Source organism: Antarcticibacterium sp. 1MA-6-2 (assembly GCF_021535135.1).
Taxonomy (GTDB): domain Bacteria; phylum Bacteroidota; class Bacteroidia; order Flavobacteriales; family Flavobacteriaceae; genus Gillisia.
Genome location: NZ_CP091036.1, coordinates 1,901,287 through 1,958,957, shown reverse-complemented (window position 1 = coordinate 1,958,957; position 57,671 = coordinate 1,901,287). Strand labels below are relative to the sequence as shown.

Sequence of the window (57,671 nt, the reverse complement as noted above, 5' to 3'; positions counted from 1 at the left end):
CCGCTTGGGAGTATAAAAATATTATAAAAAGTCCCGTTGCAGGTAGGCTTTCTTATAATCAGGTTTGGGGAGAACATCAAAATGTTGAAGAAGGCGAAGTAGTGTTTACCATTGTTCCTTATATGAGAAAGGATTTGTTAGCTAAGTGTATTGTTCCTGTTCAAAATGCAGGGCAGATAAGTAGAGGCCAAAAAGTATATCTAAAACTGGACAATTATCCTTACAGAGAATGGGGAATGATAAAAGCAAGGGTTAATTCGATTTCAGAGGTTCCCAGTAGGGAGACCGTGCCTTCATATGTAGTTTATATAGATGTGGATAGTTTAGTGACTTCGTATGGTAAAGAGCTGAACATTCATCAAGAATTAATAGGAACCGCAGAAATAGTGCTTGAGGAAGTCACCTTGCTTAAGCGTATTTTTTATCAGTTTCAACAGCTTTGGACAACCTAATATGATTTAAGTATGGCACCTATCCCGGCAATATATAAATTAATCTTTGTTTGCTTAATGTTAGCATTAAGTGGAATGGTTTCTATTTCCGGATATTCTCAGGATAATCTTGAAATGAGTAATGAAAAAGTAACGACAAAGTTATCCTATGAAGAAATTCATGATCTGGAATATGAGTCATTGATAGACGAAGACACTGCTGCTCTGGGATTATTGATCAAGATTCACTTGAGAAAAGCCTCATTAGAGAAGAATAATATTGAAAAAGCCAGAGCTTTTTATTATAAAACAACTTTAGAAAAAACTAGTCCTGCGTTGGTATATGCAGATTCTATCATTAAGATCACTAAACAAAGTACTCATCCCAATTATCCTGCGATTGGGTATGCTCTTAAAGGACATCTCCATTACGAATCGGGAAATTTCCAGGTTGCACTTACCAATTACCTAAAGGCATATAATCTCGCTTTGACGAAAAATAATGTTGATCAGCAAAGAGAATTTGGTCTTGCAATAGCGGCCATTAGGAATCTTTATGGGCAGCATTACGCCGCGATAGAACTTTACAATAAATATTTAAAATTATTGAAAAATGAAGATAATTTTGAGACTACACATTACGATGATTACACATTATTGATATTTAATCTGTCTTTAACACATCTTCGATTACAATCAATAGATTCAGCGAGGTTCTATGCTAATCAGGGTATTAAATTAACCTCAACATTAAGGGACGAATCTAATTTTCAGGATTTCATTCTTTTAGATGCACAAATCAATTATTATGATGGTGCTTATAATAAAGCAAGGGATACACTCCTCAAATATAGCGACTCTCTGGACGGAACCAGCAGAGCCATTAAACTATATTATCTTGGGAAAATTGAGGATAGACTGAATAATAAGAATATTTCTATCAAATATTTTAAAGAAATTGATTCCATAGTTACCGAAACGGGAGATCCTTTTTCAGAGGTAAAAGATGTTTATCATGAACTAATTCTTAACTCCATAGACCAAGATGATAAACATGCTCAGATAGAATATATTGGGAAGCTAATTACCTATGATAGTTTATATTCCACTAAGCAGGAAAATGTTATTAATGCAGCTATGACTTCTTATGATATACCTTACTTAAAACATCAAAAAAGAGAAGTAGAAGCACAGCTTGAAAATAAGAAAACTATAATAACCGGAGTTGGATTATTGGCAGGTTTAAGTGGTTTTACTGGAATATTCTTCTTTGTTAGATCAATCCGTATACAAAGAAAATTGAAAGTTTTACTCGAAGAAGGGATGGTAAGAAAAAAATAATAAATGAGCAACTAAGTTTGTAACCATCCAAGTTCTGTACCGGAAGATATTAGAAATGATATTTTAAATAAGCTGGAAAAATTCGAAAATTCGGAAAGATTTTTAGATAAGGAATTAGATATGTCGACGCTAGCGCAGGAATTGGAAACAAATACTTCTTATCTTTCTGTAATTATCAATTCATATAAAAGCAAAACATTTCCTAATTATCTTAAAGATCTTCGGATAGCAAATGCCGTCCGGATGTTAAATAAGGATCATAGCCTTTTGAGATTTAGTAATCAGGGATTAGCTGAAGTGTTTGGATTTAAAACAAGTGAATCTTTTTCTAAAGCTTTTTACAAGAACACCTAGTATATATCCTTCAAAATTCATAAAGGAGTTGAACTTAAGAAAAGTGGACCGTCATTTATAAATGGAAGGTATGACTATGTTGCTAATTGTTGTCTGATGGAGTTATTTAGTATCAACATATATTTATTAACCATTAAAAATTTTCAATCATGAAAAAAACATTAAAAGATTACCAGGAAAGAGCTCTAAAGAATTTAGAAAAAATTAAAGGAGGGGGAAACCCTGTAATTGATCGCGACAAGGTGAGACGACCTAAGCCGGGTAAGTAGAAAATATCTGTATTAATTAAAGCCCGGACTGTTCCGGGCTTTTCAAAATTTAGAGTAATGAAAATCAAAGATCACCTCCTAATTCTATGTTTGAGTTTAGTATCAATAAACATTTCTTTTAGTCAACAAAACTTTACTCATTCTTATTACCCATCTCTTTCCAAGCAAGTGAGGACCATAAATGAATTCGGTTTCTCTCTTTCAGATGACTATGCCAATTTGAATAATCTTGAAGACCCAATAATAAAACAATGGTTAAAAGCCCAGGATTCTTTAGCGGAAGAATACTTTTCTAAAAACGATCTTTTGCAAGATTACCAGGAAAAATTTGAAGAATATCAGAATCGTGAGAACGGAACAATCAGTATGATTAAAGTGAATGAGGAAGGAAACTATTTTTACATGAAATATGATTATATATCTGGTACAGATAAATTATATTTTAAAAAAAATCTCTCAGCAGATGAGGTGGAACTTTTTGATCCTGGAAATTATGATGATATAACAGAGGTGACCTATCTAGAACCCTCATTCGATGGAGATAAAATTGCCATTGGATATCAATCCGATGAAAATTTTTCATCTCGAGTTAGAATATTTGATGTAAAAAACAAGAAGTTTTATAGTGAAGTGATCACCAATATTAATCCATCATTTGGGGGGATTGAATGGCTACCTGATAGCTCGGGTTTTATTTATCTCTATTTTCCAGTAGTAGATCCAAATAAACCGGACTATAAAAAGAATTCATATTCTATTCTTCATAAATTAGGGAATATACCTGCTAAAAAGAAGAAGATTTTTGGCAATAGTAACACAGTTATTATCCCTGCAGATTTTTATCCAAAAGTAAAAATTGGTTCCAGTCAGGATAAATATATCATTGGATATTCTGCTAATTCCAATGATTACTATGACGCATATATTGCTAAAGTTTCAGATATAGTATCAGGAAATGCAAATTGGATTCCTTTTTTTAATGTAGAGCAGAAAGTATACACCACTGAGGGAGAAGTTAGGGACGAGGAATTTATTTTTCGGCAGGGAAATAACACCGGAAATCAAATAAGTCGTATCCAATTCCATTCCCCAAATTTTAATAATCCAGAGGTACTTGCAGAAGGATCTAAAGAAAATCCAATTACCCAATTTAATGTTACTAAAGATCATATATATTACTCAAAATCTAAGTTAGGTGTTGAAGTTAGTCTCTGGGAAATGGATAAGGAAAAGAATATAACCAAATTGAAAACTCCTTTTGTTCCGGGATATGTCACATTTTTTGGTGGGTCTGTAAATACTAATCTAATTGGAGTAGAATTAGATGGTTGGATTTCAAACTATACCAGGTTCATTATTACAGAAAATAAAGATTTACAGAAGGAGGGATTGAAAACAGAAACTCGCTATCCTGAATTTGAAAATCTTATTGCAGAGCAGATTATGGTCAAAAGTCACGATGGAGTGGAAGTGCCATTATCCCTAATTTATGATCCCAATTTACTTAACTCTGAGAACGAGGTGTTTATCTACGTATATGGAGCTTATGGAGAAAGTTTAAGTTCCTTTTTCTATCCTATTTTTTTGGACTGGGCGGCTCGCGGGGGTATTCTCGCATTTCCTCACGTAAGAGGAGGTGGAGAAAAGGGTAAAGAATGGCATTTACAGGGGCAGAAAACCCTGAAGCATAACTCCTGGAGAGACCTTATTTCCTGTGCCGAAGCATTAATTGAAAAAGGTTTTACCAAAAAAGGATTAATTTCTTTATATACATACAGTGCAGGTGGAATTACTGCAGGTATGGCCGTTAATGAACGTCCGGATCTTTTTTCTTCATACATAGCGGAAGTACCTAGATTAAATCCTCTAGGTTTAGAATCATCTGCCACTACTAGTAGTACAAGTTATCTGGAGTATGGAACAGTAAAAGATAGCCTGGAATTTTCAGGTTTGGTAAAAATGGATCCCTACTTTAATCTAAATTCGGAGAATAAATATCCACCGACTTTAATAATGCCAGCATCTCAGGATGACCGAATTCCTTTGTGGGATAGTGGGAAGTATATAGCTAAATTACAGAGTATATCACAAGGAGAAATACCAATTTTAATGGATATTGATTACCACTACGGTCACGAAGACCAGGGTAGCGATGAGACCGTGATGCTTTATAGCAAAATTTTTAGTTTTGCGATGAGTAACATGAGACGTGATCAATAAGTAATATCTCTAATCTAATTATATTCAGGATAAAACCTGGCTTCACTCTTTTCTACCTTATAATTTTTTTCGTCGCTATTCTGATAATTTAAAAGCTATCCTTCATTTATAAATGAGCTTAGTTTTTAATGAAAAACATTCTAAACGAATTTTAGGATTACTATCAGAAAATATTCCAGTAAGCGTTTTTAATAATATTTATTTATAAATGTAGCAATTTGATTTATAAACCGAAATCCTTCCAATTTTTATTCTAACCTCTTTTACCTGAAATTTAATGAATGGTTTATAACTCAAGAGGTGAATTTTCTAATAACATCGGAAGAACTTTTGAAAGAAATTTCAAGAATAGAGGAATCTTCACCCTCTAGACTCATTGCATTCAATAGAATTATCAAATACTGCCGCGAAGTTCTTGAAATTTACAGAAAGAACATAAGAGTTCTCAAATTTAGATCTCTACACGAAGAGGTACATTTTTTTAAGGAGGCCAAGCAAATTCCACTTAGTCAGCTTATTTACTATACAAACCTTCATGCGCTTGAACTTGAATCAACTTCATCGGTTAAATACAGAAAGAAATATTTATCTAGGAAGATTAAAAAGATCAATAAGTTTTTTCAGCGTAACAGGAAATTTCAGCTATATATTGATCTGGAACAAACTAGTATGGATAAATTTTATTTTACCCGTAAATTTCAAAATGAAGTAGTAAACTATGATACTTCGCTATATTGGGATCCTGAATTCAATACTTCTCACGATATTCTTTTAGCTTATTTAAGAGTCTACAAAAGGCTGCTTCCGTTTCTACAGAGACAAATGGAATTGATTAAACTCCAGCGCCCCGAAATGGAATTAACCTTTACACACGATTTAAATTGGACGGCCGCTAAAGTTGACCTTATTGAAATTATCTATGCATTGCATTTCTCAGGAGCTATAAATAATGGTTCTGCCAATATTATTGATATCGTTGCCCTTTTCGAAGTGATTTTTAAACAAAAGCTAGGTAATTGCTATAAAAAGCTTACAGAAATTAAGGGTAGGAAAGGGAGAATTACCAAGTTCCTGGACGAAATTACCCTGGCATTTGAACAAAAAGTAGACCGTGAAAATGAGCTATAATTTTCGGTAGGTGAACGTAACTCCGAAAACTAATTTTCTCTTCTTCTTTAATTACTTTTTCCAATTAAAACCATTTAATTTTTGATTTTTTGCACCCATTTACTGCTGTTTACAGACAGTGTTAAATTTTTTCGTAGTCCTGTAGAGATAGTGAAATTATTTTCCCAGAGCTGCTCAAATTTGTTATAGAAGTCAAATCAACAAAATCCCGCCGTGTAAAAAGTATAACCATCGGTGGGATTTTAAATTAAAACTTTTTAAAAATGGCAAAAGAAATAATTACTACTGATGATCTAATGATTTTTAAGCTGGAGTTATTCGATGAGCTTAAAAGACTTTTTAATGAGCAATCAAAAGGAAAACATAAAAGGTACGTGAAATCAGGGGAAGTGAGAAAACTACTTAATATTAGTTGGGGAACTTTACAAAATATCCGAATAAATGGGAATCTGCCTTACACAAAAATAGGAGGTACAGTCTTTTATGATTGGGATGATATACAACGAGTTATGGAAAAGTATAAGGTAGATAATACTGATTGATTATGAATTACATAAAACACCTTACCGCGGTTTTTTATCGATTTAATGAAGATAATCGGTTAAATCCCTCACACGTGAGTATTTACTATGCTTTATTCCAGTATTGGAATGTATTTAGGTTTTGTAAGCAATTCTATATACAAAGGCAGGAAATTATGGAAGCTTCAAAGGTTGGATCGCTTTCAACCTACCATAAATGCATTCGAGAATTAAGTGATTGGAATTACATTTTGTATATGCCTTCTAAAAATCCCTTAAAAGGCAGCCAGGTTAAGATGTCCATTTTTTGGACTAGTGAAGAACAAGCAGTAGAGGAGCATTCAATTTGCAGTGTAAATGACCTGGATAAGTTTGAGACTTTTTTAGAACAGGTTGCAGAAGAGTCCGGTAAGAGTAGCGAAATAGCTCCGGTATATGAAATAAACAATATTAAACATATTAAACATAATAAAACTTATTGGCCAAAAAGTGAATTTGAAGTTTTAAAATTTTTTAAAGAAAATGGCTGGTCAGGTAATGAAGCTTCCAAATTCTATCTTCACTACGAAGCTGTAGATTGGAAAATTAATAAAAATACCCAGGTGGTAAACTGGCAGGCTTTAGCTCAGCGTTGGATGAAAAAAGCTGAAGAAATTCAGCAGAATTTAAAAATGAAAAATCCTGATTATTTAAAAATTAAAAAAGAAAAGAACTATGGAAAACCCTTGTGAAATAATAGAAGGCGGAGTGGTTTACAAGATTGGAAAATTTAGAGGAAAGGAAGTTTTTTATGATTTTCCATTGATGCTTGAATATCTCCAAGTAAAAGGTAAGATGCTTTTTGGAAAAGAATTTCGCTTATACAAAAAAGATGAAAAATTACTTTTCAAACTCTGCAATTACATCATTGCAGATCAGGAAAAATGCCAGAAATTCGATCTTAATCCTGCAAAAGGAATTTTACTAACCGGGCCTGTGGGTTGTGGAAAAACTAGCTTTCTTAAGCTATTGCGTTATCTGGTTCCACACCAAAAAGAATATCAGGTTATTCCTTGCAGAAATATTGCTTTTACTTTTCACCATTTGGGATATAAAACAATTGAAGATTACGGGAATAGCAGTTATTTATGCTTTGATGACCTTGGTGTTGAGCTAAGCGGGAAGGTTTTATGGAAAAGATTGCAATGTGATGGGAGAAATTCTTCTCTCCCGATATGAATTGTTTCTAAATCATAAAATAAAAACTCACGCTACAACAAATTTAGATTCCGATGAACTTGAAGAGCGTTATGGAGTTAGAGTGAAAAGCAGAATGCGCCAGCTTTTTAATTTGGTCACTTTTGATGAAAAAACTATTGATAAGAGAAAGTAAAAAAGATCTTAATATTACTTTTTCTAAGTATTCAAATACTTCATTTTGCAACTGCAATATTACGAAACTGACGGTTTTAACCTTTGATTTTTGACTTGCCATTATAGTTATTAACAAACAAATTCTTTAGTTTCATAAAATTTGATCTCATTTGAGATCAAAAAAGCTCTAATAGACCCCAATTTAATTTTATTCACAAAATGAAAACGTGGAGTAGAACTCAAGTGTTTTTGTTATAAATTTCTGAATAACAAAGCATTTGGAAATATGAAAATAGCTACTTTTAATATTCAGAATCTATTTCATCGGGACAGAAGTTTTAGGGAAAGGCCTTTCAGTAAATGTAATGATGACTGGCAGACTGAAATAGATGATCTACTGGTTAAAAACAAAAAAACTTTAGAAGATTATGAACGTATCAGAGAATTGTCGCCTTTAGTGGGAATAGATAATTGCAATCAACTACCATATGCTGTTTTAAGGCGGAAATCCGGCTTTCTTTTTTTAAAGGGAAAGAATTACTCAAAGGAATTAAAAGCTTCTGAATTGACTGATTGGAACGGATGGGTAGCCCTTCAGAATTATCCAATTGATCCTATGGCAGTAGAAAATAAAGCCAGGGTAATCGCAGATGTGAATCCTGATATTTTAATTCTCCAGGAGATTGAAGATCGTGCATCACTTGAAGAATTTAACGAGGAGTTTCTACCTCGATTTGGATGCAAACCGTTTCAAACCATTTTCGTGGTACAGGGAAATGATAAGCGAGGCCAGGAAATTGGCATTCTTACCCGCAAGGGATGTAAAATTAAATCGGTGCAAAGCCATATTTACGATTTTAATCAAAACGGTAAAATTGCTTTTGATAAAGATCTTTTAGAATATGAAATACTTACCGCTAATGGAAATACTATTTGGATTCTTGCTACCCATCTGCAGGAACAGACAGTAGATAAAAAGCTCTCAGATATTTTTAGAAAATTACAGGCTGAAAAAATTGCTGAAGTTTATAATAAATTATATTATGAAGGTAAAAAGTATATTGCTTTACTCGGCACACTTAACACTCCATCCTTTTGTTATTCGCTTTCTCCATTGCTACTTTCAACCAATTTACGTGACGTCACTAAACATCCATCTTTTAATGTGGATTTTGATAAAGGAAAGGATGCAGGGTATTACAGTCTAGGAGCCTATCGAATGGGAGTTAATATCAGACAAAAAGATTACCTGTTAATGTCTCCGGAACTTTTTGAAAAAACTAATAGCAGCGGATTAAACCGTAAAGGCATCTGGCCGGATAAACGGCCCATGTGGTCGGTATATCCAAGTATGAATCATAAAAACCATTCGGCCAGTGAGCATCCTGCAATTTGGGTGGATTTGGGCGTTTAAAGACTAGTTGTTTTAGGATTAGTTGTAACTCTCATGAATCGCTTATCGCTATTTTATATCTAATAGTAACTCATACATCTGCTAAACACTCTCAGATCAATTAAAATTATCCAACTTTCCTTAAAATCTTACGAGAGATATCTTCTTCAGCATCGAGAGATGCAATCATTTCTCCTCCTGCATTTGATAACCGAGCTAGATCTTGTTTTGGAATACTTGATTGATCTGAAAAAATTAATAAACTATCAAAATCAGCCTTTACTCTAAGCAATCTTTCTAATGTGATGGTGGTTAACCTAGCTTTATCTCTGTTAGGAATTCCAAATAAAAATAGAGGTGCATGTTTTCCTTTGATATAATAATCGATTGGATAATCTTGAGGATTGTCAATTAATGGAAAATTGTAATCTTGCACCACTTTATCAGAATCAATAATTCGATATAGCTGTTCTGTTAAATCTTCATAAAATGTTGATTCCGCCCTAGCGCGATTTAAAAAAGTAAGATCACTAATTTTAGTTAATGCTTGTCCTAATCGAAATATATTTTTACTTAAGTTGTTGATCTCATCATCTATGTAAAATTCACCATTGTTTTCTGAAAGTTCAAACTCTGAAACTATTAGATCAAATAATTTTCCTCTAGTTCCATCCCGGAACTTATTTATGTCATTTTCGTAACTCAAATGCATTAAAGTATGCCCCATATCTGTAAGCCTGATAACACCTGCAGGCATTTCTTTAATATAGATCTGATAAGGGTCACCATCTGAAAAATAAAATGGAGTATCAATCATAAGCAAATGATCATTCTTTTGAATGATATTAACATCTGTGCACATAAGCGAACACAATTTCTCTTTTAATATTTGCTTATTCAAGTTCATTAATCGAACAATTTTGTTTGATTAGTTATATCAGGCGTTGTTTCTAAACCAGTTACATTACAGTCTTGGGTTAAACAATAAAGAGCACCTTCTAGGGTATTATATCTATCAGTTTCTTCCGCAAATCCTTCCGGTTTTCTATTTGCTAAAATATACTTTTCTGTGGCAATATGAATATGGCAAGAGAAATCTAATCGAGTTTTTTCTAAATGATTAGGATGTGAATGACTCGAACCATTATATCTTTTTAAAGTAAGTGTTTCACCATTAGATGCGACCCAAGAAATTCCGCACGAAAAATCATCTTCCATTCCCGGCCTTAAATTTTGTCGTTTATATATTTCGAAATTATGATCTGACCCATCTAGTGAAACAACCGTATAATTTAGTTGTTCCCTGCCCTGTAAATTTCTATTTCGTGCTTGAGGATTAGTTACTCTTTTTGGACATTCAAGTAATTCTTTTATCCTTTCATCAGTTATACTTTCAAAAGCCATATTAATAATTGAATTCTACAATATCGGTATTTTATTTTGAATTTGCTTTCTGGAATACTCCCATTGGTTTCTTTTACCCCAGGCCAAAGTACGAAGGACGTGGACTTGTCGGCTTAACCATTTTCTTTTTTAATAGAACCTACGCTATTAAACGTTTTTATATTTCTTAGCTAATTGAACGACGTCAATAATTTCATTTGATTTACTATTAATTACACCATATGTGGAATTAACAATGTTATTCAATTCAGACCATTTCAATTCTGACACATGTTTTATTACAAAATCAATAACTTCTTCCGTGTCTTCTTTAAGTGGTAATTTTTCTGACTTTCTTAAAAACTTAATTATCAAAAGCTGGTTATTATGATCGTCAAATTTTGTGATAATATCAAAATTTTGAGAGTCCTCAAAAATCTGAATAAGTTTATCATAATAAGGTCCAAACCGGGTAAGAGTCCAATTTATATCTGTAAGTTTTTCAAATTTGGTTATAGCAAACCTCCATTCAATTAGATATAGTATCTTCATTGTTCTTGAATAGGACAATTGATTGGAATTAGGATAGTTCCTATATAAATATGTTAATATATTAATCACCTTTTCCATATTTAAAAACCGCTATTTAGAGCATTATCTAATTTAGGAAAGTTCCATTCAATTTTATCAACGAAAGCGTTTAACTTGTTTTCTTCATCATTGATCACTTTATCTAAATCCTCTTTTTCAAAAGCTTTATTTTTTCACTTTCTATAACTATAATTGACGTTCTTTGAAATCCTTTGGAGTCCATAAAAGCTTTTAGATAAAAACTTTTACTTTTCATTGTCATTTCCTCTAAGACTTCTTTATCTATTTTGGAAATTCTATTGAAAAAGTCATGAACATTTTTCTTTGTTCGTGCTTTATGTCCGTAATCGGGAACTCCTGAGTTCAGGAAAAATTCACCTTTTTGCCAAGCTTTGGCTATTAAACCTTGATCAGAGTCATAATTGGTTCGTCTTATGTCTTTTAGGACAGGGTTTGAGCTGTATCTACCAATTATATAGAATTTGTCGTTTTGAAATTTATACATGCTAATCCTTTCTGTATCATTTAGTTTTAATTTAAAGAATAGCGATGCTAAATGTTCATTAAAAATTTCAGAATAATTCCTGTGAATTTTCTGAATTTGATTTTCTAAAAGCTGGATTTCCTCTTGATTTTTAGTATTTGCTTCATTCAGTTCTAAATTTGACTTGCTTTTCTTGGATTGTTGGTGTAGAAGTAAATATTTATTAAAAATCCAAAAATTAATAATCCCAAAGAAATATCTTGAGATTCTACTTTTTCCCAGAAAATCTTTTTATCTAGACTAAACAAAATTCCAGCAGTAGCATATAAAAAGCCATTGACTATAGAATTTGTAAATTCTAAACCATGTTGATCAATATATTTAAAAAATGGAAGAAATTTGCTTTCCTCTGCCATTCTGTTGCTGTAAAGATTGATTAGGGTCGCTAAAGTAGTTAATTAACCTAATAAATTGAAGTCTTAGTTAAAAACGAATTATATCGCAAATAATGAACATCTTTAATTTAATAATCTTCCGGATAAATGCTGTTTTGCTGTAATTCCAAGCTAATTTTAGATTCCAATTATTCTTTGGCTTAAAAAATATCTTACCTCTTTTCCAGGCTCTTAAGTCCGTTGCCCTTTAAACAAAATTCAAAGAATCCTTCCTTTTTATAAAAATCTTATCGCGTTTCACATCAATTCGCGTTAAAGTTTGGGCAGTTTGTTTCAGACTTTCCCTTTCATAATAAATTTCTCAAAAATTAATCATCAATTGGTCATCATCAATCAATTCTGCTTTGGCAGATCAAAAAACGAACATTATGAAAAAAACAATTTACTCATCAGTCCTTTTGACACTGGTTTCTTATCCGCTCTTTGCACAAATTGGCGGCATTGAAAATTCAGTTGCAGACATAGCCGATACTATTCGAGCTATTTTCCCCATAATTCTCGGGGTTATTTTTCTTGTTGGATTCCTATTTAATGCTGGTCACTTCTTTGGTGAAAATGCAGATCTCAAAAAAGGAATTACCCGGGTGCTGGTCTTTACGCTTATTGCAGGAGCGGTTGTAGGAATATTTACCTACCTGATTGGAATAGTAGTGTAATGAAAAGTTTCGAAGTATATAGAAACATTAGGAAAAGAGCGATGATCTGGGGATTGCTAAGTTTCGCTCTTTGCCCTTATGATGATAGCCGTGGTAGGATCACTGCTGGTAATCATATTTTCTTTCAGTCTCTGAGCGGTAATTAGCGTGTTTATTTTCAATTGTACGCTGTATATCGGCTTGACAAGGCTAACCAGTAATCCGCAGGTCTTCCAGGTTTCAAAAGTCTTTCCTGAAACTATTTCTTCTAAACGATTAAGCAACTTTCATTATGAGCAAGATTAATCTTTCTTCTACACCACCCATCGCTGATACACATGGAAATATGGTTTTTGCTGCCAATGGGAATGTAGTATTGGCTTTTGAGACGGTATTACCGGAGATCTATAGTTTATCAGAAAATGATTTTGAAGAAATTCATAGTGCCTGGTTTCAATCCTTAAAATCGCTACCCACGGGAACAGTAGTTCATAAACAGGATGTTTATTTTAAAAGAAACTATTCGGCAGAGAAATTACCAAACCATACATTTTTGGAAAAAGCTACCCATTCTTATTTCAAAGGCAGGGAACATTTAGAACATCGTAGTTATTTCTTCTTTATTCATACAAAGAACAAATCTTTCAATCATCCAAAATATGTAAATCCCTTTAAAAAAGTGAGCAGGAATGTTCCTGGAGACCTGGATGATAACTTAAAGAGATTTCAGAATTCAGTAAATGATGCGGTTTCTTTTTTAAACAATAGCCGAAAGCTGGAGCTTATTCCTCTTACTGAGAAAGAAATTAATAGTCTCTCCACTAAATATTTTAATGGTTTTCAGGAAGGATTTGATACCAATATTTTACTGGATAAAAATAACATCAGTATAGGTGACAATCATTTTGACGTGCTGGCGGTAAACAGTGAGTTGTGCTTTGGAGAAAGTGTTCAAAGTAGCAAAACCAACGATAAGTTTACCTCAGACGATTTTGTGTTTCATCAGGGTTTTATTGACGGACTGGGACTTAATTTAAAGGAAAACCATATTGTAAACCAGGTCATCTACCTCGATGATCGCCAAAAATGGAGAAAACTACTTGATGCGAAAGTAGAAGAACTCAATAAGAGCTCAAATTTTGGTTCACAGAACAAAGTGGTATTGAAGAAAATCCAGCATATTCTGGACCAGATAAATAACGATGACACCTCCAGAATTATCCGTGGGCATTTAAATGTGATTTATTGGGATAAAGATCGTAGTAATCTTTCTTCGATTAATGCCAGGATAAAAACTGAATTTAAACTCCTGGACATAGTTCCTTATTATCCAAAAGGGGAGGAGCGCAAGAATTATTTTCTGAATAGCTACTTCTGTTTTTCTTCAAATTTCTCTAATGAGGATCTTTATGTAACCGATCTAAAGCACGCTCTATGCCTGTTTATTAATAACAGCAATTATAAATCAGATGCTAAAGGAATAATTTTTAATGACAGGGAATATAACATCCCGGTTTTAAAAGATGTGTGGGATGAAAGTAAGAAAAGAATAAAGGCCAGGAATTTTGCCATCTTCGCCCCTACAGGAGAAGGTAAATCTTTTCTGGCCAACAATATACTTCGACAATACTTTGAAAGTGGAGTTCGCCTGGTAATCATTGATCTTGGAGGGTCCTATACCAAGTTTGCAAAGCTTTATCCTAATGATTACACCATCCTGCGCTATGAGAACGGAAAGAGCCTCGGAATTAATCCTTTCTATATAAGCAGTCCTTGTGATCTCACTGCTGATAGGCTTGAGGACCTGTCTGAGTTTCTTTTTGAATTATTTGCTTCAGATTTTAAGGTTACAAAAGCGCAATCTGTTTCAATAAAAAAGATATTGCTTGATTACTATGAAAATTTTACTGGAAAGTACTCGCTCCAAAGCTTCTATCAATATATCGAGCGGCATAGGGTAGACCTGCTGGATTACCTTAAGATTCATCCGGATTACTTTAACATCAATAATTTCCTGCACATCATGTCAGAATATGTAGAAAATGGAATTTACAGTTTCTTATTTGAAGTAGGTGAGGACCAGACTTATAAGATTGAAGACAAACGCTTAATAGTTTTTGAATTAGATGAAGTGAAGGATAATAAAGAAATACTTTCAGTAATGCTAAAACTGATTAAATCGGCCATTCAAAGGACCATTTGGAAAAACAGGGCAGAGAAAGGAATTATTTTATTTGATGAATTCGCAAAGCAGCTAAAGTTTGAAAATGTATTAGAAAGCGTAGAGTTTTATTACCAGGCCATCAGAAAGCAGAATGGTGCTATTGGAATAGTTCTTCAGTCTATAAATCAGCTTCCTAATAACTCGACTTCTGCCAGTATTCTGGAAAATACACAGGTGATCTACAGCCTTCGCAATGAAAAAGGCTACGAGGAGCTTCAAAAGAGATTAAACCTCTCCAGTCACGATTTAAATCAGCTTAAATCAATAAAAAACAACTTCATAGGGGAAAGAAAGTACACAGAGATCTTTATCAAGATTGGGAAGCAGAGCAACGTTTTTCGGCTGGAAGTTCCCAAAGAAGTATACGCAGCATACCTCACGGATGGCGAAGAGAACGAAGCCATCCTGCAGCTCTATGAAAAACATGGAAATATGGAAAAAGCAATTCAGGAATTCACTTCTAAAACATAAAGTCATGAAAAAGAAGATTACAACACTAATGCTGATGGGTTTTTTAGTTTTAATTGTGCACACTCCAGCTATGAGCCAGGGGATGCTTGGGTGTATGACAATACCAATTTTATCAGCCTCGCCAAATCCTTAATTGAATCGGCAAAGCAAACCACGCAACTGCTGAAAACCGTAGAATTTCTTCGGACGCAGAAAGAGAATATCGAGCGGGTAAACGATGTGATAAGGCAGTTAAAAGCAGTAAGGGAACTCACCCGCAATAACCAGATCCTCTTTGATACGGTTCGGGATGATTTACGGGAAATACTTAATTCCCCATATATAAAACCGGAAGAGATTGCCAGAATCTCCGATTCTTTTAACGCCATTATGGAAAACTCCCTGGAAGATCTTGATTTTATCGATAAGATTTTAACCAGTGACTATTTTAAAATGAGTGATGCAGAAAGGGCGCAAGTACTTAGGGAAAGAGAACTACAATCTAAAGAAATGGTTGCAGAGATCACACTAAAAACAAAACGCTATAACGACATCATTTCCTTTAGAGAGATGCAGGATAAGATCAATAACAGGACTATAAATTACTAAAAATGACAGGGGGCATATTTTTAGGAATAGGTTTGGAGTATGTAGACGCGGTTTTCCAAACAATTAAAAGTAGTGACTTTTCCCAATATACAATCGCCGGAATGAAGTCACTGGCTGTGATGTTCTTCCTTGTAAATATTCTGAAAAAATACAATGAAGGGATTGCAGATAATGATGGATATACCTGGGGCTTGAGCCCCGGAGAGCTGGCAAAGAATTTTGCAATTGTACTTCTCGTTATTTTTTCCACCCAAATCTTAAGTGTTTTCGATGGAATACTGGTAAGTATTGAAACTGAATATGCAGATACCACTTTAGCGCTTATTCCACTTCAACTACAGGATATAGATATTGAACAGGAAGTTGGCGCGCTTGAAGTAGCTAAAAAAGCAATGGCTTTGCTTTATGAAGCCTTAGTAACGCCACTTTACCCGGTAAAGGTGATTTCCTTTGTGGTAGGCTTATTTTTATGGGTGATAGATTTATTTATCTATCCACTATTCCTGGCCGAACGCTTTTTCCTTTTAGGGATTATGCAGGCTTTCTTTCCCCTGGTGATTAGCCTTGCAGTATTTGAAAAGTTCAGGGGGATGGCCTATAACTTCTTTAGGTTATATGCCGCAGTTTATATGTTGGTGCTTAAGCTTTTTTCCTCGTGAATGTATTTGTCAATAATTTATATGCAGAGATCAATACCAACTTTTGGTCAAATCTGCTGGGTTCATCTACTGACAATAATATTATTCGAATTATAGTCGAGGCAGGATCTATCGCATTTATCGTATTTCTAAAGTTTAAGCTCTACACCCGCGCTACCTCTTTTACGATAAGACTTTTTACAGGGTAGTGAAGGGGTAATTACCAGCTACTCCAAGAGTTAATTTGAATTAGTATAAGACCAATAATAAGAAAATGAAAACACCATATAGAAGTATTTACTCAGTTTTAAAAATAAACCGATTTATAGTCCTCACTGCCGTATGTGGGGCAGTAATTTCCAGTCTATATTTTGGATGGATGGTTTTTGATATTCATCGCTCTGCTTTGAATAATGCTTTTGCGATAAATACAGACGGAAGCGTAATTCCGTTAAAGTGGGTTACTCAAAAGGAAAACCTGGAGGTGGAAGCTCTTGCCCATCTGGATCTCTTTCATACCTATTTCTACAATATCGATGCTACTAACTATGAGCGTAACCTGGAAAAAGCCCTATGGCTTGGTAACAGTTCTGTAGATAATGTTTACTAAGCAAAAGAAAGCCGATGGAGTTTATAACAGGTTGCTGCAGTATTCTCTGGTGCAGAAAGTAATAAGCATAGAATCGGAGGTAAATATTGAAATGGAACCATACACTTTTAAGACCAGGACGGTCTTTGAAATTAACCGTGGAAAAATAGTAGACTAAGTATGAACTTATTTCATCGGGGAACTTAATAAACGTAGACCGAAACTTTCCAAACAATACCCACGGGTTATTGATTACCAATTATTTCGAAAACACCTTAAAAAAATTGAACGATGAAAATTGATAAAAAGAAAATTGTCTTTGGCGCTGTACTAGCCACCATTGTATTATTTATAGTGGCCTACAGTGTACTAATCTTCGGAGAGGTTAGTGAAGAACCCTCGGAATTAAAAAACACTCTAGTGCCCGAACTTCAGCAAGAGCAGGAAGATTTTAAATCTAAGCTTGATGCGCTAAATGCTTTAAAGGAGGTGAGGGAAACTACAACTCCAAGCATTTATGATGAAAAATACCTGGATTCTATGGGGTATTATGATCCTGATTTTCCGCAGCGAGAAAAGGGAAGAATCTTAGATAGCATTTATGAACACAATCCTAACAACTACGAAGATTATGGCTTTGAAAATGAATTTTATGAAGAAGAATGGGATACACAATTTGAAGCGGATATTCAGGAGGTTCCAGATCCGTCGCAAGCTTCTCCAAAACCACAGGAAATGGGGCTAGCGCATCAATTATTTTATGCTTCTACTTTTCCAGTAGAGGAGGAGACCACAAAAACTCATCATACTGATATTTCTATTATGGTTGAAGTAGATGGTAACCAGGTTGTTCAGGCCGGGTACCGCTTAAAGATGAGATTGAAACATAGCACTATGATCAATAATATCCAGTTCCCTGCAAACACTCCTGTTTATGGATTCATCAGTTTTCAACCGAACAGGGCTTTGATTGAAATTGAACACATAGCGCATTATCCCGTAAAGTTAAAAGCTTATGATCTCCAGGATGGGAGTGAAGGGATTTATGTTGAAAATAATATTCGAGCAGATGCCAGTAAGGAAGTGATAGGTGATATTATCCAAGACATAAATGTTGCAGGAGTACCACAGGTAGGAGGGCTTAAGCAACTTTTTCAGCGAAACAATAGAAATATTAAGGTGCAGGTCACCAATAATTATAAACTCATTTTAAAAAGAAACTAAAAGTAATAGAAATTATGAAAAAGCAGATCTTGATTTTCGTATTTGTAATGGCCGCTTTCGTAAGGGGAATGGCCCAGGAAAACACCATAGATTTAGATACCATCTATGCCAACGATAGAATGAATGTTGCCCTGATTTTCCCGGAGCCGATAAGGCAGGGGATAACAGGTTCAGAGGAATTTGTATTCACCTACAACAAGGAAAAAGAACAACACCTGGGATTGCTGCAGGCTATTCCAGGAGAGGTGAGTAATTTGCTGGTTATCAGTACAGCGGGTTCAATTTTTTCGTATATTGTAAAGTACTCCGAAGAGCTGGAAAAACTAAATTATTTTATAGCAGAAACTAGGTAAAATCGGGAATGAGATACCAGATCTTTCTGAGAAACTCATTGAGGAGCAGGTATTGTTTTCAGATTCTAAAGCTGAAAAAGAATTAGCAGATAAAGATCCCTATTACCACGATTTTAGTTCACAATTATTAAGAAGCAAACAAAGAATTGGCAAGCTGAGAAAGCGCAAAGATGGAGTGGAATTAAAAATTCAGAATATAGTGTTCCATAATTCGGAATTGTATTTTGTGCTGGAAATTAATAATAATTCTCCCATAGATTACGAACCTGCCTTTTTGGATATTTCTGTGGAAACAAGGAAACAGGGAAGAAAGAAGTCAATCCAGAAATTGCCTGTTTCTCCAGTATATAAACATCTGGTACCGGAGATAATTCCTCAGAAAAAGACCAATCGATTTGTATACGTTCTACCCAAATTCTCCATTGCTGAAGATAAAATTGTAGTAATTGACCTAAAAGAGCAACAAGGCGAAAGAGATATAAAACTTAAAATAAAAAAGCGATTTGTTAATAATCCTAATTAAGAATACGATGAAAAGAATATTATCCCTGGCAGTTTTTGTCATTTTTATGGCTTGTGCCGAAGCAGAAAAATCTTACACCGAAACCGCTCAAATAGTGGTGGAAAGTTTTTATGAAAAGGATCTTCCAACCTTGAAAGAATATACCACAGAAGAAAGTTATCAGGCCTTTATGAATATCCAGGATATGTTCCCGGCGGCTGGTAACGAAAATTCTAATTTTAATGTACTTCAGGAAACCGAAAACGGAGATATAGCCTGGGTAAAATTTACCACAGCCTACGAAGAACAACCGGAAACTTTTAAGCTAATTAGGGAAAATGGAAGCTGGAGAGTAACAGAAATTGGAATGGGGGAGAATGCACCGTTTTGAAATAAATAAATAAAGATTTCTAATATTTATTCTTTTGTGAATCAATGCTAAGATTTGTTAAAAGAAAAACTTGTTTTGAATCACTATTGTGATCGAAGAATATAAATGATTGATGTTTAGGTTTGTTCAGGGAATACTATTGTGTAAGGTGTAAGACCACCTGTCAGAAATATTTTTCAAAATAAAAAATAAAAAAAAGAAAGCTGTTCTTCCAAAATGCATAGCCAGCTTGTAAGATTTCTGGCGGAAATACTATCCTCATGTTTTGGATATGAAGATTGGCAAACGCAAGTTTGCTGATCGAAATTTCAGCTGAGACCCAAATGACCAGAGCTTGACCTGCACCCGCGGAACATTATATTTACCTGTTTTGCAGTTTTTTTGTTGCCGAACTAATTTAATGGGGCGTGGTTCTTTCGCCCCTAGTCTGGAAGCTCCTTTTTACTCTAATTCTTAGGGAGTTTAATCTATGAAATGGCCACGGGTGTTTTAGAAAGCAGAAGCGCTCGGTAAGCGACACCTTTGCAAAGCGAAAACAAAGTAAGAAGAACGGTTCTTGTGCAAAGCTTTGGCAACCGTGCACCGAATTACCTGCTGTTATTGGTTAGTTCGACTGCTCCTAATTTTCTCAGATAAGTCTCAGGCACTTAAGCTTGTTTCCCAGAGATTGGTGTATACATTTTTTAATTTAGGAACTGAAAGAGGTTTGTAGATATAGTCTCTTACCAATTTATGGTTTTCTGCTTTATTTAGATCGGCATTGGTTATGGAAGAGGAAAGAATATTAATTTTAAAATCATTCTGATTACCGAGATGATCAAGAAATTGCCAGGCATTCATTTCAGGCATATTTATATCTAAGAATAGGATGTATTCCCCGGTCTTGTAAAAAGGAATCGTTTTAAGATATTCGAGGGCTTTCTCCGGATTCAGGAAGGTGGTGATAGTTTTTACCTTATCTCCACAGGCTATTTGAATAATCTTTTTGTTGATAAGATTCGTTACCGGATCATCATCGATTAAAATGAAATTCATAGCAGTTATTTTTATTAAAGAACAGTCTGCAGTTTCAAAATTATAAAAGACTGATCTTCATGATTATACTCAAACCAGGGCATAAAAATATATAAAAGGAACAATTCTTAAATAAAAGTTAACAAAAACATTAAAATTTTATTGAAAAACGGTAAGATAGCTCTACTGCAGCCCTATAATAATAAATAATTATCTATAAATTATGTTTTTAACAAATAGTTTAGAAGTAATATTTTATATTTTTAATGTTAATGCTACCTAAATAAAATCTTAAAGTAACCTTAAAAATAATTATCTTTGTAGAACTAAGATCTATCAACTAAGTTTTCTAATTATGGGGAATTGGAAGAATTACTGGAGTTTTCAAGGACAAAAGGCCAAAAACGCGCCGAGATTTATTTTCTTTTTGTTTTTATCCTTTTATTTATTGGGGATCCTGCTTGTAGCTTACTGGATATTCAGTAGCTAGACAGGTATTTGAGGGTAAAGTTAAATTGTATTGAACCCTGAAATTCAGGGTTTTTTTTATTCTAAGGGGGTAAATACTCCGAGGCTTGCCTCGTTAGTAAATGTTTAAAGTCTGAAAACGTGTTCTCCTATATAATGCTCCGTGGGCTTGCCCCGGGAGAAATTTACTGGTATAGTTAAGGCGGACGGCGGTGCGAAGCGAGAGAGCCATCTCGCCGGGGTTAGTTGGTAGTCTTTAGTCCTTAGCTAGTAGCTTTTTTTGGTTGGAAATGTGAAGCGGAATTAGTCTACAGTCTCATTGGTAAGTTTGGATCAGAGCATTGGCAATGTTTTCATTTACTCAATTTTATTATCTTTAAAAAGAATATTAAAAACCAATTACTATTATGGGTAAATTTGAGATTAAAAAAGACAAAGCGGGGGAATTCCGTTTTAACCTAAAGGCCGGAAATGGCCAGGTTATTTTAAGCAGTGAAGGCTACAAAGCGAAGCCTTCCTGTATGAATGGGATAGAATCTGTTCGCACCAATTCCCAGTCTGATGAACGTTTTGAACGAAAAGAAACGGCCACAGGGCATAGATTTAACCTGAAATCCACCAACGGACAGGTTATTGGTACCAGCGAAGTGTATACTACCGTATCTGCTATGGAGAACGGAATCGCATCGGTAAAAAAGAATGCGCCCGATGCTACAATAGATGATAATTCTTAAGTATTAATCTAGGGGTTGATGAAAGTAGTGTGGCCAATAACATAGGCTGCACTACTTTTTTTTAACTTGTTTATAATATTTTAGGCGGACGGCGATGCGCAGCGAGAGAGCCGTCTCGCCGGATTTAATTTTAATTTATAATTCCAAAAATAAATGGCACTGGGCCTTTTTATCACTTCTATTTAATAGGTAAGAATTGATCGATCATTTACTCATGGTTAAAGGGATATGGGGGTAAGATGGTTTTAGATATTCCGATTTTAAGAAAAAATTAGTACTTTTATAGGGATACCCTACACTATTCTTTAAAAATTTTACCATATGAGAAATGCACTATTGTTTTTTACAATGGTTTTTTTTCTGGTTTCCTGTGAAAAAAAGCCGCCGTCTCCTGATGAACTATATGAAAAATACAGAGGGAGTGTAGTTTTAATTAAGAATGAATATTACCATAAAGCTATTCTTGATAATGATTTAGAATTTTACTTTACGGAAGGCCCTGAGGGGATTGAACTTTTTATGGAGGAAGAGGAAGCCAGGGATAATTCAATGATCGCCTATGGCTCGGGATTTTTTATCGATTCCGAAGGGAAGATTGCCACAAACAGACATGTAGTCTACCCGGAAGGGGACTTTCGGGTTTTCCAACTTATTGATGATTATATCTCGAATCTTAGAAATGAGATGAAAGCTGACTATACCTCTAATACTGAGCGAATGGAAAAACTTTCCAGCTATTATAATGAATATTTTGATTACCTGGGTTATAGTGAACGCAGTGAATTAGAGGAAGAATATGAGGAATTACAAGAAGAAAATAAGGTGATAGAAGAGGTTTTTCCGAAACTTGAATTTAATGAAAGAGCTTCTAAAATTGAACTTGTTCAGGTGGACCTTTCAATTGCCTATGACAATACCTTTGTTGAGGATGATGATGATTATATAAGTTGTATACCGATCAGAAAATCGGAAAGGGAGGAAATAGACCTTGCTATTATCCAATTGAAGAATAAACGAACGCCTGCAGAAATCACCAGTTTTTTTAAACTTCCGTCACTGGAGGAACTACCGCAGGTAAAAATGAGCGAGGATATTTATATGATAGGATATAATCAGGGGGTGAATCTTGCTCAAACCAAAGAGGGTGTTAAATCGCAATTCACAACAGGTAATGTTAGCCAGGATCCGGATTCAGATAGGATTTTATATTCTATACCAACTCTGGGAGGTTCAAGCGGCAGCCCCATTTTTAACTCCTGGGGAGATTTGATCGCGGTGAACTTTGCTAAAACAAGAGATTACCAAGGGTTTAGTTTTGGGGTGCCGAGTAAAAAACCTGGTGCAACTTTACAAGGATATACCGCTGACGGAAGCCGAAACAAGGTTAGCCTCAACTCCAGGTGAATCTGAGAGCATTCCTACCGCTTCTGCTAATACAGAAGTGGAAGAGAAAATAGATTTTTCAAATAAAATAAGAGGTCTGCTCGATGCCGAGGAACGCAGAAATTTTGAGGAAATCAACTCATTTTTCAGTCCTAATATGAAAAGGTACTGGAATGTGTCTTATCCAACCAAAGAGGAACTATATAAGCAATATACCGATTCCTGGGATATTATTCTGAGTGCTTCCAACCGAATACTTGAAATTGAGAGATTGAATAAATTCAATTATATTCTTCATACAGATTATAATTATACGCTGCGCGAAAGCAAGAATCAAAAATCAACTCGTAGCGAGGTACGGTATAAGTTTAATGAAGAAGGAAAAATTGTTGAAATATATGGGATTTAATAATCTATCATCAAAAAAGACCAGAAATTATGGATAAGGATTTGTGGGAAGAAATATGTTTTATTTTAACTGAAACAATTCCTTCCAATGTTTCTGAACAGATTTACGAAAACAAAGTTATAAGAGTCTTTGAGAAATTAGGGTGGAGCCATTATAAAAAGGAACTTACTGTTAGGGAATCAATTCAATTTGGAGCGGCTAATCGAATGTGCCCAGATATAATAATTCGAAACAGTAATGCTGAACCTGTTTGTGTTATTGAAATAAAGAAACCCACAGCTGATTTAAATTTTTCGGGCCATAGAAGTCAGCTTGCATCTTATATGAGGATGCTCAGGACGCCTGTTGGAATTTTGGTAGGGGATAAATTTAAGGTTTATACTGAAATGCCGGAATCATTGGTGAATGAAATCTACCTTGTTGAAGAAGTTCCACTAAGAAAATCCTCTGAAAAAGGAGAAGACTTTGTTCGCACGTTTAAAAAATCTGAAAATATCCGGGAATCCGTTAATTCCTATATTCAGAAGGGCTTAAATAAATTAGAAAAAGAGCAAAAGAAAAAAGCAATTGAAACCAGGATAAATGATCCCGATTTCAAGGATGAAATTTCAGATTGGGTAAGAGAAAAACTCAGTGAATTTTATGATCCCGGGGTGGTAGCAAAGATTTTGGATGATTATGAATTTGAGATTAATTCCAAGGGAAGCTCTTTCCAGGATTTTGAAAGTTCTTATTCATCGGTGATACATACTTCCCGGAACAGGGCCGATAATCTGGATTCAAAAAGAACAAAAGACGGACTTAAAATCGGAGAATATGTACAAAAGAACTTTAGAGAGGTATTTGCCGAAAATAAGCTAAACTCTAATGATATTCAGGCCCTGCAAAGTCCAGATTATTCCAAGAGGGTCTTTAATGCAGGATACCCTGTATTAAGAAATATTACCCAGGGTCGGGCTGATCACAAAGGCTATAACAGATATTACAAGGATGTTTATGGCGGGAAGTACTACCTGAGCGCCCAATGGAATGTTTCACACTGGGATGCTTTTGAGGCCTGGTTAAAGGAGATTAAGCGGAGGGGCTTGCCATAATTCTATGAATTGCTATTTAATAAATTCCCAATTGTTGAGATAATGAGTTTTATCTATTTTATTAAGTCCAGAAATGTAATAAAAAACTTTGCAGAGCAAAACTCACCTTAGACAACCAATCAAGCCTAGGGAGCAAAGGAGCCTAAGAAGCCTTTCGTCTCATCACTTATTCAAAACTTCGAAAAAACTAAATAACCACTCCATATTTGATTTCATTTAGTTCAGGAATTCATAATGATATTTTTCGGCCATTTCACTTTTAGAAAATATCAGAAATTTATCATTACTTGTTATTTTTACCCAACTTTAATTTTTATAGGTTCTCCCTGGCCAGTTTGCATTTCTTCAAGGTGCAACCTTATTTGGATCTCTTCATTGGTTGTAGGGGAGTGGTAATAATAATCTATGTACAAAAATTCCTCCTGTTCTTTAGGGAATACAATTGTTCTTTTACGTTTACTTCTGTTTTCACAAATTAATATAAGTCTGTCATCTACAATTTGGGTTTCCTGGATATTTAAAACTTCTATATCCTTGCCTTGGTTTGTTTCGGTTACAATAGTTACATCATTGGGTTCAAAAAACGATTCTTCGGTCAACCAATTTAATTCTGACCTGTAGATGTTGGGATAAGTTTCAGTAAGAAAAGAGTTATAAACTTCCTGCCCAAAAAAGTTTAAGGGTATAAATAAAAAAATTAAGCAAAGAGTTTTCATTCTACTAAAGATATGATATTAAACTCTTTATAATGTTATAGTCCAAAAAAAGCTCTAATAAAATTTTAGAATGAACGCTTCTTTTTTATCTATCTACACTTTATCTTAATAATCTCATCGATCCTGCTGGTGTATCGATTTGACAATCTTTCCTGTTTCATCTTCCAGGTGCGACCAAGATCCATTCCGGCAAATTTTACTTTTCCGTTTTCTGCTTCGTTTAGCTAGTCTATAGTTTTCATTAGCAAAGGGTGTCGGGGATCTTCTTCTGAAAATAAAGAAAGTTGCCGTTCGGAAGCGGGGGAAATGCCCATTATAATCACCCCTGCTTTTTTGTACTGGTAGCCGGGTTTATATATTTTTTTAAGTCCATATAAGGCAGCTTTAGTCAAGACCATAGTAGAATGCGTTGGATTTGATAGTTTAACCACCATATTAGCTCTGTATTGCTTGAGGTCGGTTCTAAAAGGGTTGGTTATTAAAAACACATACAATTGGCTATTTCGGAGGGACCGTGCCACTGATTTCGGTTCAAACAGTGCCACTTTGAAAGATCATGCAATTATATAAAAAATTAATATTACTCGTTTTTCAGAACTCTTTTTCTTAATGATTCTCCTTTGAGATCTATCCTATGTGAGGAGTTTACTATCCTGTCCAGGATTGCATCAGCAATAGTTCCTTCCCCTATAATATCGTACCATGCAGATACTGGTATTTGAGAGGATAATATGGTAGATGTTTTATTGTATCGGTCATCGATTATATCCATTAAGGTCTCTCTTGCATGATTGTCGAAGGCTTGAAGTCCAAAATCATCAAGGATGAGCAGATCTGCTTTAAGTAATTTATTTAATTCCTTGAGATAGGTTCCATCAATTTTACTGAGTTTTAACTTCTTAAATAGACGGGCAGTGTTCGAGTAGATGGTTTTATATTCCATCATGCAGGCCTGATGACCTAAGGCCTGTGCTAAATAACTCTTGCCTACTCCGGAGGCACTAAGTCAGTATAAGGTTTTCCTTTTTAGCTATAAAATCCAGGGATCCCAGACCAACAAACATGTTCCTGTCGAGGTTACGATTGGAGGCGTAGTTTACTTCAGCAAGACTTGCTTTCTGTCTAAAGTTTGCTTGTTTAAAAAGACGATCTATCTTCCGGTTCTGGCGATCCTCCCACTCATGGTCTGTGAGTAGTGCAAGATATTTATCGGCAGTGATATCGTTTAATTCATTGTTCTTTACATGCTGAAGGTGTAGCTGAGCCATAGCCCCCAGTCGCATTTGTTTTAGTTTTTCAATAGTCTGATTGTTATTCATATTTCTGGATTAAAATGATTTATTGATAAGCAGCGGCACCTCTGATGTTTTGATGGGATGGGATATGAGTTTTATCTTCTTCAAGATCCTGATAAAAAAGAGAGCTTTGGTCAAGGTTGTTCTTTAGGATATTCTTGATATGCATATAAGAAGTCGCATCTGCCTGTAAAGCTCGTTTACAAGCATTATCAAGTCTTTTAGAACCGTAAGACTTATGGAGCTGGATAAGGCCCATCACCCGCTTATAGCCTGTTTCGGGATACTCATTGTCAGCAAGTATCTTTTCCACACAAGTCACTACGTGAGCACCGTGAGGAGCGGCTTTGTTTTTAAAGTATTCAGGACTCCAGGAGGTATAACCTTTATGGGTGCTACTTAAATCATCTGTATTTGTATTGTAGCTTCCTTTACTTGGATTTCGCTGGTGCAGGGCTATTCGAACGTGATTGTAATAAACCTCGACCACAGTTTTGGTATAATGGATCAGGGTCTTTTTACCGATGTAGCGGTAGGGAACACTGTAGTAGCTTTTATCTGGAGAGAAGTATACATATCCCATCTTTTGCACCTTTGCCCGTTTATAGTCTTTGATTTCATAGGCAGATGTTGGCAGGGGTTTTAAGTACTCACGTTCTACTGATTGAAACAGTTCTCTACGGCTGGCTTCCTTTCGCTGGAACAGTAGGTTATTATAGCCAACAAGTAAGCGCTTTATCTCCCGGTTTAGATCCTGTAAAGAGAAGAAGGTCATCTCCCGTAGGGGATAGTAAATACGCTGATAAACAAGATGCACTGCATTCTCAACCAAAGCTTTGTCTTGTGGAGCATAGCTGCGGGTGGGATTGATCACACAGTTATAATGGCGGGCAAAATCTTTAAAGCTCCGGTTGATCTCCGGCTCATATTTGCTGGCTCTGGTCACTGCCGATTTTAAGTTGTCTGAGACAATCGCCTTGGGAACACCTCCGTAATAATGTAGTGCATTACCGCAAGAAATAATAAGATCCTCCCGTTTTTGGCTTAAGTTAGCCTCTACGTAAGTATACTGGCTGTTGGGAAGAATAGCTATAAATACCTCTACCGGAATGATTTCTCCGGTTTCTTTATTAACGACATGTAATTTTTTACCCGCATAGTCAATGTACATTTCATTACCAGCTTCATGTTCCAGTTTCATGGAACCTTTGACCTTGGCATATTTCCGCCGATAATGCTCCATAAACTGCGTATAGCTGTAGGGCTGGGAAGCCTGCTGCGCATATTCCTGATAATGGTACAGAAAAGTAAACCCAGGATGATTCCGGGCCTTATTGACCCCCTCACAATATAGCATCAGTTCATCATGCCGCTCATTATCAATAGTGGTATGTGAAGGAAAAAGCGCACTCAGACGTGCATTGTCAAAGGAAAGTAGTTCTTTAAAGGAATAGTCACTGGCCGTAAAAAACCTCATGTAGCTGTTGACCGTGTTACGGGAGATGCCTAGAGTGGTAGCTATCTTACGATTGCTAAAACCATCCAGGCTCAAAGTAATAATTTGTTTTAAGTCCATCGGATCAAGGGTGTTGGCCATATCTTATTACATTTTTGTAACAAGATATTACTTGATCTTCCAAAGTGGCACAAAACGAACCGATACGACTGGCACAATTTGAACCGTTACCACTTTCAGCATTGCCAAAAAGTGGCACAAATTAAACCGAAACGCCTGGCACTAACCGACCTAAATCACTGGCACAATTCGAACCGAAATAGCCAACAGTAAAGTGCAGTTTGAATCCTGTTTACGAAGTTTAGCTGCCGCTTTTGCTGCATAAGTGGCTACCCGCTCCCTAAGATCATTAAAATCACTATACATCTTATCAAAGCTTCGGGTAACTGCAATGTTCTTTTTATTCTTTACTTCTTCAAAATCCAGTGTGGACTCACCAGACAGATCCCGTTTTAACCGCAAGCCGACAACGCTCATTTGTTTTTTAGCATATTGATTGGGAAGCTGAATAAAATCCCAGGCATTTTCCACATTGATATTTAATAATCGTTTTTCGTGCTGGCGGCCTATTCCCCAAACATCGCCAATCTTTGTCCAACGTAATGCCTTTTCTTTCTTTTCTTCTGAATCTATCGCGTAAACGCTACTAAGTGCGATCGGCGAATTTCTTAGCAATTTTATTGGCAATTTTTGCAAGGGCTTTTGTGGGAGCCAGGCCAACATTAATTGGAATTCCGGTATGGCTTAGAACACGTTCTACCATTTCCTTTCCAATTCGTTCAAGGTCATATAATTCAAAGCCATTAAACTTCAGAAAAGATTCGTCTATGGAGTATATTTCTATTTCAGGCGTAAATTGGGAGAGGATATTCATTACTCGTACGCTCATATCTCCATATAGGGAATAATTACTGGAGAAAACGGAAATCCCTTTAGCTTCAAAATCTTTTTCAAATTGAAAGGCCTAGTGCGCCCATAGGAATGCCCATCACTTTAGCTTCATTACTTCGCGCAATTACACAACCGTCATTATTACTAAGCACAACCACTAAGTTTATTCCGAAGGGAAGGATCAAAAACCCGTTCACAACTCGCATAGAAATTATTGCAATCTACCAGGGCAAACATATTACAGGTCTTTTATGCAGTGAGTAACGATACCCCAGATCACAAAATCATTTTCCGGGGTAACTTTTATGGGTTGATACTTTTCATTTTCAGCCACCAGCCAGATGATATCTTTTTCAATCTTAATTCGCTTAACGGTAAATTCTCCATCGAGAAAACAAACTGCTATATTCTGATTTTTTGGTCTTAAGCTTTTATCAATAACTAAAAGATCCCCATTCCCGATTCCGGCACCGATCATACTATCGCCTTCAGCCCTGCCAAAGAAGGTAGCTTCTTTATTTTTAATGAGTTGTTGGTTAAGGTCAATAATATCTTCTAAATGATCCTCCGCTTAGTGAAGGAAAACTTAGCGGAAATCCCACAGGAAGAAAGTGGCAATATTAAATTATGAAGCGAATATTTTTTGTAAATTTTCATTAACTACAAATTGAAAAACAAAAGTAGGTAATTTTCCAAATAATAGGATATAATCCAATTTATTTAAAATGTGTTACGAAACCAGTCTTACTAAAAAATTATCAGCTATTGAGAAACAAACCTAGTGCGGTTATGCGATACCCAGAAGTTTATGAACCCTGGTACCATTTGTCGGGGTTTTCTCATCCTAACATGTTTTGCATTCCCATGGACGAACCGGATACTATATTACCCATGGAGTGGGGGCTTATTGCGCCGTGGGCAGACGACATTTTGAAATTCCGAAAAAAATATAATACGCTTAATGCGAAAGCGGAAACACTTTTAACCAGTAATATGTATAAAGAGGCTTCCAGAGAACGTCGCTGTTTAATACTTGCTGATGGTTTTTTTGAACCTCACTATGAAAAAATGAGTGGTCCTGCTACACCATATTATTGTTATCTGGAAGACCGTAAACTCTTTAGCTTTGCAGGAATCTACAATAAATATGATGAGGATTATTGGACAGTTAGTTTAATTACTAGGGAGGCAAATGATTTCTTTGCTGAAATCCATAATAAGAAGAAAAGAATGCCTTTGGCTGTAGATCCCAATTTTGAAGGAGAGTGGCTTGATCCCGATTTAAACGACAATGGAATTGAGGAAGTGCTGGCTACGAGTTTTATGCGAGAGCCTTTTAAAGCACATCCAGTAACCAGAGATTTATATAAACGAGGAATTGATACCAACACGCCAGAATTTCTACAATCTAGTAGATGATGGAGCAGGGGAGCAAGGTAAGTTGTTTTAATTTTTTAAAGCTGCTTCATCAGGTTTCAGACTTTTTTCTTTTCCTTAAAAGACTTACAGATATTGCGCACCTCCCTGTATATTTTTATATAATTTTCATTGATGTCTTCCTCTGAAAAAAACTTTGTCAAATCGGGTAGTTCCCGTTTAATATTCTGCTGAGTAAATTGAACTTTTTTATCAATTCCATCAGCATAAGTAATAAATTCTCCCTGTTTCAAGCTAAAAAATACATTTGCCCTAACCTTATAAATCTCTTTTTCTCCCGTAGAAATTTTTGTATCGAAATCCAGACTTAGTTCCCCGCATTACAGTTTTTGTTTCATCTTTTATAATTTCAAAAAAACGTTCGTAAAAGCGTGCGGTGTCGGGATCATTTACTTTCCCGAAGAACTGATAGGAAAGATTGCTTAAAATCGCCTTACTGGCTTTGTCTCCATACATCATATCGTTCTGAATCTTATCCTGCATCACATATACGGTGGCTATATCATAACTTCTTAAGGTGGCAGGGATACGATGCATATTTAACAAGCGTATGGTTGGAGCTTCTTCAATAAGGAGGAAAGATGGTCTGGAATGTCTCACGCTCATTTGCTTTACAATGGTATGCATTATAGTGGCGATGATCGGTGAATATGAGGAATCGTACTTTGGGTTGTTTATCAAAGAAATCACTGCCGGATTCTGAGGATTATTAATATTGAGAGGAATATTATCTGCTGCCAGTGCCATGAAAATACGTTTACTACTAATCTTCATCAGGGCAGTAGAAAGCGTGCTTTTTACTCCGGCAGTTTGTCTTTCAGAATCCTTGCCACCAATAAAAGCATCTGCAAAAGCCCGGGAAGTTTGATTAGATTTTAAAAAATCAATAAGCTCATCGGTGTCCAGGTTTTGGTAAATAGCAATGAGATGAGGGAGTGTACAATATTCCGGAAAAGAAACTTTCAGTTTCCAAATAAGTCCGGAAATTAATCCCTGCGCGGCATCATTAAAAAATTTATTTATTCCTGTGGCTCCTGTTTCTTTTTGCTCCAGAAGGTTTTCAATTAAAACTCTAGACACCTCATTAATATCCTCTTCATTTATTATATACCTCGGTGCAATAGGGTTTACCCTGTGAATTATTTTATCAAAGGAGAGGATATAGAATGGTATATTCCGATTCCTAAAGAGGGGGTAAGCCATTTCGGTGATTTCGAAATCTTTATAGTCGTGTATAAGTCCACAGAAAGAATTTCGGCTGAAATGATCCAACAGGTTATATACCACACTTTCTGTTTTTCCACTACCTGCAGCTCCAATGACTGAAACCCCTCGCTTAACATTATTGATCTGGAATCTACCATTTTGGGTTTTAAACAGTACCTGGTATTTACTCTCAATATTGGACGGTTCTTTCTTAGGTAAAAATACATATAAGACAGTATTAATTAAAATAAGGGGGCAACCTAAATAAAGACCTATAGTTGCTATTTGTGTAAGGGATGGGGCATCAGGTAAAATACCCCAAAGGCACAAAGTGCAAAGCAGTAAATTTATAGGAAAAGCGAAAGAGGTTAATTTATAGATTCGGAAAAAAATACCACTTCCGATAGCAATGCAGAAAATTAAATTAATGAAGTTTGTTTCCATAGCAGATGAATTTAAATTCCTATTGATGCAGATCTGGAAGCTGTTAGAATTCCATTTTGAATTGATTTAATAAGTTTCACTGTGAGTTGTGCCTTGGAAATAGGAATCACTGGAGGAAGCGGAATTCCTGTTTCCTTAAGCATTTTCATAGCCAAAGCCTTTTCTGAAGCAGGAAGTCCCATTATGGCAGAAAAATATAATTTCGGACTTTTAATAAAGTCTTTTCTCGCCTGATAGGTTTCAACAAAGTTGCGCTGATATTGAAATGTTTTATCAAATGTTTTTTCAGCCTTTTGGTAAAAAAAATCCCTGTCAAATCCTCTTTTTACCATCTTGCCATTCATTTCCACTTCAGAACTTTTGTATTTGCTTCCTGGGGATAAGCTAACGGAATTGGAAGCATCTTTTCGGCTCACTATAATATGAATATGGCTTTGGTTACCTTCCTTGAACATTCCCTGGACAATACGTTGTCCGTTTTGCTGGTGGGGAGCTTCCCTTTCCAGTTTAAATATCTGTTGTTCCCGGGATTTTATATTCCCTTGCATTTCGCCCCGTTCTATTTTTCGAATCTCATTTTTTAGCACCTGGATCTTTGTTGCATGAGGTTGATTTTCTTTTATCTGGAAATCGGTTCCTTTAAATGTTCTATGGTGCTCGATCTTTGCGAAATATTTAATATCATTTACATTAATTGGTCTGCCATTAATCTCGCGATTGAAACTGGAGGCATAATCTTTCATTAGTTCCCTGGTATATTGCTTTAAAGCTTCTGAGTTGTTTTGTAGTTTTTTCAATTCATATTGCGAAGGATTTACGGTTATTGAGTAAAATTTTGGTTCAATTTTTTTGAGCTTTGCGGTGTTGGTATCTATTTCCTTGATGACCACCTCTGGAGAAATACCATCCTCTTTCTGATTAAAGAAAAACTCATGATCTTTTTCCATACCGGGAAGCTGGTTTTCTTTCTCCAGGTAATCAACAAAGCCTGCGGCACTTTGAGAATAATTTGATCCCAATTTCTGGGGTGTAATGGTGATATACATAGCGAGTTATTTATAAAAGTCGGGATGAGTATCATCTTGTTCATAATCCCTTTTCCGATTCGAGTTATTATTTTTAGGATCTGAAGCTTCCATCAGGGATTCCAAAATCGCCAGAGTTGGGTTTACTTTATTCTTTTCCATATCCTTAGTTATCGCGATCACTGCATTTATTCTTTTCTTCACAATATTTTCAATCCGTCTCCCGGTGGGTCCAAAATTTTCCTTTGGGGAAATCTCATTGTAAAAGAAAAAATCCAGCATTCCGGCCATAGCTTCCGAATGCGTTTTGTAATGCTTTTTAGAAAACTGCTGGAAACGTTTTGCCGTTTCTCGTTTGAACCGAATAGTGATAAAATGATCCATTTCTCTTTTTAATTGTTGAGTTTGACGCAAATCCTTCCTTGTTTATAGGCCTTACCGAGGCATTTGACGCAAATCCATATTTTTAAAATATTTATATTTTTTTTAATCATTTGAAAATCAAATAAATAAAATCGAAAAGGTAGCCTCAACATCGCTTTGCGTGTTGCCCTCTTGCTCTACCTTTTCGTCCCGCAGGGACAAAAATTTTGACTATTAAAATGAATTTAATAGCGCTTTTATTAGTGAGAAACTGAATCCCATTTTTTATGATATGAAAGGGAAAATTTTGAAATTAACTGTAAGGAATTGAAGGAATAATTGAGAATTCTGTAATTAAAAAACGGATCATGAAGCTCATAACCCGTTCTAAAAAATCTAATTTAAATGTTCTTATAATATCCCTTCATCGGCAAAACTGAAATACTCTCCATCTGGCGATAAGATTATATGGTCCAGTATTTTAATATCAAATAGCTCACTAAGCATTTTTAATTTTTTCAGTTAGCATTTTATCGGGTTGGCTAGGCTTTAAAGTTCCTGACGGATGGTTGTGAGCAAGAATTATTGAGGTCGTAACGGACTTTAGTACTACTGCAAAAACAATTCTAACATCTACTAAGGTAATGTAATTCCACCTTTGGAAAGTGTATAAATACCTTTTACCTTATTGGAATTATTAAGGAGTAACATTTTAAAGCTCTCGTAAAGTTCAATATTCTGTTTATCCCAATGCTTGTATAATAGGTTGGCAGCATCAAGGGATGAAGATACTTTGGGAAGCAATTTTGTTTTAATACTTCCGCTGTAACTTATGGCAATTTCATTAACTTTGGTTTCCATTATTGATTTGTTTAAAGTTAGATAATGAAAGAGGGCGCAATTTTCGACGATGACGCCCTCTTTGCTTTTAATTTATTTTTCCAATATTGGGTTTCCCAGTAACAAAATTTCATTAACCAGGATTTCGGTGATACAGCGTTTTTCTCCAGCTTCGTTATCATAAGACTTGTATGTTAACTTGCCGTTTACAGCAATTTCCTTTCCCTTACAGATATATTTGCTGGTAAGCTCTGCCTGTTTATTCCAGGCAACAATTTGATGCCATTGTGCCTCTTGAACTTTTTCGCCATCCTTAAAAAATGTTTCATTAGTAGCCAGAGAAAATCGGCTCACTAACATCCCATTTTCAAATTTGTGCGTTTTTGGGTCTTCTCCCACATTTCCGATTAACTGTACTGAGTTTCTAAGAGTTTTCATAACTAAAAGATTTAAAGGTTTATAATTGATTTTTAACTGATTTACTCGATAATCGAGATTTATATATTCTAAGACTTGCCTTGATTTTGAATTTTTCTTGTTTTTTCATTTGTTTTTTGACCTATTTTGAGGTGATTTACTTATTGTATCCTGAGCGTTTTCCTTTTTTGATTTTTTAATTCCGCTACCATTTTGTGGATTTGTATGATTTCATTTTTCGGTTATTAGATTTACTTCCCGTAGAGTATCCTATGGTTAAACCAAATTTTTAATAATAAACTTTCTCTATTTAACCCGTCCCACAGGAAAAATCGACTTACTTATTATATCCTGAGCATTTTCCTTTTTTTGATTTTTTTGTACCGTTGCGATTATTTGTAGTGGATTTGATTTCATCTTGATTTGTTTTCGACTTACTTCCCATAGAGCCCTCACATTACCTTTTTTTGATGCAAATGATTTTTACAACATCCAGGCTTGCAAAGGGCGTATAAAAAGCGAAGCGGCTTTATGCCGCCCGCAAGAATGGATGTTGTTTTTTCGCTATATAAAAAAAGGTAGTGTGATCTATGGCTTGTATAGCAAGTCGAACACTTAATAATGAAGAGAAGCCACCTTCAACGCGACGGCACAAAATGCATTATGAAAGAATTAGTTGTAGAACGAGGACAATAAATTCCTGTACCGCTATGTAAAGCCTGTTTAATTCTACTTAGCAGTTGTGATAATATAATTATGTTGCTGACTTAATCAGCTTTTATATCCCATTGTGTTTACGTAAGGTGTTCCTCTCTCAGCTACAGCGAATGCTCGGGCCAACAATTTGTTTCTTATAATGTTCAAAGTGCTCATTTTGTTCTTGCCCTTATCCAATCTTCTTTGGTAATAAGCCTTCATCTCCGGGTTACATTGTATGGCCGATGCCGCGCACAGATGCAGTAAAGCTTTGCCTTCCCGGTTGGCCAACCGACTTATTTTGGTCTTTCCCCTGATGCTAGTTCCGGAAATATTTGGAAAGGGAGCAATCCCAATATAGGAAGCAAATTTTCTCCATGTTTTGAAAGAAGTAAAACCCATGGTGTAAACTATTAAAAACAGCTGGTAACTTTTCCTATACCCTTTATACTTATCAAAAGCTTCTGCATTTCCTGAAGTTCCGCATCTTCTCGTATGATTCTGTCCATTTCCTTTTCTATGGCTTTAATTTTTTGTGCAAGTATTTTCAGGATCTCGTGCTGCGTTTGAAAGATAAATTCTTCGTCTTCGAGGACTTCCTCCTGCTCTTTAAGAGCTCCTATATAACTTGCATGCTGAACTACTAGCTTTTTACGAAGGGACATTAATCTTTTCAGCTTTGACAACGCCTTTTTTGGTTCCAGGTGAGGTTTAACCTCTTCTCGTTTCCTATAACCGTATAATGCTATCCTTTTGGCATCTGCTTTATCATCTTTTCCCCTAGTGATTCCCATGGACCGTTTGATCTCTAAACCTGACGCCACATGAATACGATAGCCCTTTTCATTCAACCTTTTGGTCAATCTGTAAGAATAAAGTCCAGTATGTTCGAATACAAACAGAACATTTTCTTTGGCAAGTCCCGAATTTTTAATTGACCATGCGGATAATTGGTCAATCCCTTCGAAATCATTTTTAAACTTTTCCTGCATTCCACAACTATGGATGCAGCAATCCAATGTCAGTTTACTGACATCAATACCGATAACTTCCATTGTTTCCATAAATTTTTTGGGTTATTAAAGAGGTTGCTTAAACTAAGACCTTTACGAGCCAGGGCTAAAATCCTATATGGTTCTGGCAACCGATTATAAAGAACGGGGACTAATACTCTACATAGGCCATTAGCCTGGCCGTCACCGAAGTTCACCCCGTTCTTTTTTGTTTCGACTAAAGTTATTGACAATTTAATAAGTTATGAGTCTCCCCCAGACCCCCTCTTTTCAACATCACTATCAATAGAAATAAACTATACAACAAATCTAAAGGCCGTCACTGTTACCTCGTACGTTTGTAATTCATTAAGGTTCTTTTAGTTTCTTTGGAGAAAAAGGCAGTGGGAATAGGAGATATAGCTGTTACCAGGTAGTCCGTGAGATATACCGTAAAAAAGACACATACCCTGTTCCCATTCGTTTCTCAGAATCTGGGCAGTACTTAGGGAGCTTTTATGCATCCCGCGTAAAGACGAGAATAGATCATAAGAAGCTTCCTGCCTCATTAAATCCTAGTATTATGAATACAGTACAATTTTGTGTGGGAATTGATGTATCAAAAGATTCCCTTGAATGCTCCTATGGTTTGTATTCCGAATTCGGTGAATTACAATTTTCTAAGGTGCAGAAGTTTACAAATGACCTTAAAGGTTTTAAAAAACTACTGGAATGGTTGAAGAAGAAAAAAGATCCTGCAGAAATTTTTTTTGTGATGGAAGCCACTGGTGTCTATTATGAAAATTTGGCTTATTGGCTTCAAGAGAGGGATTTTTACTTATCGGTAGTACTTCCCAACAAAGTAAACTACTTTGCCAAGAGCCATAACATAAAGACAAAGACCGATAGTGTGGATGCTAAGCTTTTGTGCAGGATGGGCTTGGAAAGGAAATTGGATCATTGGGAAATTCCCTCCCTTCAAATGAGAACTTTAAAGATCCTAACAAGGGATTACCGTAGCCTTAAGGCCAAACTTACTATGACCAAAAATCAACTGCATGCAAAGGACAATTCTCATAAATGTCCCCCCACAGTTGGTAAGAGACTTAAACAACAAATCCAATTACTGGAAAAGCAGATTTCACAGGTGGAATCTGAGATCAAGCTAGTTGTTAGAAAAGATAGCATTCTGGACGAACGGATCAGAAAGATGGAGACCATACCAGGAGTAGGGTTCATGACCATCGCTTGTATTTTGGGCGAGACGAATGCTTTTGCGCTCGTACGCAATTCCAAACAATTGGTAAGCTATTGTGGATTTGACATACAGCATCGGCAGTCAGGTCTTTACGCTGGAAAGACGACCATAAGTAAAAAGGGGAACAGTTTTATAAGATCTGCACTCTATATGCCCGCATTATCTTCCCTACAACATAATCCAAACCTGAAAATATTCTATAATCGCTTGTCAGAGAAGAAATCCATAAAAAAGATTGCAGTGACTGCAGTGGCAAGAAAACTACTAGTGCTTATCTATACGATTTGGAAAAATGGATCAGAGTATAATCCAGATTATTTATTTTCAGATTAGAAATAATGATTTTGGTGTTGTGCTTGTTGGATTGGAAACAACTCCTTTTTAAGAGTTGTTCCATTTCAACAATGCCACGTACTCCATGTAAAAAAACAAAAAAAAGATTGTTTTTTATCGCAGTACCTTTTTCTGATGCTGATACATTTTCAAGAATTAGAATTAGGGAGTACTTATAAAAAGGGAGCACAGGGACTTACTTTATGCAGTGCGGACTAACTTCTAATTCTTGGTATTTTGCATTCCAGAAAAAAGGGAATGACAGTGAAGGCTAGGAGGTAGATCTATTGAAAAAGGGAGAATACCTAAGTAACAGGAAGTGGAATTAAATTATTATGTAACCCATTTTGAGGACTTAAGTGGAAAACCAGAACCAGAAATGGAGCGTTTCCGTTTTTTGGCGGAGGAAGCGGAATGGAAGGTGGCAGTTTTTTACTTGTGTCTGGTGCTTGTGAACGAAGCTCTTTTCCCTGGAGGCACGTAAGGGGAATGGGCTGAGTGGGTTTAAAGAAGAATTTGATTTAGGCACTTAAATACCCCTAATTTCTATTTAAATGTCAAAAAACCAACGCAAAATAATTTCTAATTTAGTAAAGAGTAAAATTTTCTTGTTTCCACAAAACCAAAATTTTTATTAAAAAGAAGTTTGTTTTTAACAAAAAATAAATATATGTTAGTCAATAATTTCCGAAAAAATAGAATCCTGTTTAATGACTTTCCATTTTTTTCGATGATTCATAAAAGGTTTAAGTTCTTATTTATTCATATAGAATATGCTTAAGAAAAGTCTTTTTATTTCATATCCAACCCCGTAAGCTCTAAAAGTAATTCTGTTAAGATCATGGACGAATCAAAAGCGATAGATGAAAAACTTATTGAATTATTAAAGGCAGGCGATCGTTCTGCCTTTAGAACAGTTTTTAATTTGTACGAAAAAAGGTTATATGCTTTTGTATTTTCGATTACCAAATCACATTATTCTACGGAAGAGCTATTGCAGGAGATTTTTATTAAACTTTGGCAAAAGAAAGCTGATTTAAAGACTTCTCTGTCATTTAATGCTTTTATTTATACCATAGCTCGTAACCTCACTTATAATCATTTGCGAAAAATAGCTAGTCAGGAAAATTTAAAGCAAGAATTATGGAAAAATATATCTTTCCTAAATGATGTTGAAAACAAATTGATATTTTCTGAATATGAAGCAATTCTTGAAGATATCCTAGCGGGGCTCCCTCAAAAGAAGCGCAGTATCTTTATTCTCTCCAGGCAGGAAGGAAGAAGCAACCAGGAAATAGCTGATTTACTTGGGATATCAAAAAAAACGGTGAAAAATCATCTTTGGGATACTTTAAAGCAGATAAAGGCTCAGCTGCAACCCCATCTCGGACTTCTATTTCCTGCATTTTTCTTCTTTTTAGATTAAGTTTTTTTCTCCATTAAACTTAAATATTTTAAAAAAAGTGAATTTTATTTGGGACCTTTTGTGTTTCCAAGTGTATTACTATTAAAGAGAAGGTTAAAATCGTTAAATGACTGATAAAAATTATATAAGTGAGCTTATCAATAAGCTGATGAATAATCAGCTTACAGAGGACGAGTACAATGCTCTCATTGCAATTATAGATAATGCTGAAAATCAGGAAAAAATACAGGGAGTTCTGGGAGAATACCTTGAAGGCAAAAAAGATCATGGAAATTTTTCCTTCAATAGGAATGATGAGGATGCAGAAAAGCTTTTTAGCCGTATAATGCAAAAGGTAGAGAAAGAAGAAGCTGTTTTAAATCTTAAAACTAAAAGAGAGAAAGTATGGTTGGGAAAAACCATTATTAATGAATTTTATAAAATTGCTGCTGTTTTAATCTTAGTAGTGGGAATATTCTATTTTTTTAAAGATGATATATTCTATTCACGCGAAGCTTCGATAGCAGCTCCTACTAATGCCGAAGCAGGAGATATTACACTTAAACTAGCAGATGGGGAGGTTGTAGTTATTTCACAAAATGACCAAAAAGAAATTCTTGGAGAAAAAGGGAGTTTAGTTGCCGAGCAAAATGGAAGTCGCTTAAGCTACACTAATAAAAATAAAAATAGCGAGTTTTTTTATAATGAATTGTCAATTCCATATGGGAAAAAGTTCGATTTGGTTTTAGCAGATGGAACTCAGGTAACTCTTAATGCTGGAAGTTGGATTAAATACCCTGTACAGTTTTCCGAGGACGGAAATAGAAAAGTATTTTTTAAAGGAGAAGCTTATTTTGATGTGGCGGAAGATAAAGTTCGATCATTTGTAGTAAATACTGAGTGTAATTGATGTTGAGGTTTTGGGTACTGAATTTAATGTTTCTAATTATCCTGAGGATAGCCAAATTAATACCGTTTTAGTTGAAGGTTCGGTAAAAATATACACAGAGAATAAAAAAGATGGTAAAACATCTTCAAGATTACTTACGCCTGGGCATAAAGCTGCCTGGAGCAATGACAATGAGAGTATGATCATAGAAAAGGTAGATGTTTCAAAATACATCGCCTGGAAAGAGGGTATAATGAAATTTGAGAATATACCGTTTTGTGATATAAGGAAAAAATTAGAACGGCGTTTTGACGTGGAAATAGTAAACCACAATCAACTTCTAGACAAGCAGGTATATACAGCTACCTTTAAAGAAGAAAGTATAGAAGAAGTGCTAAACGCATTCAAAGAAGATACTCCTTTCAACTATAAATTGAGCAATAAAAAAATAATAATTAAATCTGATTAATTTCTAAAACTAAAAAAAGCAATTATGAGCTGAACAATTTAAAATTTAAGAAAAATCACTTTTATAAAAAAACCGGAAAATGTTGGCCCATTTCCCGGCTTGAAAAAGTGATCTAAGTAAATAAGTTAAATCACCTAACCAATACAAAAGTATGAAAAAAAAACACTATTCGTGTATGCTTTCCCATTCTGAAAAGCTACTTAACCTTAGCCTAAAAATGAAACTAACTACACTTTTATTAATTATTTCATTATTTAAAATTCATGCGAATACTTATTCCCAGAGTAAAAAAATTACTTTAAATGTCGAAGACGCTACGATTAAAGAGGTTTTTTATAAAATCGAAGATCTTTCAGATTTTAGATTTTTATACAATCAAAATAAAGTAGATGTTAACCGAAAGGTTTCCTTAAAGGCTTATAAAAAGCCTATTTCTGATATTTTGGATTCTTTATTTTCTGAGACAGACATTTATTTTAAAGTAAAGAAAAAACAAATTATCCTTAAAGAAGGAAAACCAAAAGAAAAAAACAATTCTACTAATAATATAATACAGGAAACAATCACAGTTACTGGTACAGTAACAGAAGTAGAAACTGGAATGCCCGTGCCAGCTGCCAATATTTTGGAAAAAGGTACTTCTAATGGGGTTATGACAGATTTTGATGGGAATTATACGATTGACGTGCCCAAGGACGCCATATTGCAAATCAGTTACATAGGATATGGAACCAAAGAAGTTTCTATAAATGGACGTAACGAAATCGATATCGTATTAGAAGCCGATGCGGCAGCTCTGGATGAAGTAGTGTTGGTTGGCTATGGAACACAAAAGATTACAAGTATTACCTCTGCGGTTTCATCCGTAGACGTTGAGGAGTTGGGAGAAGTTACCAGTCCCAATATAGTTGCTGCACTCCAAGGTAGAACCCCCGGTCTATACATAAAAGATGCGGGATACAACCAAGGGATGTCCGTACGGGTTCGAGGAACCACCACAATAGGGAATAATTCACCTTTATATATTGTAGACGGGGTGCCTCAAGATTTATTAAGTGTAGACCCTAATGATATAGAAGCAATCTCTGTGTTAAAGGATGGAGCTGCATCTGCTATTTACGGATCTAGAGCGGCCGCCGGGGTTATCATAGTGCAAACAAAAAGTGGCAAGAACAGAAAGGTAAGTTTTAATTTTGATAGTTATGTGAGTTTTGGAAACCTGACCACTGAACAAAAATCGATTAATTCAATACAATCTGCTACTATTATGAATGAGGCGTCTTTAAATTCAGGGGGTCAAGTCTTATTCTCTCCAGAAGATTTTGCAAAATTTGAATCTGGGACAGACCCCGCCTATCCCAATACGGATTGGAAAGAAGAGTTCTTAAAGACAGAAGTTACTAATAGGTATTTTTTGAGTGCTAGAGGGGGTAACGAAAGAACGTCCTATTATTTTTCACTGGGATACAGAAATGCAGATGGTATAGTCAAGTCTGGGATTGATAATAAACAATATAATATACGGAGCAATTTAAAAACCAAATTACGCGACAATATTGATTTGGATGTGAATCTGAGCTATAGTGTCGCAGATAATACAGCACCCAATGTTAACTCTGGTCTAGACAACATATATCAGCACGTGAACAGTACTGCTCCTTTTGTGCCAGTAAGAAATACCGATGGAGAGTTTGAATTTTTTAATCAAGCTGGTGCGTATGCAAGGGGGTTTTGGAATCCATTATGGGAATTGGAGGCTGGAACTTCAAATACCAAGACCAAAATATTTACTGCAAATTCCAATCTTACATGGGAACTCATGAAAGGGTTAAAGGTAATTGGACGCTATTCCCTTATTTCAAGGACTAGTAGAGCGGTTTCAAGTATCTATAAAAGATCTACTACAGGAGGTCCCTCTTGGTTTTCAGATATAAATAGTTTGGGGCAGACGTGGAGAGACAATAACCAATATAATGCACAAACCTTTATCAGTTACGATAAAGTATTTGATAAACATAGTCTGGGGGTTCTTGCAGGATGGGATGTCCAATTTAATAAGGACTCCTTTATAAGCGCAAGTAGGAGAAGCTTCCAATTTGATAATTTGTTGACGGAATTTGATGCTCCAAACTCTGGGGACAATGATGATATTACAGGTTTAAGCAGTAATACCGGAGAAAATGCCTTGCAATCCGGTGTGGGTAGAATAAGTTATGATTATGATGAAAAATACTTTCTGGAACTGACGGGAAGGTATGATGGATCTTCTATTTTTGCCCCTGAAAACCGCTATGGGTTTTTCCCTTCCGCATCAGCTGGCTGGATGATCAGTAAGGAAGATTTTCTTAGCTCCAACTCAATAGACCAACTTAAATTAAGAGCCTCTTACGGTACAACAGGTAATAATCGGGTTTCGGGCAGCTACTTTTCCACAATAGCTTTTGGGACCTATTATTTTGGAGCAGGTGATATTGTGGAGCCTACGGTAAGTGAAGGGGGCGTTCCCTTTAGAGATTTAAAATGGGAAACCACCAAGACCATTAATTTTGGATTAGACTTCACACTGTATAAAGGGTTGCTTTCGGGTTCTGTAGACTATTACATCAAAGACACAGAAGATATACTATTGCCAAGTCCGGTTCCTGGAACCGTGGGAACAGGAAGAAGTGGCCCGCCAATAAATGCTGGTAATGTTCAGAATAAAGGTATAGAATTGGTCATAAATCATACAAATAGTTTTCCCAATGGACTAAGGTATGGGGTTTCCATCAATACCACTTTTAACAATAATGAAATTACTGAATTGACCGATGCGTTCTCCGAATTTGATACTAATTATCGGGTAGGGGATGCCTTGGGTTCCGTATATGGATATGAGTCGGGTGGAATTTTATCATCACAAGCAGAAGTAGATGCATACAAAGCAGAAGTTACTTCTGGAATAAGTCCCAACACATCTATGGGAGACATTCGCTATATAGATCAAAATAAAGATGGAGTATTAGATTTTGAAGATAATGTGGTTATAGCCGAAACGGTTCCTCAGGTTTACTATGGCGTTAATTTAAATGCGGCGTATAAGAATTTTGATGTACAGGTCTTTTTTCAGGGGACGGCAAAATCTCAAGATTATAGATCTAATGATTTATTTGGTAATTATGCGTGGATACCAGAAGAGGCCACTGATGCATGGAGTGCAACCAATACGGACGGCACCTATCCAAGATTATTACTTTTTGGACAACAAACCTACTCCCAGAATTTCAATACCACTTCAAGTTTTTGGGCGTTCAACTCTTCTTATTTAAGACTAAAGAACTTACAATTGGGATATACGCTCCCAATTAAAGGAGAGAAGTATATTAATAAAGCAAGACTTTATTTCACAGGTACAAATCTATGGACTGTATCCGATTTTAGGCCTGGTTTTGACCCCGAGTCTAGCGGTTTAGGAATACCCCCATTAAAAACTTACTCCTTGGGGGTTAACATTAAATTTTAAAAATATTGATATGAAAAAATATATTGGAAAAATATATATACTGATTTTTACTTTTGGACTTTTCCAAAGCTGTTCAGAAGAGAAAATTACAAAGTTCCCGGTAACAGCACTATCCGAAGATGCTTTTTGGACGAGTGAAGATGAAGTTAGGCAGGCTGCCAATGCCCTTTACGGGTCTTTGCCGAACGTAGGACAGATAGAATGGGATGCCTTAACAGAGATTATGTTCAGCCAGAACGGACCGTCAGTGGAAATCTCTACGGGAGGCATTAATCCTGGTTCCAGTTTAGTGAATAACTTATGGACCGGACAGTATGCAACCATTAGGGATGTCAACTGGTTTATGGAAAATGTTGAAAAAGCTGGTTTGTCAGAGGCCGACCTGGCGCATTATATGGGGCAGGTTCGATTTTTTAGAGCCTGGGCACATTATAAATTATTGTACCAGTTTGGATCTATTCCACTAGTTGATAGAGTGTTGGGCGTTAACGAAGGACAGGTTGAGCCTAGTTCCAGAGCTACGGTATTGAATTTTGTATTATCTGAATTAGATATAGCAATTGATGAACTTTCTTCTTCAGAATACTCGCCGGAATATGGAAGAATTACTAAATGGGCCGTGATGGCATTAAAATCCCGGATACTCTTGTACGAAGGTACCTTAGCTTCTGATAATAGTATGCTTGTAGAAAGCGCAGAATTAGCTCAACAAATTATTAACGGACCATTTAGTTTACATGATAACTATACCGAGTTATTTAGACCAGAAGGCGAAAGAAGTTCAGAAATTATTCTTGCCAGGGTAAATGCCGACCTTCCTAATGGATATCATTCATTAGGCCAATGGTTGGGTCCAATCAGTTTCCATGCTTCTTGGTCTATATATACTCCTACAATGGCCTTGGTAGAGCGGTATCCCGATATTAATGGAGAGGATATTTCTATCAGTGCATTGTATGATTCCGAAAAGCCGTTCGAACATAGAGATCCTCGATTGCGCCAAACAATTTTTAATTGGATGGAGGAGGTGGAATATGAAGGGGCAATGTTTGAAAATAATGGGACATGGTTAAATTTTAGAAAATGGATCGACCCTGCTGAAACCGCAGAACAGAGAAGCCATAATGACTTTATAGTATTTAGATTGGGAGAGGTATACCTAAACTATGTTGAGGCTATGAACGAAATCAATGGCCCCTCCCAAGATTTGTTGGACCTTATAAACAAACTTAGGGCAAGAGGTGGTAAAGGAGCTGCTTCTGATGGATCTGATATTATAGTTCCCCCTATAGCTCTAGCAGACCTTACGAAAGATAGTTTTAGGGAAATTATTAGAAGAGAAAGAATAATTGAATTGGCAGCAGAAGGTATGCTTTATTACGACTATCATAGATGGAATCTACTGGATGAAACGATGAATCAGCCCGCAATAGGTATAGTGCCCTTGGAAGACCGGACATTTACTTCACCAAGGGATTATACGTGGCCAATTCCTGATTTTGAATTGATTAATAACTCTAATTTGAAACAGAACCCAGGCTATTGATGGATGAATAAATTTGATAAGCCCCGTATAAAAGAATTTGTTAGTTAGTTTTTTTTGCGGGGTTTATTTATAATCATTTCTACATTCGATTTTTTTGGATAGCGGTATTTTGGGTTAAAATCTATAAATGGAATATTAGTATCTATTCTAACAAAGTTTTAAATTCTCTGTTTGGACATTAAGGTCTCAATTAAAGTTAATCCCTTTCTCTATTTTATGATTGTTGACAGCTGGGATAAACAATTCTGTGTAATAAACTGTTTATTTTTTTTATTGAAAGATAATGCAATTATCCAAGAGACAAGGACACTTTAATCTGGATCATAAAACAAAATCTATATAATATATGTATAAATGAAAACCATTATAAAAATTACAATTCTTCTTTACTCTGTTTGCTTTTCTGGATATTTAGGTATAAACGCACAGTCGGAAATAGATTACAGTGTAACTCAAGAACCTTGGGAGGCTGGCCTTGGAAACCATAGAGCTATTATTGAAGTTCCCAGAAAAGCCAATGCCGTAAAACTGGGTTTTAAATGGAGACGCCCTGATAAAAACCCAAACAAGCGACAATTCATCATCGTGAATTCACAAACGGGTGAAGCGGTAAAGAACATTCATCGAATAGAAATCAATAATGAAAAATGTGAGTTGGTTTTTGGGCCAGCTGAAAAAGGAGAATACTTTTTTTATTACTTGCCTTTTAAGCCGGACCCTGATTGGGGCTATTATAAATTTGGATACCTAGAAAAGGAGGAGTCACCTGATCCAAAGTGGGTTATGGATAACGAGCTTAGTGATGAGAGGAAACTACGTAGGTTACCTAAAGCCACTTCTAAAGAAATAGAAGCAAGAACAGAATTTGACTCTTTCTACCCCATGGAGGTGGTAGCTACCCATAAGGAGTTAGAACAATTTGTAAACAGTGCAGAGTCTGATTACATAATAATACCAGAGGATAGGAGATACCCGATCAAGATGCGGCATTACCTGCCTTTGAGATGGATAAAAAAAGGAATTTGCCATCAATTTGAAGGAACTGCTCAAAGAAACGAGTATTACACACTTCAAGTAGGAGTTTATGCTGCTAAAAATACGTTGGAGAATGTTAGACTGGAATTTTCTAGCTTAAAATCGTCTAATGGAGATAAATTGCCGGAAAGTGTTTTTACTTGTTTTAATACCCATGGAGTAGATCCCTATGGAAATCCCTTTACAAAACAAGTGGATGTTGCTAAAGGAAAGGTGCAGCCATTATGGGTTGGGGTAGATATTCCAAAAGATACAAAGGCAGGTCTCTATACAGGGATTATAACGGTAAAAGCCAATAAACAGCCAGATCAAATCATTACTGTTGAATTTAATATTGATGATCAAATAATTGCTAACCGTGGTGATGACGAACCGTGGAGACACTCTAGATTACGCTGGTTAAATTCCACCATTGGGATCGATGATCAGCCTACCGTAGGTTATGCACCCATTGATACGGATAAGCGAGAGAATTCCGTGAAATTGTTGGGTAAAAATGTCGAATACGGTGACGGGGGGCTGCCAACCTCCATAAAAGCTTGGGATACGGAAATATTAGCTAGTCCTATTAAATTTATGTTGGATGGGGAGCAAATTAAGGAGGAAAAACAAGTATCCAAAATTACCAAATCGGGAGTAGTAGTAAAAAAGTATTCATCGAATACTAAGAATTTTAATATTCAAACTGAATCCACTTTAGAATTTGATGGGCATTTTAATTATAAGATCAAATTACTTGCCCAATCGGATGTTAACCTAAATGATTTTAAATTAGAAATACCCTTTCATTCCTCCGTAGCAGAGTATATGATGGGTATGGGATTGCCGGGAACAAAAGTTCCTAGGCAACACCAAGCAAAATGGAGTGGGCCCCAAGATAGTTTTTGGGTGGGAAACACCTATGCAGGTTTGCATGTTGAGCTACGTGGAGGGGAGTACCATGGTCCCTTATTAAATCTTTATAAGCCAGATCCCCCAAAAAGTTGGAACAATGAAGGAAAAGGTGGTTTTTCTATAGCCAAAGAAGGAGAAGCAACCATAGCAACCATATTTTCCGGTAATCGGAATTTTTCGAAAGGAGAAGAACTTGTATTTGAAGTTGCTTTCTTGATTACCCCAGTAAAACAGCTAGACAGTAAGTCACAGTTTACCAATAGGTATTACCATGATGGGGTAACACCCAAACCTAATTTTGATGAGATTGAGGATGGGGTGAAGATTATTAATGTACATCACGCCAATAAATACAACCCTTATATTAACTACCCCTTTATCAATACAAAAGAAATGCGCGCTTTTGTAGATGAAATGCATGCCCACGATCTAAAAGTGAAAATCTATTATACGATTAGGGAGCTCTCTAACCATGCTTCCGAGATATGGGCTTTGCGAAGTTTAGGTAATGAGATCTTGGGAACAGGAGAAGGCGGAGGATACCCATGGCTACAGGAACATTTGGTCACTGATTATAATACACAATGGTATTCCCCGTTGCAAAATGGTATTGATGCGTCAATAATAAATGCTCCAGGAGATTCACGTTGGTATAATTACTATTTGGAAGGTCTTTCTTGGTTGCTGAAAAATATGGATATAGACGGTTTATATCTAGATGATGTTACCTACGATAGACGAATCTTAAAACGGATGCGTAAAATCTTGGATAGTGAGAAGCCAGGATCAATGATCGACCTTCATTCCAATACTGGATTTTCTAAGGGGCTTAGCCAACCAATATGCAGAGTTTTTTCCATATTTAGATAAATTGTGGTTTGGAGAATCATTTCATTATAATGAAATGCCTCCTGAAAATTGGCTTGTGGAAGTATCAGGTATCCCTTTTGGACATATGGGAGATATGCTACATGCTTAGTGGCAACCCATGGCGGGGTATGGTCTATGGCATGACGGTGCGATATCCGTGGTTTACAGAAGGGGTAACTAGTGATCCACGTGATATATGGAAGGTTTGGGATGATTTTGGAATAGCCGAATCAAAAATGATAGGCTATTGGGAAAGGAACCCTGTCGTATTCTGCAGCCGAGAAGATGTAATGGCAACGGCGTACGTTAAAGAAGGCAAGGTGTTGCTTTCAGTAGCGAGTTGGGCAAGTGAAACCGTAAATGTGAATTTAGATTTGGACTGGGAAGCTGTTGGGTTAGATAAAGGTAAAGTTCGATTTATCGCTCCCAAAATTGAAGATTTCCAACCCGAAAGAACATTTTCCATAAATGAAGAAATTCCTATCGAGCCAACCAAAGGCTGGCTATTAATTGTTGAATAATAAAACTGAAAGATGCATAGAAAGATGTCATTAAATACAATTATATGTTGCCTTTTAACATTGGCCTTATTTGCTTCATGTTCCGAAGAACATGCAAGAACTGCTAAGGCGGACAGACTTCCCGATTACGAGCTGGAGTTTGATGGACTGGCAACAACCTGGGATGAGGGAATACCCTTGGGAAATGCAACCTTGGGGGCATTGGTATGGCAAAAAGATGGAAAACTTAGATTTTCGCTGGATCGTTCTGATCTCTGGGATCTTCGTCCCATGGAAAATTTGAATTTTCAGGATTTCGACTTTAGGTGGGTGCATGACCAATGGAAGAACAATACTTATAAAAATGTTCAGGATAAATATGATGCCCCCTATGATAACTCACCTGCACCATCCAAGATACCAGGTGGGGCACTAGAGTTTGATATCAGCGGGCTTGGGGAAATTAAGAACGTTAAGCTTAACTTGGCATCTGCTACGTGTATTGTTGAATGGAAAAATGGAACAATTTTAAAAACTTTTGTGCATGCCACAGAACCCATTGGTTGGTATCAATTTGAAAATTTGAAAACACCTATTCGCCCAACTATTGTACCTCCACCGTATTTCGATGCTAAGGAATCCACAGTGGTAGATCCCGTAAGTGGACAAGATCTTAGGAGATTGGGATATAAGGAAGGAACAGTCTCACACATGGACAATTCCATTACTTATAACCAAACAGGATGGGATGAGTTTAGTTTTCAAGTGTATACTAAATGGGAGGACAGATCGGACGCTCTTTTAGGAAGTTGGAGTATTAGTTCCCAAAAAACAAAAGAGGAAATTGTAACCACCGCAACGGAGATAGTAGAGACTTCCTTTTCCAAGGGTATTGGGAAACCTATTGAAGACCATACAATATGGTGGTATGGGTTTTGGAACCAATCAAGTATTTCAATTCCCGATACCATACTACAGAACCAATGGTATATGGAAATGTACAAATTGGGGTCTGCAGCACGTCAAGGCGCTGCGCCAATTTCTTTGCAAAGCGTTTGGACCGCCGATAATGGCAAACTTCCGCCCTGGAAAGGTGATTTTCATCACGATTTAAATACACAGCTTAGTTATTGGCCCACTTATTCAGGAAATCATTTGGATTTGGAACAAGGCTTTATAGATTGGCTAATTCAGAATAAACCTACATTTAAGAAATATACAAAGCAATTCTATGGTACAAACGGTCTCAATGTGCCTGGGGTTACCACATTGACCGGGGAACCCATGGGAGGTTGGATACAGTATTCTTTTGGTCCTACCGTAGGCGCATGGCTGGGGCAACATTTCTATTGGCATTGGCGCTATAGCATGGATCGTGATTTCCTAAAAGAGCAAGCGTATCCTTGGATCAAGGACGTGGCCATTCATTTCAATGAACTGTCCGTTTTGGGCGATGATGGCAAAAGAAAACTCCCTTTGAGCTCCAGCCCAGAAATCCATAACAATTCGCGTGAAGCCTGGTTTGGAGAAATGACCAATTTTGATCTGTCACTTGTCAGATGGACATATTTGCACGCGGCTGAACTTGCAATGGAGCTAGGTCTAATGGAAGAAGCCCGTAAATGGAAGAATGAATTGAAAGCATGGCCGGAGTATGCGGTGGATGATAGTGGACTTATGTTCTCGCCTAATTTAGCCTATCAGGAATCTCACCGTCACTTTTCTCATTTAATGGCCAGTCACCCACTAGGATTGATAGACCCCTCCAACGGGGAAAGGGATATGGAAATAATTCGAAAAACTATTGAGAATTTAGAAGCTATAGGCAGTAGTCAATGGACAGGGTACTCTTTTAGTTGGTTGGGGAATATTAAGGCGAGGGCTCTGGACGGAGATGGAGCGGCTAAAGCGCTAAAGGATTTTGCAACCTCATTTGTACTACCAAACAGTTTCCATGCAAACGGAGACCAATCGGGTACTGGAAAATCTAACTTTACATATAGGCCTTTTACTTTAGAAGGGAATTTTGCTTTCGCAGCTGGTGATACATGAAATGCTAATCCAAAGTCATACTGGCACAATTAATATTTTCCCGGCTATTCCAGAAGATTGGCAAAATGTAGCTTTTGACCAATTAAGAGCAGAAGGGGCTTTTTTGGTTTCAGCGGAAATGAAAACGGGTGAGGTTCAAAAGGTAGAGATCAATTCCCTAAAAGGTGGCATTCTAAAAGTTCATAATCCATTTTCTGGTAATTTTGAAAGTTCGGTCAAATATCAACGAAAAGAAAATATTTTAATTTTCGATACGAACGTTGACGACATTATAATTTTAATAAGAAAATAACCCTTCAAGGTTGATATAATTAACGGTAAAATCACATGATATTCATCAACACGAAAAGAATAATATATTCCTTAATACCCCCCCTGTGCGTTATAATGCTAAATACCGTATTTTCATATGGGCAGGAATTGAAAGATCATAAATTGTGGTATGAACAACCTACCCATTCCTGGATGAAGGAGGCCCTGCCGATTGGTAATGGATATTTGGGTGCTATGTTTTTTGGAGGAATTGAAGAGGAGCATATACAGTTTAATGAAGGGACCCTATGGACTGGAGGAAAGGGGGAGTGGAATGAATACAATGGCGGAAATAGGGAAGGCGCCCACAAACATTTGCCCGAGGTTAGAAGATTGCTTGATTCTGGTAAATATGAAGAAGCACATCAGCTCGCGAACAGGGAACTAACGGGTGTGATCAAGGCCGACAAGGGCAATAGTGTATGGGAAGGATATGGGGCTTATCAGCCTTTCGGAGATTTGTTTGTAAGACCTCAATCATCAGGATCCCCCAGCAACTATAGTAGGGAACTTAATATTTCAAAAGGGATCGCTACCGTTAAATATATAACTGAAGGTGTCAGTCATAAACGGGAATACTTTGCTAATTACCCCAGTAGAACTTTAGTTTTCCGTTTTCAAAATGATAATCCCCAAGGGGTTGACTACGTCCTTAGACAAACAACCGAACATAAAAATGTGGACATTTCGTATAAAGACGGACAGCTTGTAATGTCTGGGTATCTTGAAAACAATGGGATGGGATTTGAAAGTAGGGTAGTGGTAGAATCTGACGGTAAAATCCTTCCATTTATAGATGGGAAAGTGACTGTGAAATCGGCAAATAACCTCACATTGTACCTGACCGCTTCTACCGATTATAAAAATGAGTATCCACATTATTCAGGTAGAAAGTATAAGGAGTTGAACAAAAAAACAATTGAGACAGTTTTAAGTAAGGGGTACGATGCCCTTTTGTCGGAGCATTTAACGGATTATTCCAATTTATTCTCGCGTGTAGATTTCACTTTGGATGGTGTGGATAAAGATAATCTACCCACAGATGAAAGGTTAAGGTTGTACGCGAGTGGTGGTGAGGATCCCTCGTTAGAGACGTTGTACTTTCAATACGGGAGATACCTGCTAATCAGCAGTTCTCGTCCCGGGACCATGCCTGCCAATTTACAAGGGAAGTGGAACAATATGACAAATCCCCCTTGGGCCAGTGATTACCATGCCAATATCAATATCCAAATGATCTATTGGCCTGCGGAAATTACCAATTTACCGGAATGTCATGAACCACTTATAGAGTACATAGATAAACTAAGGCCTCCTGGCCGTAAATCAGCAAGAGATTTTTTTAATGCCGAAGGATGGATTGTCAACACAATGAACAATCCATTTGGATATACCGCTCCAGGATGGGGATTCCCCTGGGGTTTTTTCCAGCTGGTGCAGCTTGGTATAGTAGACATGTCTGGGAACATTACGAGTTTTCGGGCGACCGTAATTATCTAAAAGAAAAGGGCTATCCTATAATGAAGGAGGCTGCCCAATTTTGGTTGGATTACCTTACGGAAGATGAAGACGGGTTTTTGGTTTCCTCTCCTTCCTATTCTCCTGAACATGGTGGGATTTCTACTGGAGCCTATATGGACATCGAGATTGCATGGGATATTTTTACGAACTGTATTAAGGCTTGCGAAGACCTAGGATTAGACAATGGGTTTAAAGAAAAGTTGATTTCTGCGAAATCAAAGTTATTACCATTGAAAATCGGGAAATGGGGACAATTGCAGGAATGGAAAGAAGACGTTGATGACCCTACAAATAAACATCGTCACGTATCCCATCTATACGCTCTATATCCGGGAACGCAAGTGAATACAGTTAGAACACCAGATTTGGTAAATGCTGCCAGAGTATCCCTGAACGCCAGGGGGGATGATGGTACCGGATGGTCTATTGGCTGGAAGATAAATTTTTGGGCACGTTTGTTGGATGGGGACCGTTCCTATAAGCTGTTAAATAGAGCCATGCAGCTAACCCAGACAGGTGATGTAAATATGATGAATGGCGGAGGTGTATATAATAATCTATTTTCTACGCACCCTCCTTTTCAGTTAGATGGGAATATGGGGGCTACGGCAGGAATGGCCGAAATGCTTTTGCAATCACATTCAGGAGAAATACACATATTACCAGCACTCCCCAAAGCATGGTCTACGGGAAAGATTGGTGGACTAAAGGCGCGTAGTGGAATAGAAGTAGATATGGCATGGTCACATGGAAAGTTAGACAAGCTTACGTTGAAATCTGACCATAATCAAACTGTAAAAATTCGCTTACATAAAAAGGTGGTTCGTTTTGAATTGAGGGCTGGAAAAGTTCTGAACCTTGATGGTCGTCTGAGTAAGTATTAATGAAATTGTAGAGGTTTAAATAAATGTATGCAAAATCCTTATCTAGATGGCATAGTGTCTAGAGAATCTATAATTTCGGGTAAATAACAAGAGGTAAATAGTTTGTAATGACAGTATTTGAATAGATAATTATAAAGTGTTAATTATAATAACAAGATGAAATATTTAAATGTACTTATCGTCACATTTTCTATGATGCATGCCATATATTCACAAAAAGCTACGGTTAGGGAAGAAAATCTGAACATGAAAACCTATATGTTCGGGGACCCCGACCCCGTACCCAATATAAACCGCATCTATCCTTATTTTCGCTTTGACGGCTATACGGACCAAGGGGAGTATCGGGATTGGAAAATGGTGGTCTTGGAGAACGACTATATCAAGGTATATGTATCCCCGGAAGTAGGGGGGAAGATATGGGGTGCCATAGAGAAATCCACGGGAAATGAGTTCATGTATTTTAACGAGGTAGTGAAGTTCAGGGATGTGGCCATGCGCGGGGCGTGGACTTCTGGAGGATTGGAATACAACTTTGGGGATATCGGTCATATCCCTACCTGTGCTACACCCGTAGACTATGCCTTAAAGGAGTATCCTGACGGGAGCGTAGCCTGTGTGGTGGGGGCACTGGACCTGCCATCTAGGACCAAATGGAATGTTGAAATAAGGCTGCACCCTGACAAAGCCTATTTTGAAACTATCGCCACATGGGAAAATTCCAGTGAGGTTCCGGTAACGTATTACCATTGGATGAATGCCGCGGCCAAGGCCGATGGTGACCTGGAGTTTATCTATCCCGGCAACAAAAGAATCGGACATGGCGGGGAACTGGGAGAATGGCCCATGGATTCCGGCAGAGATATCTCACGATACGAAAACAATGATTTTGGAATCTATAAATCGTACCATATAATCGATAGTTATTCAGACTATTTTGGCGGTTACTGGCAGGAAGATGATTTTGGGTTCGGGCATTATGCCGATTACGTAGATAAGCCCGGTAAGAAGATATGGATATGGGGATTGTCCGATCAAGGTATGATATGGGAAGAGCTGTTGACCGATTCCAATGGGCAGTATATAGAATACCAGGCAGGAAAACTCTTTAACCAATCTGCCAATAGCAGTACTTTTACACCATTTAAGCATCGGGAATTTATGCCCCATGATGTGGAAGTTGCCAAAGAGCTATGGTTTCCCCTTAAAGGGACCAAAGGGATGGTCGCCGCATCGGAATACGGGGTTTTGAATGTAAAGAGAAAAGGTAGCAGCCTTGAAATCCGATTAAGTGCCCTTCAGCCTTTGGATACTTATATGGAAGTGCGGACAGGCACTAGGACGCATTTTAGAAGGGACCTGGAGTTAAGCACCTTAGAACTCTATACAGATACTTTGAACATTGAAGGGGACCAGGAAATCCAAGTGATGGTTGGGGATCATCTTTTGGTTTACAATTCCGATGCTGCTTCAGCCATTCTGGACCGTCCCTATGAACCGGGAACGGCATTCGACTGGGAATCTGCCTACGGACTGTATGTAAAAGGCCTGGAACTTGAAAAACAACGAAGGTATACCGAAGCCCATGAAACCTATTTGAAAAGCTTTGAAACAGAAGCTACCCATGTCCCTACATTAAACAGATTGGGACTGAGTTATTACCGAATGGAAAATTGGGAAAAGGCCTTGGAGTTCTCCAAAAAAGCCTTGGCAATAGATACCTATAACGGACTGGCGAATTATATATACGGACTGGCCAATACATCCTTGGGCAATCCGGCCGATGCCAAAAGTGGCTTTTCCATTGCCTCCCAATCCGTAGGCATGCGAACCGCTTCTTATACAGAATTGGCAAAACTTTTTATGAAGGAAGGGCTATATGCCAAAGCGTTGGAATATACGGATAAGGCGTTAACCTACAATGCCTATGCTATTTCCGCAATGGAACTTAGGGCAATACTGTTGAGGAAAATGGACCATGTAAAAGAAGGAGAGAGGGTTCTGGTAGAAATTTACGAGCAGGATGCCACTAATTTAATCCATGCTTTTGAAAATTATTTTTTGGGAACTCTCACCCAGAAAGAAATCCAAGCAAAGATCACCAACGAACTGGCATATGAATCTTATTTAGAGGTAGCATTGCAATACATGGCCTATGGGGCGGAGAAGGAGGCATTACAAATACTCAAAATGTCGCCCACTCATCCTATTGTAGCCTTGATTATGGCTCATTTAGGTCAGGGAGATCGGAAAAAACTATTGGAAGAGGTGATGGCCATGGATGCGGAGATGGTATTTCCCCATAGAACTGAGACTAGTAAGGTGCTAAGGGAGTTCATAAAGAAAAACGATCACTGGAAATTTAAGTATTACCTGGCTATACAACAATGGAGCAAAGGAAATTTGGAAGAGGCCAAGAAGTTGTTCTTGCAATGTGGCAATGAACCGGATTTTGTACCCTTTTATTTGGCAAAGATCAAATTGTTCCCGGGAAGTGCGGAGACTAGGCTTGAAGCCCTTGAACGTGCAGTTGATATAGATAATAAAAATTGGCGGGTACAGCTTGCATTGATAGAACACTACATGGAAACCAATCAATGGAAGGCCGCTAAAAAACTCACAAAAAAGGCTTTGTCCAAAAATCCGGAAAAGGCGGTTTTGGGCATGCGCTATGCAAAAATATTATTGCAGCTAAAAGAGTATAAGGAGGGACTTCATTTTCTTGAAACCTTTAATGTACTGCCATTTGAAGGGGCAACGGAAGGCAGGACTGTCTACCATGAGACCTGTGTACGCCTAGCCATCCAAGCGTTATTGGCCAAGGACTACGATGAGGCAATTTTTTACGCAAAGAAAGCCAAGTTATGGCCTAAGAACCTGGGGGTGGGAAAACATTATGATGTGGACGAGCGATTGGATAATTATCTTTTGGCCCTGGCCTATAACAAGAAAGGAGAGCCGGAAGAAGCTGAAAAGTATTTTGATAGGATTATGTCACATCAAACTCCGGACTACCTTAATGAGAGTTCAAAACTGTACTTCCAATTAGTCGTGCTAGAGAAGTTTAATAGGGAAGATCAGATACAGGAATTATTACAAAAAATATCCAAAGAACTAAGTGACAACCAATACTTGGAATGGGCGGTTGCCAAGTATAAGGAATCCGATCATGAAGGGGTTAAGAAGGCTATATCTAGTTTAGATGAGAAGGTACATGCCTATGACACCAAATTCATTGATGAGGAGTTTAAGTTGGTATTGGATATTGTTGACACGTTGGTGAATTTCAAATAATGGAGGGCTATCATAAAAATATGGGTTGATGTGGGCTTTTCTAATTAAAAGTATAAATCTAGAGAGGTGTCCCATCCAATATTGCTCAAATGTTATGGTATATCCCTTATTTATGTGCCATTAGGGTAGGTAAGTGGTGTTCTGAGAAATTAAATTAAAATGATGAAAATATAAAGTAATATAGAAATGAAAGAACGTTTTAGAAGAACCAATATGTTTCGAATAGGAGTATTGTGCGCAGTTTTATTAATCGGGCATTTAAATCTTAAAGCTCAGAGTAAAGTGCTGATCATTGGGATTGATGGTATCCGTCCAGATGCCCTCTTAACAGCATATACCCCAAACCTTGAAGGACTTTGGCAAAATGGGGCCTATTCCTTTAAGGCCAAGACAGATCCTTTAAGTTGGAGCGGGGTGTGTTGGACCTCA

The 57,671-nt window shown here is 36.6% G+C and carries 55 protein-coding genes and 6 pseudogenes (2 of these 61 only partly in view); 37 read left to right on the top strand and 24 right to left on the bottom strand.

Going from position 1 to position 57,671, the window contains the following annotated elements; all coding sequences use genetic code 11:
- From LZ575_RS09885 to LZ575_RS09845, 9 genes and pseudogenes are all read left to right on the top strand, one after another.
- A protein-coding gene (locus LZ575_RS09885) for an HlyD family secretion protein (protein ID WP_235330485.1) crosses the window boundary here: on the top strand, positions 1-452 show its end. 640 nt of this gene lie to the left of the window's left edge; 452 of the gene's 1,092 nt are visible here — the last part of the coding sequence; its start codon lies beyond the left edge, outside the window; its stop codon occupies positions 450-452.
- Between the two features lie 57 nt (positions 453-509).
- On the top strand, positions 510-1,772 hold the full coding sequence (locus LZ575_RS09880) for a hypothetical protein (RefSeq protein ID WP_235330484.1): 1,263 nt from the start codon (positions 510-512) through the stop codon (positions 1,770-1,772).
- 120 nt (positions 1,773-1,892) lie between these two features.
- Entirely contained in the window at positions 1,893-2,126 is a 234-nt protein-coding gene (locus LZ575_RS09875) for an AraC family transcriptional regulator (protein ID WP_235330483.1), read from the top strand.
- A 326-nt stretch (positions 2,127-2,452) separates the two neighbouring features.
- Positions 2,453-4,615 (top strand): prolyl oligopeptidase family serine peptidase, encoded by a 2,163-nt coding sequence (locus LZ575_RS09870; RefSeq protein WP_235330482.1) that lies wholly within the window; start codon positions 2,453-2,455, stop codon positions 4,613-4,615.
- Between the two features lie 300 nt (positions 4,616-4,915).
- Positions 4,916-5,743 (top strand): RteC domain-containing protein, encoded by an 828-nt coding sequence (locus LZ575_RS09865; protein ID WP_235330481.1) that lies wholly within the window; start codon positions 4,916-4,918, stop codon positions 5,741-5,743.
- A 263-nt stretch (positions 5,744-6,006) separates the two neighbouring features.
- Positions 6,007-6,285, top strand: a complete 279-nt coding sequence (locus LZ575_RS09860) for a helix-turn-helix domain-containing protein (RefSeq protein ID WP_235330480.1) — start codon at positions 6,007-6,009, stop codon at positions 6,283-6,285.
- Between the two features lie 2 nt (positions 6,286-6,287).
- On the top strand, positions 6,288-6,995 hold the full coding sequence (locus LZ575_RS09855) for a hypothetical protein (protein ID WP_235330479.1): 708 nt from the start codon (positions 6,288-6,290) through the stop codon (positions 6,993-6,995).
- Positions 6,979-7,636: pseudogene (locus LZ575_RS09850) on the top strand (ATPase). The gene LZ575_RS09855 and the pseudogene LZ575_RS09850 overlap by 17 nt, the downstream one beginning before the upstream one ends.
- A 267-nt stretch (positions 7,637-7,903) precedes the next feature.
- On the top strand, positions 7,904-9,031 hold the full coding sequence (locus LZ575_RS09845) for a hypothetical protein (protein ID WP_235330478.1): 1,128 nt from the start codon (positions 7,904-7,906) through the stop codon (positions 9,029-9,031).
- Positions 9,032-9,137: 106 nt separating this feature from the next.
- Here the strand turns inward: LZ575_RS09845 and LZ575_RS09840 are convergent, their stop codons facing one another.
- From LZ575_RS09840 to LZ575_RS09820, 5 genes are all read right to left on the bottom strand, one after another.
- Entirely contained in the window at positions 9,138-9,917 is a 780-nt protein-coding gene (locus LZ575_RS09840) for a DUF1828 domain-containing protein (protein ID WP_235330477.1), read from the bottom strand.
- On the bottom strand, positions 9,917-10,414 hold the full coding sequence (locus LZ575_RS09835) for a hypothetical protein (protein ID WP_235330476.1): 498 nt from the start codon (positions 10,412-10,414) through the stop codon (positions 9,917-9,919). Before LZ575_RS09835 ends, LZ575_RS09840 begins: the two co-directional genes overlap by 1 nt.
- Positions 10,415-10,561: 147 nt before the next feature.
- Positions 10,562-11,023 (bottom strand): SocA family protein, encoded by a 462-nt coding sequence (locus LZ575_RS09830; protein WP_235330475.1) that lies wholly within the window; start codon positions 11,021-11,023, stop codon positions 10,562-10,564.
- A gap of 103 nt (positions 11,024-11,126) precedes the next feature.
- A complete protein-coding gene (locus LZ575_RS09825; RefSeq protein ID WP_235330474.1) occupies positions 11,127-11,489 on the bottom strand; it encodes a hypothetical protein in 363 nt (120 codons plus the stop codon).
- 152 nt (positions 11,490-11,641) lie between these two features.
- Positions 11,642-11,884: a hypothetical protein gene (locus LZ575_RS09820; RefSeq protein ID WP_235330473.1), complete on the bottom strand. Its 243-nt coding sequence runs from the start codon at positions 11,882-11,884 to the stop codon at positions 11,642-11,644.
- Positions 11,885-12,291: 407 nt separating this feature from the next.
- Between LZ575_RS09820 and LZ575_RS09815 the strand changes: the two genes are divergently transcribed.
- On the top strand, positions 12,292-12,579 hold the full coding sequence (locus LZ575_RS09815; RefSeq protein ID WP_075327789.1) for a hypothetical protein: 288 nt from the start codon (positions 12,292-12,294) through the stop codon (positions 12,577-12,579).
- Positions 12,580-12,635: 56 nt separating this feature from the next.
- Here the strand turns inward: LZ575_RS09815 and LZ575_RS23520 are convergent, their stop codons facing one another.
- Positions 12,636-12,842: a hypothetical protein gene (locus tag LZ575_RS23520; RefSeq protein ID WP_311196048.1), complete on the bottom strand. Its 207-nt coding sequence runs from the start codon at positions 12,840-12,842 to the stop codon at positions 12,636-12,638.
- An 8-nt stretch (positions 12,843-12,850) separates the two neighbouring features.
- Between LZ575_RS23520 and LZ575_RS09805 the strand changes: the two genes are divergently transcribed.
- The 8 genes and pseudogenes from LZ575_RS09805 (at position 12,851) to LZ575_RS09770 (ending at position 19,538) form a co-directional block, all read left to right on the top strand.
- Positions 12,851-15,253 (top strand): TraG family conjugative transposon ATPase, encoded by a 2,403-nt coding sequence (locus tag LZ575_RS09805; RefSeq protein ID WP_235330472.1) that lies wholly within the window; start codon positions 12,851-12,853, stop codon positions 15,251-15,253.
- Positions 15,254-15,343: 90 nt separating this feature from the next.
- A complete protein-coding gene (locus tag LZ575_RS09800) occupies positions 15,344-15,841 on the top strand; it encodes a conjugal transfer protein (protein ID WP_311196047.1) in 498 nt (165 codons plus the stop codon).
- Positions 15,842-15,843: 2 nt separating this feature from the next.
- A pseudogene (locus tag LZ575_RS09795) lies at positions 15,844-16,688 on the top strand (hypothetical protein).
- Between the two features lie 65 nt (positions 16,689-16,753).
- A pseudogene (locus tag LZ575_RS09790) lies at positions 16,754-17,370 on the top strand (conjugal transfer protein TraK).
- On the top strand, positions 17,360-18,292 hold the full coding sequence (gene traM / locus LZ575_RS09785; RefSeq protein WP_235330471.1) for a conjugative transposon protein TraM: 933 nt from the start codon (positions 17,360-17,362) through the stop codon (positions 18,290-18,292). The pseudogene LZ575_RS09790 and the gene traM overlap by 11 nt, the downstream one beginning before the upstream one ends.
- Positions 18,293-18,306: 14 nt before the next feature.
- Positions 18,307-18,645, top strand: a complete 339-nt coding sequence (locus LZ575_RS09780; protein WP_235330470.1) for a hypothetical protein — start codon at positions 18,307-18,309, stop codon at positions 18,643-18,645.
- Positions 18,646-18,697: 52 nt separating this feature from the next.
- Complete coding sequence (locus LZ575_RS09775; RefSeq protein ID WP_235330469.1) at positions 18,698-19,168, top strand: DUF4138 domain-containing protein; 471 nt, start codon at positions 18,698-18,700, stop codon at positions 19,166-19,168.
- A gap of 7 nt (positions 19,169-19,175) precedes the next feature.
- Positions 19,176-19,538, top strand: coding sequence for a hypothetical protein (locus tag LZ575_RS09770; RefSeq protein ID WP_235330468.1), 363 nt, complete (start codon positions 19,176-19,178; stop codon positions 19,536-19,538).
- A 639-nt stretch (positions 19,539-20,177) separates the two neighbouring features.
- Here LZ575_RS09770 and LZ575_RS09765 read toward each other — a convergent pair.
- Positions 20,178-20,573 (bottom strand): response regulator, encoded by a 396-nt coding sequence (locus LZ575_RS09765; protein WP_235330467.1) that lies wholly within the window; start codon positions 20,571-20,573, stop codon positions 20,178-20,180.
- An 854-nt stretch (positions 20,574-21,427) separates the two neighbouring features.
- Between LZ575_RS09765 and LZ575_RS09760 the strand changes: the two genes are divergently transcribed.
- The 4 genes from LZ575_RS09760 to LZ575_RS09745 all read left to right on the top strand — a co-directional run bounded on the left by LZ575_RS09760 (position 21,428) and on the right by LZ575_RS09745 (position 24,640).
- Complete coding sequence (locus tag LZ575_RS09760; protein ID WP_235330466.1) at positions 21,428-21,754, top strand: YegP family protein; 327 nt, start codon at positions 21,428-21,430, stop codon at positions 21,752-21,754.
- 321 nt (positions 21,755-22,075) lie between these two features.
- Complete coding sequence (locus LZ575_RS09755) at positions 22,076-23,158, top strand: serine protease (protein ID WP_235330465.1); 1,083 nt, start codon at positions 22,076-22,078, stop codon at positions 23,156-23,158.
- Positions 23,159-23,195: 37 nt separating this feature from the next.
- Positions 23,196-23,546: a hypothetical protein gene (locus tag LZ575_RS09750; protein WP_235330464.1), complete on the top strand. Its 351-nt coding sequence runs from the start codon at positions 23,196-23,198 to the stop codon at positions 23,544-23,546.
- 29 nt (positions 23,547-23,575) lie between these two features.
- On the top strand, positions 23,576-24,640 hold the full coding sequence (locus LZ575_RS09745; protein WP_235330463.1) for a type I restriction enzyme HsdR N-terminal domain-containing protein: 1,065 nt from the start codon (positions 23,576-23,578) through the stop codon (positions 24,638-24,640).
- A gap of 296 nt (positions 24,641-24,936) precedes the next feature.
- On the opposite strand, the gene LZ575_RS09740 is transcribed toward LZ575_RS09745, so the two are convergent.
- The 10 genes from LZ575_RS09740 to LZ575_RS09705 all read right to left on the bottom strand — a co-directional run bounded on the left by LZ575_RS09740 (position 24,937) and on the right by LZ575_RS09705 (position 29,584).
- Positions 24,937-25,239 carry a hypothetical protein gene (locus LZ575_RS09740; RefSeq protein ID WP_235330462.1) on the bottom strand — a complete coding sequence of 101 codons (303 nt, stop codon included), beginning with the start codon at positions 25,237-25,239 and terminating at the stop codon, positions 24,937-24,939.
- 206 nt (positions 25,240-25,445) lie between these two features.
- A complete protein-coding gene (locus LZ575_RS24270) occupies positions 25,446-25,517 on the bottom strand; it encodes a DUF4113 domain-containing protein (RefSeq protein ID WP_409187211.1) in 72 nt (23 codons plus the stop codon).
- A 63-nt stretch (positions 25,518-25,580) separates the two neighbouring features.
- Entirely contained in the window at positions 25,581-25,844 is a 264-nt protein-coding gene (locus LZ575_RS09735; protein ID WP_235330709.1) for a hypothetical protein, read from the bottom strand.
- Positions 25,845-25,936: 92 nt separating this feature from the next.
- Positions 25,937-26,302 carry an ATP-binding protein gene (locus LZ575_RS22515; protein ID WP_255702921.1) on the bottom strand — a complete coding sequence of 122 codons (366 nt, stop codon included), beginning with the start codon at positions 26,300-26,302 and terminating at the stop codon, positions 25,937-25,939.
- Between the two features lie 55 nt (positions 26,303-26,357).
- Positions 26,358-26,675 carry an ATP-binding protein gene (locus tag LZ575_RS22510; RefSeq protein WP_255702920.1) on the bottom strand — a complete coding sequence of 106 codons (318 nt, stop codon included), beginning with the start codon at positions 26,673-26,675 and terminating at the stop codon, positions 26,358-26,360.
- Between the two features lie 19 nt (positions 26,676-26,694).
- Positions 26,695-28,248, bottom strand: a complete 1,554-nt coding sequence (istA, locus tag LZ575_RS09725; protein ID WP_235330461.1) for an IS21 family transposase — start codon at positions 28,246-28,248, stop codon at positions 26,695-26,697.
- 150 nt (positions 28,249-28,398) lie between these two features.
- Positions 28,399-28,842: a hypothetical protein gene (locus LZ575_RS09720; protein WP_235330460.1), complete on the bottom strand. Its 444-nt coding sequence runs from the start codon at positions 28,840-28,842 to the stop codon at positions 28,399-28,401.
- A complete protein-coding gene (locus tag LZ575_RS09715) occupies positions 28,814-29,056 on the bottom strand; it encodes a hypothetical protein (protein WP_235330459.1) in 243 nt (80 codons plus the stop codon). The genes LZ575_RS09720 and LZ575_RS09715 overlap by 29 nt, the downstream gene beginning before the upstream one ends.
- Positions 29,057-29,117: 61 nt before the next feature.
- Entirely contained in the window at positions 29,118-29,264 is a 147-nt protein-coding gene (locus LZ575_RS09710; protein ID WP_235330458.1) for a hypothetical protein, read from the bottom strand.
- Positions 29,265-29,296: 32 nt separating this feature from the next.
- Positions 29,297-29,584: a LexA family transcriptional regulator gene (locus tag LZ575_RS09705; RefSeq protein WP_235330708.1), complete on the bottom strand. Its 288-nt coding sequence runs from the start codon at positions 29,582-29,584 to the stop codon at positions 29,297-29,299.
- 263 nt (positions 29,585-29,847) lie between these two features.
- Between LZ575_RS09705 and LZ575_RS09700 the strand changes: the two genes are divergently transcribed.
- Positions 29,848-30,477: an SOS response-associated peptidase gene (locus tag LZ575_RS09700; protein ID WP_235330457.1), complete on the top strand. Its 630-nt coding sequence runs from the start codon at positions 29,848-29,850 to the stop codon at positions 30,475-30,477.
- A gap of 56 nt (positions 30,478-30,533) precedes the next feature.
- On the opposite strand, the pseudogene LZ575_RS09695 reads toward LZ575_RS09700, so the two are convergent.
- From LZ575_RS09695 to LZ575_RS09660, 7 genes and pseudogenes are all read right to left on the bottom strand, one after another.
- A pseudogene (locus LZ575_RS09695) lies at positions 30,534-32,145 on the bottom strand (type IV secretory system conjugative DNA transfer family protein).
- Positions 32,146-32,156: 11 nt separating this feature from the next.
- Positions 32,157-33,191, bottom strand: a complete 1,035-nt coding sequence (mobB, locus tag LZ575_RS09690) for a MobB family relaxase (RefSeq protein ID WP_235330456.1) — start codon at positions 33,189-33,191, stop codon at positions 32,157-32,159.
- A gap of 6 nt (positions 33,192-33,197) precedes the next feature.
- Positions 33,198-33,554: a BfmA/BtgA family mobilization protein gene (locus LZ575_RS09685; RefSeq protein ID WP_235330707.1), complete on the bottom strand. Its 357-nt coding sequence runs from the start codon at positions 33,552-33,554 to the stop codon at positions 33,198-33,200.
- A gap of 390 nt (positions 33,555-33,944) precedes the next feature.
- A pseudogene (locus tag LZ575_RS22505) lies at positions 33,945-34,394 on the bottom strand (RadC family protein).
- Between the two features lie 72 nt (positions 34,395-34,466).
- Positions 34,467-34,811: a single-stranded DNA-binding protein gene (locus LZ575_RS09670; protein ID WP_235330454.1), complete on the bottom strand. Its 345-nt coding sequence runs from the start codon at positions 34,809-34,811 to the stop codon at positions 34,467-34,469.
- Positions 34,812-35,561: 750 nt separating this feature from the next.
- Positions 35,562-35,888, bottom strand: a complete 327-nt coding sequence (locus LZ575_RS09665; protein WP_235330453.1) for an IS110 family transposase — start codon at positions 35,886-35,888, stop codon at positions 35,562-35,564.
- A gap of 11 nt (positions 35,889-35,899) precedes the next feature.
- Positions 35,900-36,550 carry a transposase gene (locus LZ575_RS09660; RefSeq protein WP_235330452.1) on the bottom strand — a complete coding sequence of 217 codons (651 nt, stop codon included), beginning with the start codon at positions 36,548-36,550 and terminating at the stop codon, positions 35,900-35,902.
- A 511-nt stretch (positions 36,551-37,061) separates the two neighbouring features.
- Here LZ575_RS09660 and LZ575_RS09655 point away from each other — a divergent pair.
- From LZ575_RS09655 to LZ575_RS09595, 14 genes and pseudogenes are all read left to right on the top strand, one after another.
- The gene (locus LZ575_RS09655; protein ID WP_235324700.1) at positions 37,062-38,069 is read left to right on the top strand and encodes an IS110 family transposase; all 1,008 of its coding nucleotides are present in this window, start codon (positions 37,062-37,064) and stop codon (positions 38,067-38,069) included.
- A gap of 841 nt (positions 38,070-38,910) precedes the next feature.
- Positions 38,911-39,495 carry an RNA polymerase sigma factor gene (locus LZ575_RS09650; RefSeq protein WP_235330451.1) on the top strand — a complete coding sequence of 195 codons (585 nt, stop codon included), beginning with the start codon at positions 38,911-38,913 and terminating at the stop codon, positions 39,493-39,495.
- A gap of 106 nt (positions 39,496-39,601) precedes the next feature.
- Positions 39,602-40,384, top strand: a complete 783-nt coding sequence (locus tag LZ575_RS09645) for a FecR domain-containing protein (RefSeq protein WP_235330450.1) — start codon at positions 39,602-39,604, stop codon at positions 40,382-40,384.
- A gap of 10 nt (positions 40,385-40,394) precedes the next feature.
- Positions 40,395-40,832 carry a FecR family protein gene (locus tag LZ575_RS09640; RefSeq protein ID WP_235330449.1) on the top strand — a complete coding sequence of 146 codons (438 nt, stop codon included), beginning with the start codon at positions 40,395-40,397 and terminating at the stop codon, positions 40,830-40,832.
- A 217-nt stretch (positions 40,833-41,049) separates the two neighbouring features.
- Positions 41,050-44,334: a TonB-dependent receptor gene (locus tag LZ575_RS09635; protein WP_235330448.1), complete on the top strand. Its 3,285-nt coding sequence runs from the start codon at positions 41,050-41,052 to the stop codon at positions 44,332-44,334.
- A 10-nt stretch (positions 44,335-44,344) separates the two neighbouring features.
- Complete coding sequence (locus LZ575_RS09630) at positions 44,345-45,880, top strand: RagB/SusD family nutrient uptake outer membrane protein (RefSeq protein ID WP_235330447.1); 1,536 nt, start codon at positions 44,345-44,347, stop codon at positions 45,878-45,880.
- A 354-nt stretch (positions 45,881-46,234) separates the two neighbouring features.
- A pseudogene (locus LZ575_RS09625) lies at positions 46,235-48,788 on the top strand (glycoside hydrolase domain-containing protein).
- Entirely contained in the window at positions 48,709-49,200 is a 492-nt protein-coding gene (locus LZ575_RS22500) for a glycoside hydrolase domain-containing protein (protein ID WP_255702918.1), read from the top strand. The pseudogene LZ575_RS09625 and the gene LZ575_RS22500 overlap by 80 nt, the downstream one beginning before the upstream one ends.
- Before the next feature lie 60 nt (positions 49,201-49,260).
- Positions 49,261-51,231 carry a glycoside hydrolase family 95 protein gene (locus tag LZ575_RS09620; RefSeq protein WP_235330446.1) on the top strand — a complete coding sequence of 657 codons (1,971 nt, stop codon included), beginning with the start codon at positions 49,261-49,263 and terminating at the stop codon, positions 51,229-51,231.
- A 1-nt stretch (position 51,232) separates the two neighbouring features.
- Positions 51,233-51,523 carry a glycoside hydrolase family 95-like protein gene (locus tag LZ575_RS09615; RefSeq protein WP_235330445.1) on the top strand — a complete coding sequence of 97 codons (291 nt, stop codon included), beginning with the start codon at positions 51,233-51,235 and terminating at the stop codon, positions 51,521-51,523.
- 95 nt (positions 51,524-51,618) lie between these two features.
- Entirely contained in the window at positions 51,619-53,043 is a 1,425-nt protein-coding gene (locus LZ575_RS09610) for a glycosyl hydrolase family 95 catalytic domain-containing protein (RefSeq protein ID WP_235330444.1), read from the top strand.
- Positions 52,947-53,948, top strand: a complete 1,002-nt coding sequence (locus LZ575_RS09605; RefSeq protein ID WP_409187200.1) for a glycosyl hydrolase family 95 catalytic domain-containing protein — start codon at positions 52,947-52,949, stop codon at positions 53,946-53,948. Before LZ575_RS09610 ends, LZ575_RS09605 begins: the two co-directional genes overlap by 97 nt.
- Positions 53,949-54,104: 156 nt before the next feature.
- On the top strand, positions 54,105-57,242 hold the full coding sequence (locus LZ575_RS09600) for a DUF5107 domain-containing protein (protein WP_235330442.1): 3,138 nt from the start codon (positions 54,105-54,107) through the stop codon (positions 57,240-57,242).
- A gap of 186 nt (positions 57,243-57,428) precedes the next feature.
- Positions 57,429-57,671: the 5' end (the start) of an alkaline phosphatase family protein gene (locus LZ575_RS09595; RefSeq protein ID WP_235330441.1), read on the top strand. Its footprint extends 333 nt past the window's final position; 243 of the gene's 576 nt are visible here — the first part of the coding sequence; the start codon lies at positions 57,429-57,431; its stop codon lies off the right edge, out of view.

Excerpts from the sequence above, each read along its gene's own strand:
- LZ575_RS09880 (WP_235330484.1), top strand. The coding sequence starts at position 510 with ATGTTAGCATTAAGTGGAATGGTTTCTATTTCCGGATATTCTCAGGAT.
- LZ575_RS09875 (WP_235330483.1), top strand. The coding sequence starts at position 1,893 with ATGTCGACGCTAGCGCAGGAATTGGAAACAAATACTTCTTATCTTTCT.
- LZ575_RS09870 (WP_235330482.1), top strand. The coding sequence starts at position 2,453 with ATGAAAATCAAAGATCACCTCCTAATTCTATGTTTGAGTTTAGTATCA.
- LZ575_RS09860 (WP_235330480.1), top strand. The coding sequence starts at position 6,007 with ATGGCAAAAGAAATAATTACTACTGATGATCTAATGATTTTTAAGCTG.
- LZ575_RS09855 (WP_235330479.1), top strand. The coding sequence starts at position 6,288 with ATGAATTACATAAAACACCTTACCGCGGTTTTTTATCGATTTAATGAA.
- LZ575_RS09845 (WP_235330478.1), top strand. The coding sequence starts at position 7,904 with ATGAAAATAGCTACTTTTAATATTCAGAATCTATTTCATCGGGACAGA.
- LZ575_RS09840 (WP_235330477.1), bottom strand. The coding sequence starts at position 9,917 with ATGAACTTGAATAAGCAAATATTAAAAGAGAAATTGTGTTCGCTTATG.
- LZ575_RS09835 (WP_235330476.1), bottom strand. The coding sequence starts at position 10,414 with ATGGCTTTTGAAAGTATAACTGATGAAAGGATAAAAGAATTACTTGAA.
- LZ575_RS09830 (WP_235330475.1), bottom strand. The coding sequence starts at position 11,023 with ATGGAAAAGGTGATTAATATATTAACATATTTATATAGGAACTATCCT.
- LZ575_RS09825 (WP_235330474.1), bottom strand. The coding sequence starts at position 11,489 with ATGTATAAATTTCAAAACGACAAATTCTATATAATTGGTAGATACAGC.
- LZ575_RS09820 (WP_235330473.1), bottom strand. The coding sequence starts at position 11,884 with ATGGCAGAGGAAAGCAAATTTCTTCCATTTTTTAAATATATTGATCAA.
- LZ575_RS09815 (WP_075327789.1), top strand. The coding sequence starts at position 12,292 with ATGAAAAAAACAATTTACTCATCAGTCCTTTTGACACTGGTTTCTTAT.
- LZ575_RS09805 (WP_235330472.1), top strand. The coding sequence starts at position 12,851 with ATGAGCAAGATTAATCTTTCTTCTACACCACCCATCGCTGATACACAT.
- traM (WP_235330471.1), top strand. The coding sequence starts at position 17,360 with ATGAAAATTGATAAAAAGAAAATTGTCTTTGGCGCTGTACTAGCCACC.
- LZ575_RS09780 (WP_235330470.1), top strand. The coding sequence starts at position 18,307 with ATGAAAAAGCAGATCTTGATTTTCGTATTTGTAATGGCCGCTTTCGTA.
- LZ575_RS09770 (WP_235330468.1), top strand. The coding sequence starts at position 19,176 with ATGAAAAGAATATTATCCCTGGCAGTTTTTGTCATTTTTATGGCTTGT.
- LZ575_RS09765 (WP_235330467.1), bottom strand. The coding sequence starts at position 20,573 with ATGAATTTCATTTTAATCGATGATGATCCGGTAACGAATCTTATCAAC.
- LZ575_RS09760 (WP_235330466.1), top strand. The coding sequence starts at position 21,428 with ATGGGTAAATTTGAGATTAAAAAAGACAAAGCGGGGGAATTCCGTTTT.
- LZ575_RS09755 (WP_235330465.1), top strand. The coding sequence starts at position 22,076 with ATGAGAAATGCACTATTGTTTTTTACAATGGTTTTTTTTCTGGTTTCC.
- LZ575_RS09745 (WP_235330463.1), top strand. The coding sequence starts at position 23,576 with ATGGATAAGGATTTGTGGGAAGAAATATGTTTTATTTTAACTGAAACA.
- LZ575_RS22515 (WP_255702921.1), bottom strand. The coding sequence starts at position 26,302 with ATGATGGAATATAAAACCATCTACTCGAACACTGCCCGTCTATTTAAG.
- LZ575_RS22510 (WP_255702920.1), bottom strand. The coding sequence starts at position 26,675 with ATGAATAACAATCAGACTATTGAAAAACTAAAACAAATGCGACTGGGG.
- istA (WP_235330461.1), bottom strand. The coding sequence starts at position 28,248 with ATGGCCAACACCCTTGATCCGATGGACTTAAAACAAATTATTACTTTG.
- LZ575_RS09715 (WP_235330459.1), bottom strand. The coding sequence starts at position 29,056 with ATGAGCGTACGAGTAATGAATATCCTCTCCCAATTTACGCCTGAAATA.
- LZ575_RS09710 (WP_235330458.1), bottom strand. The coding sequence starts at position 29,264 with ATGCGAGTTGTGAACGGGTTTTTGATCCTTCCCTTCGGAATAAACTTA.
- LZ575_RS09700 (WP_235330457.1), top strand. The coding sequence starts at position 29,848 with ATGCGATACCCAGAAGTTTATGAACCCTGGTACCATTTGTCGGGGTTT.
- mobB (WP_235330456.1), bottom strand. The coding sequence starts at position 33,191 with ATGTATATCACCATTACACCCCAGAAATTGGGATCAAATTATTCTCAA.
- LZ575_RS09685 (WP_235330707.1), bottom strand. The coding sequence starts at position 33,554 with ATGGATCATTTTATCACTATTCGGTTCAAACGAGAAACGGCAAAACGT.
- LZ575_RS09670 (WP_235330454.1), bottom strand. The coding sequence starts at position 34,811 with ATGAAAACTCTTAGAAACTCAGTACAGTTAATCGGAAATGTGGGAGAA.
- LZ575_RS09665 (WP_235330453.1), bottom strand. The coding sequence starts at position 35,888 with ATGGGTTTTACTTCTTTCAAAACATGGAGAAAATTTGCTTCCTATATT.
- LZ575_RS09660 (WP_235330452.1), bottom strand. The coding sequence starts at position 36,550 with ATGGAAACAATGGAAGTTATCGGTATTGATGTCAGTAAACTGACATTG.
- LZ575_RS09655 (WP_235324700.1), top strand. The coding sequence starts at position 37,062 with ATGAATACAGTACAATTTTGTGTGGGAATTGATGTATCAAAAGATTCC.
- LZ575_RS09650 (WP_235330451.1), top strand. The coding sequence starts at position 38,911 with ATGGACGAATCAAAAGCGATAGATGAAAAACTTATTGAATTATTAAAG.
- LZ575_RS09645 (WP_235330450.1), top strand. The coding sequence starts at position 39,602 with ATGACTGATAAAAATTATATAAGTGAGCTTATCAATAAGCTGATGAAT.
- LZ575_RS09635 (WP_235330448.1), top strand. The coding sequence starts at position 41,050 with ATGAAACTAACTACACTTTTATTAATTATTTCATTATTTAAAATTCAT.
- LZ575_RS09630 (WP_235330447.1), top strand. The coding sequence starts at position 44,345 with ATGAAAAAATATATTGGAAAAATATATATACTGATTTTTACTTTTGGA.
- LZ575_RS22500 (WP_255702918.1), top strand. The coding sequence starts at position 48,709 with ATGAAATGCCTCCTGAAAATTGGCTTGTGGAAGTATCAGGTATCCCTT.
- LZ575_RS09615 (WP_235330445.1), top strand. The coding sequence starts at position 51,233 with ATGCTAATCCAAAGTCATACTGGCACAATTAATATTTTCCCGGCTATT.
- LZ575_RS09610 (WP_235330444.1), top strand. The coding sequence starts at position 51,619 with ATGCTAAATACCGTATTTTCATATGGGCAGGAATTGAAAGATCATAAA.
- LZ575_RS09605 (WP_409187200.1), top strand. The coding sequence starts at position 52,947 with ATGGGGATTCCCCTGGGGTTTTTTCCAGCTGGTGCAGCTTGGTATAGT.
- LZ575_RS09600 (WP_235330442.1), top strand. The coding sequence starts at position 54,105 with ATGAAATATTTAAATGTACTTATCGTCACATTTTCTATGATGCATGCC.